48 protein-coding genes and 11 pseudogenes are annotated in these 47,593 nt (G+C 69.7%); 39 read left to right on the top strand and 20 right to left on the bottom strand.

All coding sequences use genetic code 11. The features are described 5' to 3' along the window. A pseudogene (locus tag ACWD04_RS30520) lies at window positions 1-121 on the top strand (IS110 family transposase); the annotation flags it as partial. Here ACWD04_RS30520 and ACWD04_RS30515 read toward each other — a convergent pair. Beyond that, a pseudogene (locus tag ACWD04_RS30515) lies at window positions 93-749 on the bottom strand (lysophospholipid acyltransferase family protein); the annotation flags it as partial. The pseudogenes ACWD04_RS30520 and ACWD04_RS30515 sit on opposite strands and share 29 nt — an antisense overlap. Window positions 750-1,050: 301 nt before the next feature. Between ACWD04_RS30515 and murJ the strand changes: the two are divergent. Further along, complete coding sequence (murJ, locus tag ACWD04_RS30510) at window positions 1,051-2,949, top strand: murein biosynthesis integral membrane protein MurJ (protein ID WP_451136973.1); 1,899 nt, start codon at window positions 1,051-1,053, stop codon at window positions 2,947-2,949. A gap of 439 nt (window positions 2,950-3,388) precedes the next feature. Next, the gene (locus ACWD04_RS30505) at window positions 3,389-3,739 is read left to right on the top strand and encodes a hypothetical protein (RefSeq protein ID WP_451136972.1); all 351 of its coding nucleotides are present in this window, start codon (window positions 3,389-3,391) and stop codon (window positions 3,737-3,739) included. Window positions 3,740-3,787: 48 nt separating this feature from the next. On the opposite strand, the gene aceB is transcribed toward ACWD04_RS30505, so the two are convergent. After that, window positions 3,788-5,407 (bottom strand): malate synthase A, encoded by a 1,620-nt coding sequence (gene aceB / locus ACWD04_RS30500; RefSeq protein ID WP_451136971.1) that lies wholly within the window; start codon window positions 5,405-5,407, stop codon window positions 3,788-3,790. A gap of 255 nt (window positions 5,408-5,662) precedes the next feature. Then, complete coding sequence (locus ACWD04_RS30495; protein WP_451136970.1) at window positions 5,663-6,268, bottom strand: nucleotidyltransferase family protein; 606 nt, start codon at window positions 6,266-6,268, stop codon at window positions 5,663-5,665. A gap of 187 nt (window positions 6,269-6,455) precedes the next feature. Here ACWD04_RS30495 and ACWD04_RS30490 point away from each other — a divergent pair, with 187 nt between their 5' ends. Continuing rightward, on the top strand, window positions 6,456-6,770 hold the full coding sequence (locus tag ACWD04_RS30490) for a DUF5955 family protein (RefSeq protein ID WP_451136969.1): 315 nt from the start codon (window positions 6,456-6,458) through the stop codon (window positions 6,768-6,770). Window positions 6,771-6,901: 131 nt separating this feature from the next. On the opposite strand, the gene ACWD04_RS30485 is transcribed toward ACWD04_RS30490, so the two are convergent. Beyond that, entirely contained in the window at window positions 6,902-7,702 is an 801-nt protein-coding gene (locus tag ACWD04_RS30485; protein ID WP_451136968.1) for an IclR family transcriptional regulator, read from the bottom strand. Between the two features lie 347 nt (window positions 7,703-8,049). Between ACWD04_RS30485 and allB the strand changes: the two genes are divergently transcribed. Genes allB through ACWD04_RS30470 form a run of 3 tightly spaced genes read left to right on the top strand, consistent with a single transcriptional unit; the run spans window position 8,050 to window position 9,893 of the window. Continuing rightward, complete coding sequence (gene allB / locus ACWD04_RS30480) at window positions 8,050-9,378, top strand: allantoinase AllB (protein ID WP_451136967.1); 1,329 nt, start codon at window positions 8,050-8,052, stop codon at window positions 9,376-9,378. Continuing rightward, a complete protein-coding gene (locus tag ACWD04_RS30475; RefSeq protein ID WP_451136966.1) occupies window positions 9,375-9,515 on the top strand; it encodes a hypothetical protein in 141 nt (46 codons plus the stop codon). Before allB ends, ACWD04_RS30475 begins: the two co-directional genes overlap by 4 nt. Window positions 9,516-9,563: 48 nt before the next feature. Further along, window positions 9,564-9,893, top strand: coding sequence for a putative quinol monooxygenase (locus ACWD04_RS30470; protein ID WP_451136965.1), 330 nt, complete (start codon window positions 9,564-9,566; stop codon window positions 9,891-9,893). A 34-nt stretch (window positions 9,894-9,927) separates the two neighbouring features. On the opposite strand, the gene ACWD04_RS30465 is transcribed toward ACWD04_RS30470, so the two are convergent. Both ACWD04_RS30465 and ACWD04_RS30460 read right to left on the bottom strand, forming a co-directional pair. Next, complete coding sequence (locus tag ACWD04_RS30465) at window positions 9,928-10,764, bottom strand: aldo/keto reductase (protein WP_451136964.1); 837 nt, start codon at window positions 10,762-10,764, stop codon at window positions 9,928-9,930. A 75-nt stretch (window positions 10,765-10,839) separates the two neighbouring features. Beyond that, a complete protein-coding gene (locus ACWD04_RS30460; RefSeq protein ID WP_451136963.1) occupies window positions 10,840-11,310 on the bottom strand; it encodes a hypothetical protein in 471 nt (156 codons plus the stop codon). A gap of 208 nt (window positions 11,311-11,518) precedes the next feature. Between ACWD04_RS30460 and ACWD04_RS30455 the strand changes: the two genes are divergently transcribed. Then, entirely contained in the window at window positions 11,519-12,142 is a 624-nt protein-coding gene (locus ACWD04_RS30455; RefSeq protein ID WP_451136962.1) for a dihydrofolate reductase family protein, read from the top strand. 28 nt (window positions 12,143-12,170) lie between these two features. Here ACWD04_RS30455 and ACWD04_RS30450 read toward each other — a convergent pair whose 3' ends face one another. Further along, complete coding sequence (locus ACWD04_RS30450) at window positions 12,171-12,815, bottom strand: TetR/AcrR family transcriptional regulator (protein ID WP_451136961.1); 645 nt, start codon at window positions 12,813-12,815, stop codon at window positions 12,171-12,173. Between the two features lie 222 nt (window positions 12,816-13,037). Here ACWD04_RS30450 and ACWD04_RS30445 point away from each other — a divergent pair, with 222 nt between their 5' ends. Beyond that, window positions 13,038-13,958, top strand: a complete 921-nt coding sequence (locus tag ACWD04_RS30445; protein ID WP_451136977.1) for a DMT family transporter — start codon at window positions 13,038-13,040, stop codon at window positions 13,956-13,958. 11 nt (window positions 13,959-13,969) lie between these two features. On the opposite strand, the gene ACWD04_RS30440 is transcribed toward ACWD04_RS30445, so the two are convergent. After that, window positions 13,970-14,173 (bottom strand): hypothetical protein, encoded by a 204-nt coding sequence (locus tag ACWD04_RS30440; protein ID WP_451136960.1) that lies wholly within the window; start codon window positions 14,171-14,173, stop codon window positions 13,970-13,972. Window positions 14,174-14,318: 145 nt separating this feature from the next. Here ACWD04_RS30440 and ACWD04_RS30435 point away from each other — a divergent pair, with 145 nt between their 5' ends. The 5 genes and pseudogenes from ACWD04_RS30435 to ACWD04_RS30415 all read left to right on the top strand — a co-directional run bounded on the left by ACWD04_RS30435 (window position 14,319) and on the right by ACWD04_RS30415 (window position 19,133). Then, window positions 14,319-15,536 carry a sensor histidine kinase gene (locus ACWD04_RS30435; protein ID WP_451136959.1) on the top strand — a complete coding sequence of 406 codons (1,218 nt, stop codon included), beginning with the start codon at window positions 14,319-14,321 and terminating at the stop codon, window positions 15,534-15,536. Beyond that, window positions 15,533-16,267, top strand: a complete 735-nt coding sequence (locus ACWD04_RS30430) for a response regulator (RefSeq protein ID WP_451136958.1) — start codon at window positions 15,533-15,535, stop codon at window positions 16,265-16,267. The genes ACWD04_RS30435 and ACWD04_RS30430 overlap by 4 nt, the downstream gene beginning before the upstream one ends. 29 nt (window positions 16,268-16,296) lie before the next feature. After that, window positions 16,297-17,469, top strand: a complete 1,173-nt coding sequence (locus ACWD04_RS30425; RefSeq protein ID WP_451136957.1) for a cytochrome P450 family protein — start codon at window positions 16,297-16,299, stop codon at window positions 17,467-17,469. Further along, window positions 17,469-17,925, top strand: a pseudogene (locus ACWD04_RS30420) (PaaI family thioesterase). Before ACWD04_RS30425 ends, ACWD04_RS30420 begins: the two are co-directional and overlap by 1 nt. A gap of 26 nt (window positions 17,926-17,951) precedes the next feature. Beyond that, window positions 17,952-19,133 (top strand): cytochrome P450 family protein, encoded by a 1,182-nt coding sequence (locus ACWD04_RS30415; RefSeq protein WP_451136976.1) that lies wholly within the window; start codon window positions 17,952-17,954, stop codon window positions 19,131-19,133. Window positions 19,134-19,139: 6 nt separating this feature from the next. Here ACWD04_RS30415 and ACWD04_RS30410 read toward each other — a convergent pair whose 3' ends face one another. Next, window positions 19,140-20,144, bottom strand: coding sequence for a Gfo/Idh/MocA family protein (locus ACWD04_RS30410; protein WP_451136956.1), 1,005 nt, complete (start codon window positions 20,142-20,144; stop codon window positions 19,140-19,142). Between the two features lie 93 nt (window positions 20,145-20,237). Here ACWD04_RS30410 and ACWD04_RS30405 point away from each other — a divergent pair, with 93 nt between their 5' ends. From ACWD04_RS30405 to ACWD04_RS30375, 7 genes and pseudogenes are all read left to right on the top strand, one after another. Next, window positions 20,238-20,999 (top strand): GntR family transcriptional regulator, encoded by a 762-nt coding sequence (locus ACWD04_RS30405; protein ID WP_451136955.1) that lies wholly within the window; start codon window positions 20,238-20,240, stop codon window positions 20,997-20,999. A gap of 221 nt (window positions 21,000-21,220) precedes the next feature. Further along, window positions 21,221-22,231 (top strand): substrate-binding domain-containing protein, encoded by a 1,011-nt coding sequence (locus tag ACWD04_RS30400; RefSeq protein ID WP_451136954.1) that lies wholly within the window; start codon window positions 21,221-21,223, stop codon window positions 22,229-22,231. After that, window positions 22,228-23,277, top strand: coding sequence for an ABC transporter permease (locus ACWD04_RS30395; RefSeq protein WP_451136953.1), 1,050 nt, complete (start codon window positions 22,228-22,230; stop codon window positions 23,275-23,277). The genes ACWD04_RS30400 and ACWD04_RS30395 overlap by 4 nt, the downstream gene beginning before the upstream one ends. Continuing rightward, on the top strand, window positions 23,274-24,134 hold the full coding sequence (locus tag ACWD04_RS30390; protein WP_451136952.1) for an ATP-binding cassette domain-containing protein: 861 nt from the start codon (window positions 23,274-23,276) through the stop codon (window positions 24,132-24,134). The genes ACWD04_RS30395 and ACWD04_RS30390 overlap by 4 nt, the downstream gene beginning before the upstream one ends. A 132-nt stretch (window positions 24,135-24,266) precedes the next feature. After that, complete coding sequence (locus tag ACWD04_RS30385; RefSeq protein ID WP_451136951.1) at window positions 24,267-25,433, top strand: ROK family glucokinase; 1,167 nt, start codon at window positions 24,267-24,269, stop codon at window positions 25,431-25,433. A gap of 72 nt (window positions 25,434-25,505) precedes the next feature. Beyond that, window positions 25,506-26,138, top strand: a complete 633-nt coding sequence (locus ACWD04_RS30380; protein WP_451136950.1) for a hypothetical protein — start codon at window positions 25,506-25,508, stop codon at window positions 26,136-26,138. Window positions 26,139-26,651: 513 nt separating this feature from the next. Beyond that, window positions 26,652-26,795, top strand: a pseudogene (locus ACWD04_RS30375) (DedA family protein); the annotation flags it as partial. Between the two features lie 205 nt (window positions 26,796-27,000). On the opposite strand, the gene ACWD04_RS30370 reads toward ACWD04_RS30375, so the two are convergent. Both ACWD04_RS30370 and ACWD04_RS30365 read right to left on the bottom strand, forming a co-directional pair. Next, window positions 27,001-27,531, bottom strand: coding sequence for a DUF6529 family protein (locus ACWD04_RS30370; protein ID WP_451136975.1), 531 nt, complete (start codon window positions 27,529-27,531; stop codon window positions 27,001-27,003). A 65-nt stretch (window positions 27,532-27,596) separates the two neighbouring features. After that, the gene (locus tag ACWD04_RS30365) at window positions 27,597-28,085 is read right to left on the bottom strand and encodes a COG4315 family predicted lipoprotein (RefSeq protein WP_451136949.1); all 489 of its coding nucleotides are present in this window, start codon (window positions 28,083-28,085) and stop codon (window positions 27,597-27,599) included. Window positions 28,086-28,423: 338 nt separating this feature from the next. Between ACWD04_RS30365 and ACWD04_RS30360 the strand changes: the two genes are divergently transcribed. After that, window positions 28,424-28,609 carry a hypothetical protein gene (locus ACWD04_RS30360; RefSeq protein WP_451136948.1) on the top strand — a complete coding sequence of 62 codons (186 nt, stop codon included), beginning with the start codon at window positions 28,424-28,426 and terminating at the stop codon, window positions 28,607-28,609. Window positions 28,610-28,785: 176 nt separating this feature from the next. On the opposite strand, the gene ACWD04_RS30355 is transcribed toward ACWD04_RS30360, so the two are convergent. From ACWD04_RS30355 to ACWD04_RS30345, 3 genes and pseudogenes are all read right to left on the bottom strand, one after another. Then, a complete protein-coding gene (locus ACWD04_RS30355; RefSeq protein WP_451136947.1) occupies window positions 28,786-29,226 on the bottom strand; it encodes a VOC family protein in 441 nt (146 codons plus the stop codon). A 307-nt stretch (window positions 29,227-29,533) separates the two neighbouring features. Further along, a pseudogene (locus tag ACWD04_RS30350) lies at window positions 29,534-29,887 on the bottom strand (TetR/AcrR family transcriptional regulator); the annotation flags it as partial. Between the two features lie 2 nt (window positions 29,888-29,889). After that, window positions 29,890-30,225: pseudogene (locus ACWD04_RS30345) on the bottom strand (MFS transporter); the annotation flags it as partial. A gap of 454 nt (window positions 30,226-30,679) precedes the next feature. On the opposite strand from ACWD04_RS30345, the gene ACWD04_RS30340 reads away from it, so the two are divergent. The 7 genes and pseudogenes from ACWD04_RS30340 (at window position 30,680) to ACWD04_RS30310 (ending at window position 38,519) form a co-directional block, all read left to right on the top strand. Further along, a complete protein-coding gene (locus tag ACWD04_RS30340; RefSeq protein WP_451136946.1) occupies window positions 30,680-31,927 on the top strand; it encodes an SPFH domain-containing protein in 1,248 nt (415 codons plus the stop codon). Between the two features lie 431 nt (window positions 31,928-32,358). Beyond that, window positions 32,359-32,460 (top strand): annotated as a pseudogene (locus ACWD04_RS30335) (2-keto-4-pentenoate hydratase); the annotation flags it as partial. A 325-nt stretch (window positions 32,461-32,785) separates the two neighbouring features. Next, window positions 32,786-33,772: a ferric reductase-like transmembrane domain-containing protein gene (locus tag ACWD04_RS30330; protein WP_451136945.1), complete on the top strand. Its 987-nt coding sequence runs from the start codon at window positions 32,786-32,788 to the stop codon at window positions 33,770-33,772. Between the two features lie 522 nt (window positions 33,773-34,294). Then, window positions 34,295-35,398, top strand: coding sequence for a FecCD family ABC transporter permease (locus ACWD04_RS30325; RefSeq protein ID WP_451136944.1), 1,104 nt, complete (start codon window positions 34,295-34,297; stop codon window positions 35,396-35,398). Then, window positions 35,398-36,171 (top strand): ABC transporter ATP-binding protein, encoded by a 774-nt coding sequence (locus tag ACWD04_RS30320; protein WP_451136943.1) that lies wholly within the window; start codon window positions 35,398-35,400, stop codon window positions 36,169-36,171. The genes ACWD04_RS30325 and ACWD04_RS30320 overlap by 1 nt, the downstream gene beginning before the upstream one ends. A 39-nt stretch (window positions 36,172-36,210) precedes the next feature. Further along, window positions 36,211-37,233: an ABC transporter substrate-binding protein gene (locus ACWD04_RS30315; protein ID WP_451136942.1), complete on the top strand. Its 1,023-nt coding sequence runs from the start codon at window positions 36,211-36,213 to the stop codon at window positions 37,231-37,233. Window positions 37,234-38,303: 1,070 nt separating this feature from the next. Then, window positions 38,304-38,519 (top strand): DUF6243 family protein, encoded by a 216-nt coding sequence (locus tag ACWD04_RS30310; protein ID WP_451136941.1) that lies wholly within the window; start codon window positions 38,304-38,306, stop codon window positions 38,517-38,519. Between the two features lie 210 nt (window positions 38,520-38,729). Here the strand turns inward: ACWD04_RS30310 and ACWD04_RS30305 are convergent, their stop codons facing one another. After that, on the bottom strand, window positions 38,730-38,996 hold the full coding sequence (locus tag ACWD04_RS30305; RefSeq protein WP_451136940.1) for an MmyB family transcriptional regulator: 267 nt from the start codon (window positions 38,994-38,996) through the stop codon (window positions 38,730-38,732). Window positions 38,997-39,029: 33 nt separating this feature from the next. On the opposite strand from ACWD04_RS30305, the gene ACWD04_RS30300 reads away from it, so the two are divergent. Together ACWD04_RS30300 and ACWD04_RS30295 are read left to right on the top strand one after the other, a co-directional pair. Next, entirely contained in the window at window positions 39,030-39,440 is a 411-nt protein-coding gene (locus tag ACWD04_RS30300) for a nuclear transport factor 2 family protein (RefSeq protein WP_451136974.1), read from the top strand. Then, window positions 39,437-40,105 (top strand): SDR family oxidoreductase, encoded by a 669-nt coding sequence (locus tag ACWD04_RS30295; protein ID WP_451136939.1) that lies wholly within the window; start codon window positions 39,437-39,439, stop codon window positions 40,103-40,105. The genes ACWD04_RS30300 and ACWD04_RS30295 overlap by 4 nt, the downstream gene beginning before the upstream one ends. A 126-nt stretch (window positions 40,106-40,231) precedes the next feature. Here ACWD04_RS30295 and ACWD04_RS30290 read toward each other — a convergent pair whose 3' ends face one another. Together ACWD04_RS30290 and ACWD04_RS30285 are read right to left on the bottom strand one after the other, a co-directional pair. Continuing rightward, complete coding sequence (locus ACWD04_RS30290) at window positions 40,232-41,842, bottom strand: alpha/beta hydrolase (protein WP_451136938.1); 1,611 nt, start codon at window positions 41,840-41,842, stop codon at window positions 40,232-40,234. Between the two features lie 113 nt (window positions 41,843-41,955). Continuing rightward, the gene (locus tag ACWD04_RS30285) at window positions 41,956-42,603 is read right to left on the bottom strand and encodes a hypothetical protein (protein WP_451136937.1); all 648 of its coding nucleotides are present in this window, start codon (window positions 42,601-42,603) and stop codon (window positions 41,956-41,958) included. Between the two features lie 128 nt (window positions 42,604-42,731). Between ACWD04_RS30285 and ACWD04_RS30280 the strand changes: the two genes are divergently transcribed. Together ACWD04_RS30280 and ACWD04_RS30275 are read left to right on the top strand one after the other, a co-directional pair. Further along, window positions 42,732-43,343, top strand: coding sequence for a TetR/AcrR family transcriptional regulator (locus tag ACWD04_RS30280; protein ID WP_451136936.1), 612 nt, complete (start codon window positions 42,732-42,734; stop codon window positions 43,341-43,343). A 63-nt stretch (window positions 43,344-43,406) separates the two neighbouring features. Further along, window positions 43,407-43,971: pseudogene (locus tag ACWD04_RS30275) on the top strand (transposase family protein); the annotation flags it as partial. Window positions 43,972-43,984: 13 nt separating this feature from the next. On the opposite strand, the gene ACWD04_RS30270 reads toward ACWD04_RS30275, so the two are convergent. Continuing rightward, window positions 43,985-44,203, bottom strand: coding sequence for a transposase family protein (locus tag ACWD04_RS30270; protein WP_451136935.1), 219 nt, complete (start codon window positions 44,201-44,203; stop codon window positions 43,985-43,987). A gap of 95 nt (window positions 44,204-44,298) precedes the next feature. Then, window positions 44,299-44,613, bottom strand: a pseudogene (locus ACWD04_RS30265) (transposase family protein); the annotation flags it as partial. Between ACWD04_RS30265 and ACWD04_RS30260 the strand changes: the two are divergent. Beyond that, window positions 44,567-44,776 (top strand): annotated as a pseudogene (locus tag ACWD04_RS30260) (ArsR/SmtB family transcription factor); the annotation flags it as partial. The pseudogenes ACWD04_RS30265 and ACWD04_RS30260 sit on opposite strands and share 47 nt — an antisense overlap. An 82-nt stretch (window positions 44,777-44,858) precedes the next feature. Here ACWD04_RS30260 and ACWD04_RS30255 read toward each other — a convergent pair. Then, window positions 44,859-45,284, bottom strand: a complete 426-nt coding sequence (locus ACWD04_RS30255; protein WP_451136934.1) for a Rid family hydrolase — start codon at window positions 45,282-45,284, stop codon at window positions 44,859-44,861. A 127-nt stretch (window positions 45,285-45,411) separates the two neighbouring features. Between ACWD04_RS30255 and ACWD04_RS30250 the strand changes: the two genes are divergently transcribed. The 5 genes and pseudogenes from ACWD04_RS30250 to ACWD04_RS30230 all read left to right on the top strand — a co-directional run bounded on the left by ACWD04_RS30250 (window position 45,412) and on the right by ACWD04_RS30230 (window position 47,392). Further along, window positions 45,412-45,921 carry a MarR family winged helix-turn-helix transcriptional regulator gene (locus ACWD04_RS30250; RefSeq protein WP_451136933.1) on the top strand — a complete coding sequence of 170 codons (510 nt, stop codon included), beginning with the start codon at window positions 45,412-45,414 and terminating at the stop codon, window positions 45,919-45,921. 303 nt (window positions 45,922-46,224) lie between these two features. Beyond that, entirely contained in the window at window positions 46,225-46,467 is a 243-nt protein-coding gene (locus tag ACWD04_RS30245; RefSeq protein ID WP_451136932.1) for a DUF2945 domain-containing protein, read from the top strand. Beyond that, window positions 46,464-46,805 carry a DUF3140 domain-containing protein gene (locus tag ACWD04_RS30240; RefSeq protein WP_451136931.1) on the top strand — a complete coding sequence of 114 codons (342 nt, stop codon included), beginning with the start codon at window positions 46,464-46,466 and terminating at the stop codon, window positions 46,803-46,805. The genes ACWD04_RS30245 and ACWD04_RS30240 overlap by 4 nt, the downstream gene beginning before the upstream one ends. Before the next feature lie 288 nt (window positions 46,806-47,093). Then, window positions 47,094-47,144: pseudogene (locus ACWD04_RS30235) on the top strand (hypothetical protein); the annotation flags it as partial. A 47-nt stretch (window positions 47,145-47,191) separates the two neighbouring features. Then, window positions 47,192-47,392, top strand: a complete 201-nt coding sequence (locus ACWD04_RS30230; protein ID WP_451136978.1) for a hypothetical protein — start codon at window positions 47,192-47,194, stop codon at window positions 47,390-47,392. Window positions 47,393-47,593 lie beyond the last annotated feature (201 nt).

Raw genomic sequence — 47,593 nt, 5'->3', positions numbered from 1 at the left:
CGGCAAGACCCACCACCACTGTGTTGTCCTCGACGCCGATGGCACCAAGCTGCTGTCGCGCCGGGTGGCCAACGACGAGCCGGAACTCCTCCAGCGAGTGCGGCGGGTTCTCCGAGCTGCGCGGCGGCCGTGCGCCAGGCGGCCGTCACCGCTGTGCGGGCCTGCTCCGTCCGGGCGGCACCATCTGCTGTCAGCTCGAGTGGCTTTCCGACGTGCACGTGCAGTTCCGGGCGGCGCAGCGGCGCCGTGAACAGGCCCGCGAGCTGCTTGGCCACCCCTCCCGAGGTCACCCGACGGGCGCCGGCCTGGCCAACGGGCACCACTGGCGCCCCCGTTCGCAGGGCGAGCCGGGACAAGCCGCTGCGGAAGGTCCCGGGCGCTGCTTCTGCGGCGTCCGCCCGGTCCGGGAGACCGCCCTCAGCGTAGATAAGGACCAGACGTCCTCGCTCGAGCGCTTCGGCGGCTGCGTCCAGGGCGTTCGCTGCGCGACGGTCGCCGCGGTGGACGGGGATGTGCCCTTCGAGGGCGAGCGCGGGGCCGAGTACCGGGACGCGCCACAGTCCGGCGGCCGCCATGACGACCGGACGGGCTCCGAGGCGGTGCAGCGCGGCGAGCATGACGGCGGGGTCGGCGAGCGACGTGTGGTTCGCGGCGATGATGCTTCCGGGGGCGAGTTCGGCACCGGCGTCGGCCGTGATCGTGAGGCGGCCGACGGTGGGCACCAGGACGTCGGCGAAACGGCTGAGCATGTCCGGTCTCCTGAGCTCGACAACGCTGAACTCCATCGTCGGCCGTGGGGCGGCCCGGAGCCTGAGTAGGCGCGCTCATCTTTCGCAGCCCGGTGCCCATGTGCGGACACGGCCCTCCGCGTGGGCAGGCCCTTGTTGCCGTGCGCGATCATAGCGGCGCCCGTATGAAAATCGCACGCCAGTACGCTGTTGCGTGAGGTCGGACGTGGGTGGCCAGCCGCTTCTTCATCCACAGTCCGACATGCGCTGCACAGCGCAAGCCAAGGCCGGTATCGCTGACGCACGGTGGGGGAAGTAAAGAATGAGCGCGCCGAACGACCCGAGGGACGACACCTGGGGCCCCGGAGGCGGCACGCCGGCCGACGACACGATGGCGCTGCGCCTCCCGCCGGCGGACGACACGATGGCGCTGCGCCTCCCGGCCGACGACACGATGGTCTTGCGCCTCCTGCCCGGCAGCACGCACGCGGCCGGGCCAGGCACCGCGAACGGGCAGCCGCCGCAGGCCGATGGGGGTTCACCCGTGCCGCCCGCCTCCGAGGGGAGCCCCCGGTCGAAGCCGTCCGGACCTTCCAGTCTGCTCAAGTCCAGTGCACTGATGGCGGCGGGCACCATCGTCTCCCGTGTCACCGGCTTCCTCCGCACTCTGGTCATGGCGGCGGCGATAGGCGTCGGCACGCTCAACGACCTGTACCAGGTGGCCAATGTGCTGCCCACGATGATCTACGTCCTGGTCGGTGGCGGAGCGCTCAACGCCGTCTTCGTCCCCCAGCTCGTGCGCGCCATGAAGAGGGACGACGACGGGGGTGAGGCCTACGCCAACCGCTTGCTCACGCTGGTGATGGTCGCGCTGGGGGGCGTGACGATCGTGTGTGTGCTCGCCGCCCCGCTGCTGGTGCACATGATGTCGCCCGACATCGCCTCCGACCCGCAGCGCATGGCGGTGACCGTGGCCTTCGCCCGGTACTGCCTGCCCACACTGTTCTTCATGGGCGCCCACGTGGTGCTCGGTCAGATCCTGAACGCCCGCGAGCGGTTCGGCGCGATGATGTGGACGCCGGTTCTCAACAACGTCGTGATCATCGCTTCCTTCGCCGGTTTCATCTGGGCCTTCGGCGGCTTCACCACATCGGGCGTCAGCCCTTCCACGATCACCCCGGAAGGAGTACGGCTCCTGGGGCTCGGCACCCTGCTGGGACTGGCCGTGCAGGCGCTGGCCATGCTCCCGTACCTGCGCGCCGCCGGCTTCCGACTGCGTCCGCGATTCGACTTCCGTGGCCACGGCCTCGGCAAGGCCATGGGCCTGGCAAAGTGGACCCTCCTCTTCGTGCTCGTCAACCAGCTCGGCATGATCGTCGTGACCCAGCTCGCCACCGAGGCCGGCTCCCTCGCCGAGGACGCCGGATACACGGGCTCCGGGATCACGGCCTACAACTACGCCCTGCTGCTGTGGCAGATGCCGCAGGCCATCATCACCGTCTCGGTCATGACAGCCGTCCTTCCCCGGATCTCCCGCTCGGCCCAGGACGACGACACGGCGGCGATACGGGACGACATCTCCTACGGTCTGCGGACCTCGGCCGTCGCCATCGTGCCGTGCGCGTTCGCCTTCGTCGCCCTCGGTGTACCGATGGCCACGCTGCTCTACGCCGGCTCGGGAGCCGAGGGCGCGCGCGGCATCGGGGTCGTCCTGATGGCGTTCGGCCTGGGACTCATCCCCTACTCCGTCCAATACGTCGTCCTGCGCGGCTTCTACGCCTACGAAGACACCCGCACGCCCTTCTACAACACCGTGGTCGTCGCCCTGGTCAACGCCGCCGGATCAGTTCTGTGCTTCGTCACCCTCAGCCCTCGCTGGGCCGTCGCGGGAATGGCCGCCTCCTACGGTCTGGCCTATGCGGTCGGGGTCGGCATCGCCTGGCGCCGGCTCCGCAGGCGTCTGGGGGGTGACCTGGACGGCCGTCGTGTCCTGGGTACCTACACACGTCTGGTCGTGGCCGGTGTTCCTGCCGCACTGACTGGTGGCGGTGTCGCGTACGCGGTGACCGGGGCCCTCGGCGGTACCGCCTCGGGGTCGCTCGCAGCCCTGCTGGCGGGCGGGATCGTCCTGCTCGGCGTCTTCCTCGCCGTCGCCCACTTCATGCGGCTGCCGGAAGTCAGCTCCCTGGTCGGGATGGTGCGGGGGCGCCTCGGCCGCTGAAGGCCGGCCGTCGTTGCCACGGTCCTTCGAGGACGAAGGCGACACCCGTCGACGGCGCGGCCGGCCTGCCGCCCGGCAAGCTCGCCGCACTGCCGCGCAGGGCTGCCTGGACGCGCGGGGGTTCAACCTCTGTGCGGGGGCCGCACCCACGGAGCGAGGCGCTGAACGGGGCCTGTGCCGTCCCGCCAGTACCTGAGAACCGTCTCGTGCACGACCTCGACCCGTTCCGCGGCAACGAGGCAGGAGGCGGGCTCCGGGCCGTACGCGTCCGCGCCCTGGACGGACCCTTCGCCCCTGGGGTGCGGTCTTCCGCCCCTGGGGCGCCCCGTGGGGCGGGTGCGCCATTGGAAATGAACGTGTTCAATAATGGGGTTCATGGCTGGCTGCGCCGAATGACGGCCGACCGCACTCCCGGTGACATCTCGAGAGGACCACAGCAATGAGACGTACCCGCGTTCGCCGAGCCGCCCGGATCGCAGCCGTCACGTACATGGTCGCGATGGTGGCCGGCGGGCTCGTCGTAGGCGTCCTGGGTGCCCCGCACGCCGAGCAGCTGCTGTTCTGGCTGTCCCAGCCGGGCCTGAACGGCGTGTACGTATTCGTCCTCATGCCGCTCACCGTGGTGTTCGGCGATCCGGGCTGGAACACGGGTGACGCGGGCAGCCTCGTTCTCGCCTGCGCGCTGGGCGCGGCTATGAACGTCCTGCTGCTGCGCACCGCCGTATGTTTCGCCTGCATGGGCGCCGCCGACCTTCCCGCATGCCGGGAGCGCCGCACCCCGGCGCGGTGACTCGCGGGGTGCGGCGCTTCGTGGGGGGCGGTCGGTCCAGGTGGGCGGTCAGCCCAGCTGCTCGTACGCCGGCAGCGTCAGGAAGTCCGCGTAGTCCTGGTCCAGGGAGACCTGGAGCAGGAGGTCGTGGGCCTGCTGCCACGTGCCGGACTCGAAGGCCTCCTCGCCGATCTCCGCACGAATCACGGCCAGTTCCTCGGCGGCGACCTTGCGGGCCAGGTCCGCGGTGGCGTGTTCGCCGTTCTCGAAGACCACGTCCGCGTTGATCCACTGCCAGATCTGTGAGCGCGAGATCTCGGCGGTGGCCGCGTCCTCCATCAGGTTGAAGATGGCGACAGCGCCCATGCCGCGCAGCCACGCCTCGATGTAGCGGATGCCGACCGCGACGGCGTTGCGCAGGCCGTCGTACGAGGGCTTCGCGTCCAGCGTGTCGATGGCGATCAGGTCGCCGGCCGCCACCGAGACGTCCTCGCGGAGACGGTCCTTCTGGTTGGGCTTGGCACCCAGAACCGCGTCGAAGGAGGCCATAGCGATCGGGACCAGGTCGGGGTGGGCCACCCAGGAGCCGTCGAAGCCGTCGCCCGCCTCGCGGTCCTTGTCGGCCTTGACCTTCTCGAAGGCGACCTTGTTGACCTCGGCGTCGCGCCGTGAGGGGATGAAGGCCGCCATGCCGCCGATGGCGTGCGCGCCGCGCTTGTGGCAGGTGCGGACGAGGAGTTCGGTGTACGCCCGCATGAACGGGGCGGTCATCGTGACCAGGTTGCGGTCGGGCAGGACGAACTTGGGGCCGCCGTCGCGGAAGTTCTTGACGATGGAGAAGAGGTAGTCCCAGCGGCCCGCGTTCAGCCCGGAGGCGTGGTCGCGGAGCTCGTAGAGGATCTCCTCCATCTCGTACGCGGCGGTGATCGTCTCGATCAGGACGGTGGCGCGGACCGTTCCCTGCGGGATGCCCACGTAGTTCTGCGCGAAGACGAAGATGTCGTTCCAGAGGCGGGCCTCCAGGTGCGACTCCGTCTTCGGCAGGTAGAAGTACGGGCCCTTGCCGAGGTCGATCAGGCGCTGTGCGTTGTGGAAGAAGTAGAGGCCGAAGTCGACCAGCGCACCGGGCACCGGGGTGCCGTCGAGCTGGAGGTGGCGCTCGTTCAGGTGCCAGCCACGGGGGCGCGTGACGACGGTCGCGAGCTCCTCGGCGGGCTTCAGGGCGTACGACTTGCCCGACCCGGGGTCGGTGAAGTCGATGTTCCGGGTATAGGCGTCGATCAGGTTGAGCTGGCCGGTGATCACGTTTTCCCACGTGGGGGCGGAGGCGTCCTCGAAGTCGGCGAGCCAGACCTTGGCGCCCGAGTTCAGGGCGTTGATGGTCATCTTGCGGTCGGTCGGACCGGTGATCTCCACCCGGCGGTCGTCCAGTGCGGCCGGGGCGGGGGCGACCTTCCAGGTGTCGTCCACGCGGACCGCTTCCGTCTCCGGCAGGAAGTCCAGCGTGGAGGTGCGGGCGATCTCGGCGCGGCGATCGCCACGGCGGGCGAGCAGCTCGTCACGCCGGGGAGTGAACCGCCGGTGCAGCTCGGCCACGAACGCGAGGGCCGCATCGGTCAGGACCTCGTCCTGCCTCGGCAGGGGCTCGGCGTCGACGATGGCCAGCGGGGACGGCGCTGGTGCGGACATGAGCTGTCACTCCTTCAGCGGGGTGGTGCGGCGGCATCCCACGGCCGCCGGGGCGCCCGGGACGGCACGGGGTGCCAGGGCTCCGAGATGCGGCCATGGGTACCGCCGAGGACCGGAAGCGGAACAATGGACTTCTGATCAGTGGATATTAGTTTCCCCATAGTGGAAGTTCAATGGTTTGTCGATATCGAGATTCTCCGGTTCGACAGACGCGCGGCCGCGGTGGCGCGGCGTGCCAGGTCCGATATCGTCCGTTCACTCCAGGCGCGTCAGGTCCTCCGCCGTGTCGATGTCGTACGCCTGAGCCACATCGGAACACTCGACGAGCGTGATCGCATCGCGATGAGCCCGCAGGTACGCCCGCGCTCCCTGGTCGCCGACCGCACCCGCCGAGATGTCCGCCCACCGGTCGGCCCCGAACAGCACGGGGTGTCCGCGCTCCCCGTCGTACGCGGCGGCGGCCAAAGTCGCCCGGGATCGGTACGCCGAGCGGACTCGTGCCACCGCCTCCGCCCCGATGCCCGGCTGGTCGACCAGGAGTACGAGGGCGGCGTCCGCGCCCGAACCGGCGAGGGAGGCCAGCCCTGCCCGGAGCGAGGAACCCATCCCGTCCTCCCACGAAGGGTTCACCGTCACCGCACCCGCCGAGAGGTCCGCCAGGGCCCGCACCTCCTCGGCCGCGGCGCCCAGGACGACATGGACGGGGCCGCATCCGCCGTTGCGCAGAGCGCGCACCGCGTGCTCGACCAGGGGGCGGCCGCGGTGTTCCACCAGGGCTTTCGGCCGGCCGCCGAGGCGCCGGCCGCCACCTGCGGCGAGCAGTACCCCGGCGATCACGGGGGTCCGTTGTGTGTGAGACATGTCCCCTGCATACCACTGTGTTGTGCCTGCCGGCGGAAAGGGCGTCACCCCTCAGGAGTACCCTCATTCCTCGTCCGCACGGTGGCGCACGCCACCTTTTGTGCGTTGACTTGACGCCCCACGGCACATGACTGCTGCCGGGGGCAGGTCGACACACCGATACGACGACGTGCGAGGGGGGAGCGCTTTGCTGCGAAGCGTGGGACAGGAGCGGTTGACCGGGAGCGGCGAGGATCCGAGGGCGACGGAGCTGCGTGCGGCAGTCTCCCGGCTCCGCCGCGAACTGGCCGTGTATCCCGCCGAGTTCCCGGACCGGGGTATCGCGGAGGACGAGCTGGCCGCGCTGGCCGGCATGGCGGTCAGCGGCATGCCCGAGAGTCCCCGGCTGCGCCGCTCGCTGTTGCTGGTAGCGGGGGCGATCGGCTCGGTCAGCGCGCTTGCGCCCGGTCTGCGGGAGGTGCGGAGGGCGGTCGAACTGTTCGGGGAGCCCCCGAGCCGTTAGCGGGGTCTTCGGGCGCCCCGTGCTGTGGGGGCCGGTCCTCCAAGAAGCCCTCGCGCCCCGGTAACCCTCATGCCCGCCCAGCCGCCGAACAGGGCCCCGGCCTCGCGAGGCCGGGGCCGGCGGCCCGGGCCTCAGGAAGTCGGCGTGCTGCTCGCCAGCGCCTCGGAGAGCTCCTTCGCGATCTGCTGCAGGATCGGCACGATCCGCTCGGTCGCCGTCTCCGTCACCCGGCCGGCGGGCCCGGAGATGGAGATGGCGGCCGAGGTGGGGGAGTCCGGTACCGGGACCGCGAGGCAGCGGACCCCGATCTCCTGCTCGTTGTCGTCCACCGCGTAGCCCGCCCTCCGCACCTGTTCGAGTGCGTCGAGAAAGCCGTCCGGTGTGGTGATCGTCTTCTCGGTGGCCGCCGGCATGCCCGTACGGGCCAGCAGAGCCCGCACCTCGTCCGCCGGGGTGTGCGCGAGGAGGGCCTTGCCGACACCGGTGGAGTGGGGCAGCACCCGTCGGCCGACCTCGGTGAACATCCGCATCGAATGCTTCGACGGCACCTGGGCGACGTAGACGATCTCGTCCCCGTCGAGCAGCGCCATGTTCGCCGTCTCGCCCGTCTCCTCGACCAGCCGCTGGAGGTACGGCCGCGCCCAGGTGCCCAGCAGCCGGGACGCGGACTCGCCGAGGCGGATCAGCCGCGGGCCCAGCGCGTAACGCCGGTTGGGCTGCTGGCGTACGTAGCCGCACACGACCAGGGTGCGCATCAGCCGGTGGATGGTGGGGAGGGGGAGCCCGCTGCTCGCGGAGAGTTCGCTGAGCCCGACCTCGCCCCCGGCGTCCGCCATGCGTTCCAGCAGATCGAAGGCGCGCTCGAGGGACTGCACGCCGCCACTGGGACCGGCGGGCTTGGAGTCGGAAGTGCTGGCGTGGGACGGCGGCACGTCAACGGTCCTTTCGAAGCGGAGGCAAGGCAGCAGCCTACCGGGCTGTTCCCGATCGGCCCACTGCTCCTGGTGCGGCGTCCTTGCCGGTCAGGGCCTGTTTTGTCCTGGTGTCGGCGGTCCGGGCCGCGTTCGGTCCGCAGCGCGGTGGTGCCGCAACTGGCCCATTCTACTTTCCGTTTATCGAAATTGAACATTCACTTTGTGGAATCTCCAATCGATGCCCGTTCGCGGTCCACCGGCTCAGGCGCAGGGGCGGCAAGGTCTTGACGGGTCGCATTCCCGAGTGAAGACTTCTTCAACAAATCGTTGAATCTGCGTGAGGAGCACAGGTGCCCGGAGTGGACATGAAGCTGGTACTCCGCTCGACGCGTGTCGTCACCCCTCAGGGGTCCCGCGCCGCGGCGGTCCTCGTCGCCGACGGGACGATCGAGGCGGTCCTGCCGTACGACAGGGAGGTGCCCGGCGGTGTCCGCGTCGAGGACTTCGGCGACGACGTCCTGCTGCCGGGGCTCGTCGACACCCATGTCCACGTGAACGACCCCGGCCGCACCGCATGGGAAGGCTTCTGGACCGCCACCCGCGCCGCGGCGGCGGGCGGCATCACGACCCTGCTCGACATGCCGCTCAACTCCCTCCCGCCGACCACCACGGTCGGGCACCTGCGCGTCAAGCAACAGGTGGCCGCGCCCAAGGCGCATATCGACACCGGCTTCTGGGGCGGTGCGATCCCCTCCAACACGAAGGACCTGCGCCCGCTGTACGAGGCAGGGGTCTTCGGCTTCAAGTGCTTCCTCTCACCCTCGGGCGTCGAGGAGTTCCCCGAGCTGGACCAAGAGCAACTGGCCCGTTCCATGGCCGAGATCGCGGGCTTCGGCGGACTGCTGATCGTGCACGCCGAGGATCCGCACCACCTGGCCGCGGCCCCGCAGAGGAGCGGGGAGAAGTACGCCGACTTCCTGGCCTCCCGCCCCCGCGACGCGGAGAACACCGCGATCGAGGGCCTCATCGCCCACGCCGAGCGGCTGAACGCCCGCGTCCACGTCCTGCACCTCTCCTCCAGCGACGCCCTGCCGCTGATCGCCGAGGCCAAGCGCCAGGGCGTACGCGTCACCGTCGAGTCGTGCCCGCACTTCCTCACCCTGACCGCCGAGGAAGTCCCGGACGGCGCCACGGAGTTCAAGTGCTGCCCGCCCATCCGGGAGGCCGCCAACCAGGACGCGCTCTGGGCCGGCCTCGCCGACGGCACGATCGACTGCATCGTGTCCGACCACTCACCCTGCACGACCGACCTCAAGACCCCCGACTTCGCCTCCGCGTGGGGCGGGATCTCCTCCCTGCAGCTCGGCCTGCCCGCCGTCTGGACCGAAGCGCGCCGGCGCGGTCACACCCTCGACGACGTGGCCCGCTGGATGTCAGCCGCCCCCGCGGACCTCGCCGGACTCGCCAGGAAGGGCGCCGTCGAGGCCGGACGGGACGCGGACTTCGCGGTCCTCGCCCCCGACGAGACCTTCACCGTCGATCCGGCCGGGCTCCTCCACCGCAACCAGGTCACCGCCTACGCGGGCAGGACCCTGCACGGCGTCGTCAAGTCCACCTGGCTGCGCGGCACGCGGATCGTGGCCGACGGCGTACTCGCCGAACCCACCGGCCGTCTCCTCGAAAGGGCCCGGTGACCTTGACCGCGGCCGCACTTCACCGGCGACGCGAGCCCGTACGGGGAGGCGACCCGTACGCCGACCACCGCACCGCCGACTTCTCCTTCACCCATCTCGTGGATGGGCGGGTGTGCCGGTTCATGACCGGCCTGTGAGGATATGCGACCCTGGTCGGTACTTCGCCGCACCGACCAGGAGTTCCCATGATCTTCATCGCCGTCAAGTTCACCGTGCGTACCGCCGAGCGGGACAACTGGCTCCCGGCCGTCGAGGACTTCACCCTCGCCACCCGTCAGGAGCCGGGAAACCTCTTCTTCGACTGGTCCTACAGCGTCGAGAACCCGGACCAGTTCGTCCTGCTCGAGGCCTTCGCCTCGGAAGAGGCGGGCGTGGCGCATGTGAACTCCGAGCACTTCAAGGCGGCGATCGACGCCATGTCGGAGCTCGTCAGCGAGGTCCCGGAAATCATCAACGTCGAGGTCCCGGGCGACGACTGGTCGCGGATGTCGGAGGTCACCCCGCGCAACCGGTGACGGTCGCCGTCCCGTCGGCCGGTGGCCGCCGGTTTCAGAACTCCTCGTGGGTGTCGGGGTCCCCGCCGAAGCGGTGCGGCGGCCGGGCCCCGATGCGGTCCAGCTCCTGCTGTGTCAGCTCGAACCCGAACAGGTCGAGATTCTCACGCTGTCGCCCGGGGTCGGCGGACTTCGGGATCGGCACCGCCCCCAGCTGCGTGTGCCACCGCAGCAGGACCTGGCCCGGCGTCACACCGTGTGCCGCGGCGGTGGCGATCACCTCCGGGGCCTCGAGCACCTGACGCCCCCGGGCCAGCGGGCTCCAGCTCTCCGTCACGATGCCCTTCTCGGCATGCACCGCCCGCAGGTCCTCCTGCGGGAGCAGCGGATGCATCTCGATCTGGTTCACCACGGGCAGCACACCCGTTTCCCGCTCCAGCCGGTCCAGATGCTCCGCCGTGAAGTTGGAGACGCCGATGGAGCGTACGAGGCCGTCCTCGCGGAGCTTGATCATCGCCTTCCAGGTGTCCACGTACTTGTCCACCCGGGGCAGCGGCCAGTGGATGAGATACAGGTCGACGTACTCCAGTCCCAGTTTGCTCCGGGACTCCTCGAAGGAGGCCAGGGTCTCCTCGTAGCCGTGGTGACGGCCGGGCACCTTGGTCGTGACGAAGACGTCCTGCCGCGGCACACCTGAGCCGGCGATTCCGCGCCCGGTGCCGGTCTCGTTCCTGTAGTTCAGTGCGGTGTCCACGAGCCGGTAGCCGAGCTGCAGCGCACCTGCGACGGCCTTCTCGGCCGCCTCGTCGTCCAGTGGCCAGGTGCCGAGGCCCACCGCGGGGATGGTGCTGCCGTCGTGGAGGTTGCGGACCGGGGGCGGTGTCTGGCTCATGGTCTCCCTTTCGTTCGCGTGCCGTCCCCGCCAGCGTAGGACGGGCTGTGGGACGTGGCGCGGGACGCGACCCCTTCAGCAGAGGTCGTTGTGCCAGCCGCCGCCCTCCAGGACCCAGGAGGACCGCTCGTCGTACCTCGGCTCACCGACGCCGTAGGTCACCCGCGCGTTACTCTCGTGGATGTCGTCCACGGACAGCCGTTGCACGGTGTACGTCTTCCCGAGCTGCTCAGCCGTCTGTGAGGCCCGGTCGACGAGTGCCCCGAACTCCTCCACGGACCATTCCTCCCGGCAGCGTGTGGAGAGCAGCGCGTAGGCGGCGCCGGCGTCGGGCCCGTAGTAGGCCTTCACATACGCACGCACGGAAGATTCCAGTGCCGTCGTGTCCACCGGAGTGGTAGGAGACGTCGCAGGTGAGCCGGTGGCGGGGGACCTGGACGGCGTGGCTCCGGGTGTCGCTTCCGGTTCCTGGGAGCAGGCGGTCAGTGCGGCCAGAGCGATGAGCGCGGGCAGTCCGGCACGGCTGATGTGTGGGGTGGTGCGCATACACCTTCTCTATCGAAAATGCGTACGAGATATCGGTGACATCGCCGATTCGTGACCGTCGTGGGGCGCGACGGCGGATCCTGCCGTGCGCGCCGATGAGTTCCGGCCGAAAGTGGGGTCGGAACAGATGAAGCCCATGGACTGCCCGGGACCCATGGCCATGACCCATGACCCATGACCCGCGGCAGCAAGGCGAAGGAGCAGGACCATGGCGAAGCTGACACTCACCACGTTCGTGTCCCTCGACGGCGTGATGCAGGCACCCGGAGGCACCGACGAGGACACCACCGGCGGGTTCGAGTGCGGCGGCTGGGTCGTGCCCTTCGCGGACGAGGGCATGGGCGCCTTCGCCAACGAGGTTTTCGACCGCTCGGGCGCCTATCTCCTCGGACGGCGTACGTACGACATCTTCTCGGCCTACTGGCCGAAGGTCACCGACCCGCAGGACCCGATCGCCTCACGCCTCAACACTCTGCCCAAGCACGTCGTCTCCACCACCCTGACCGACCCGGCGTGGGAGAACACGACAGTGGTCTCCCGGGACGTGCCGGCGCAGGTCGCACGGCTCAAGGAGCAGACGGCGGAGGGCGAGCTCCAGATCCACGGCAGCGGCACACTGGCGCAGTCCCTCCTCGCACACGACCTGATCGACGAGGTCAACCTGCTCGTCTTCCCGGTCTACCTGGGCAGCGGCAGGCGGCTCTTCCCGGACGGCGGGCAGCCGACGGCCTTCGAGCTGATCAGTGCCCGCACCACCGGGAGCGGCATCGCGATCCACACCTACCGGACCGCGGGACGCGCACAGTTCGGCACCTTCGAGCCCGGGGTGTGAGAGGGAGGCGGGCCGGGAGCGCCCCCGCTCAGGGGGCGGCCGGCAGCAGGGAAGGGGCGGTGGCGGCGGCGCGGAGCCGCCCCAGAATGGCCCGCGCCGCCTTGGTGTAGCCGGGGTTGTTGCTGTGCAGTACGGACTCGGCGTTGGCCAGCTCCATGAACGCGATGAGCTCGAAGGCCAGCTGCGAGACGTCCGTGTCCGGGGCGAGCTCGCCCCGCACCCTGGCCCCCTCGACGGTCTCCTCCACGAAGGTGACCCAGCCGGTCTGCGTGGCGGCCAGCGCGTCGTGCACCTTGCCTTGCCGGGAGTCGAACTCGGCGATGGTCGCGTAGAAGAAGCACCCGCCGCTGAACACCCTGCGCTGCGAGTAGGAGAGCCAGCTCTCGCACATCCGCCAGACGCGCCCCAGGCCGGGCGGTGCCGCCCTGGTCGGAGTCAGCACGTGCTCGACGAAGACGGTCACAGCGGCGCGCACGGTGGCGAGCTGCAGCTCCTCCTTGGAGCCGAAGAGGGCGAACACGCCGCTCTTGCTCAGTTTCAGTTCCGTGGCGAGCCGGCCGAGCGACAGACCCTCCAGTCCCTCGGTCGAGGCGACGTGGACCGCGCGCCCCAGCACCAGTTGTCTGGTCTGGTTCCCCCGCTCGACCCGTCCGTCCAGCCGCGCTCCACCCATGTGCCAACTCCGTGTGTCCGAGCGTCCCAAGACCGACATTCTAGGAGGAGCCGACACCGGCGGCAGACCGCTTCGACCGGTGACAACCCCTGCGAACAGGTGGCCGAGCCACCCTCTGGGCACAGGTTCCCGACGGGGTGGCCGTCCGGTACGGTGATCGCTCCCCGTGTGAGCCGGCGAGGTCTCCACATCGTTCCCGTTGTGGAGAACCAGGAGAACCAGGTGTCCTCTGCCGTCCTGCCCGCCCTCGCCCCTTCCCGCCGCACGTGGGTCACCGACCTTCCGCTCCTGCTCGTCGCCGCCGTCTGGGGCGCCAGCTACCTCGCGGCCAAGGGCATCACCACGACGCACACCGTGATCGCCGTCCTCGTACTCCGCTTCGCGATCGTGCTGCCCGCCCTCGCCGTCGCCGGGTGGCGCGGGCTGCGGGCGCTGACCGGAGCGCAGTGGCGGGGCGCGGGACTGCTGGGACTCGTACTCGGCGGGATCTTCCTCCTCGAGACGTACGGCGTCGTGCACACGTCGGCGACCAACGCGGGGCTCATCATCAGCCTCACCATGGTCTTCACCCCGCTGGCCGAGGCGGCTGTGACCCGGGTCCGGCCCCAGGCCGCCTTCCTCGCTGCCGCGGGCCTCTCGGTCGCCGGTGTGGTCCTGCTGACCCAGGGCGGCGGGTTCACCAGCCCCTCCACAGGCGACTTCCTGATGCTGCTCGCGGCCCTCGCCCGTACGGTGCACGTCCTTGCGATGGCGCGCATCAAGGCGGTCCAGGACGCCGACTCGCTCTCCCTCACCACGGTGCAGCTCGGCAGCGCGCTCGCCGTCTTCGCCGTACTGGCCGCCGTCCCCGGCACCGGGCCGGCGCCCTGGGCGGTGGCGGCCGGCTTCGGCGCCACCGAATGGGCGGGGCTGCTCTTCCTGTCCGTATTCTGCACGCTGTTCGCGTTCTTCGTGCAGATGTGGTCGGTACGCCGCACCTCGCCGTCCCGGGTCAGCCTGCTGCTCGGTACGGAGCCGCTCTGGGCCGCCGCCGTCGGCATCGCGATCGGCGGCGAGCGCCTGGGCGCGCCGGGCGTGCTGGGCGCAGTGCTCGTGCTGGCGGGCACCGCCTGGGGGCGCCGCCGCGCCGACGGGCCGTCCTGACGGCGCCCGCCTCACGTCTTGATCGAGTCCGCCGCGACCATCACGGCTCCGCCCGTCACCACCAGCACGATGTTGACGAAGAGCCCGTAGTCGTCGAGGAAGTCGAGCTTCGCCACCACGGCCCACAGCCGGAACCAGCCCGTCCACTCGTACAACAGCCCGGCGGCGCCCTGTGCGAACACGATGAACCCCACCGACTCCACGAATTTCTTCATGGTCCGAGCCTGGCGCGGGCCGCCGCCGGCCCGCGTCGGCCACCGGTCTGCGGGGCGCCGACGAAAGTCTCCGATCGTACGACTTCGGTATCTCCCCGGCCCGGAACGGCCCTTCAGCGCCCTCCGCCTGCGTAGCTTTGCCGACATGACACGTTCGGAGTACCGCTGGCTGCTGCCCTCGGCCCTGGCCGACGACGAGCTTCCAGGCGACCGGGGCAGGTCGCGGCGGACCGTGCGGGACTGGGCCGTCGACATCACGGCCTTCCTCTGCGCCGCGGGTTTCGGGATGCTCGCCCTCGCGGCGATCGAGGCCGACCCGACTACACCGGACGGTGTCGTTCTCGCCGACTCGCTCATCGGGGCGATGTCGTGCTGTGCGCTCTGGGCCCGGCGAAGGTGGCCGATCGGAGTCGCCGTGGCCCTGACGGTCCTCTCGCTCGTGGAGCCCGTCGCGGCCGGAGCCATGCTGATCAGCCTGTTCGGCCTGGCCGTGCACCGGCCGTTCAAACCGGTGGCCTTCGTCGGCGCGGGCGCCCTCGTCATCGCCGCCGGACAGCCGATGCTGCGCCCGGAACCCGGGACGTCCTTCGTCGCGTCCACCATCTTCGGGGCGCTGTTGGCCCTCCTCGTGCTCAGCTGGGGCATGGTCGTACGGTCAGGGCGCCAGCTGGTCGTCTCGCTGCGTGAACGGGCGCGCCGGGCCGAGACCGAGGCGGCCCTCAGGGCTGAGCAGGCCCAGCGGCTGGCCCGTGAGGCCATCGCCCGCGAGATGCACGACGTCCTCGCCCACCGGCTGACCCTGCTCAGCGTCCACGCCGGCGCCCTGGAATTCCGGCCCGACGCGCCCCCGGCCGAGGTCGGCAGGGCAGCCGGAGTCATCCGGGACAGTGCCCACGAGGCGCTCCAGGACCTCCGCGAGATCATCGGCGTGCTGCGCGCTCCCGGCGAGGGCGACGAGGGCAACCGGCCGCAGCCCACCCTCGTCACGCTGGGTGCGCTGATCGAGGAGTCCCGCTCGGCCGGCATGGAGGTCACGCTGGAGAACACCTTGGCCGATCCCGCTCAGGCGCCGCCCGCCGCCGGACGCACGGTCTACCGCATCGCCCAGGAAGCGCTGACCAACGCCCGTAAACACGCGCCCGGAGCATCCGTCCGTGTCACGGTGGCCGGCGGGCCGGGCGACGGACTGTCCATCGAGGTCGGCAACCCGGCCCCCGCCGACCCCTTCGAGCCGGTTCCCGGGTCCGGGCAGGGGCTCATCGGCCTCACCGAACGCGCGAGCCTGGCCGGCGGCAGTCTGGAGCACGGCCCCCGGTCAGACGGCGGATTCATGGTCCGGGCCCGGCTACCGTGGCCCGCATGAGCACTCCTACGCCGCCGTCGCCGGAGGCACGGCCGGTCCGGCTGGCCATCGTCGACGACGACCCGCTCGTGCGGGCCGGACTCACTTTGATGCTCGGCGGCGCCGACGGCATCCACCTCGTCGGGGAGGCAGCCGACGGCACCCAGGTCGCCGCCCTCGTCGACCGGGCGCACCCGGACGTCGTGCTCATGGACATCCGGATGCCCGGCATGGACGGGCTGGCGGCGACCGAGGCGCTGCGACGCCGGCCGGGCGCCCCCGAGGTCATCGTCCTGACCACCTTCCACGCCGACGAGCAGGTGGTGCGGGCCATCCGAGCGGGGGCGGCGGGTTTCGTCCTGAAGGACACCCCGCCCGCGCACATCGTCGACGCGGTCCTGCGGGTCGCCGCCGGCGAGCCCGTCCTCTCACCGGCCGTCACCCGCCGGCTCATGGCCCGCGCGGCGGGGGGCCCGGTGGACGACCGCCAGGCCCGCAGGACACGCGCCCGGCAGCGGTATGCCGAACTGGGTGAGCGGGAGCAGGAAGTGGCGTCGGCCGTCGGGCGCGGCAGCTCCAACGCCGAGATCGCCGCTGCGCTCCATCTGAGCGTCGCCACCGTCAAGACGCACGTCTCCCGGATACTGGCCCGGCTCGAACTCAACAACCGTGTACAGATCGCCCTTCTGGTGCACGACGCGGGTCTCCTCCATGAGGACGAGGACGGGACACGAGGCAGCCGCCTAGGCTGAACCGATCTGACCGGAGGAGGGACGGGACGATGACAGTGGTCGATCTGCGCGGGGCGCGGGACTTCAGCGCGAATCCGTATCCGTACTACGCGAAGCTGCGCGCCGAGGGGCCGGCGCACGCCGTCCGCACCGAGGAGTTCGAGCGGGTCTGGCTGATCGTCGGTTACGAGGAGGCCCGCGCGGCTCTCGCGGACCAGCGGTTCAGCAAGGACTGGCGGACGACGGAGCTCTTCTCGGCGTCCAGCAATCCGATCAACGCCAACATGCTGGAGATGGACGCCCCGCACCACACCCGCCTGCGCAAACTCGTCGCGCGCGAATTCACCGCCCGGCGGATCGAGGCGATGCGCCCGCGTGTCGAGCAGATCACCGCGGACCTCCTCGACGCGATGGTGCCCGCCGGGAGCGCCGATCTCATCGACGCGTTCGCCTTCCCGCTGCCGATGACCGTGATCTGCGAGCTCCTCGGCGTACCCGACATCGACCGGGACGCCTTCCGCCTGCTGTCCAACGCCATCGTCACGCCCGTCTCGCCGGAGAAGGAGAGCGAGGCGGTCCACGCCATGGGCGCCTACCTCGTCGAGCTGACCGACGACAAGCGGCGCGCCCCGGGCGACGACCTGATGAGCGCCCTGATCCAGGCACGTGACGACGAGGGCGACCGTCTGTCGCCGGACGAACTGATCGGCATGGCCTTCCTGCTCCTGGTGGCCGGGCACGAGACCACCGTGAACCTGATCTCCAACGGGGTACAGGCACTGCTCGACCATCCGGACCAGCTGGCCCTGCTCCGTGCCGAGCCGGAGCTGATCGACGGGGCCGTCGAGGAGATGCTCCGCTACGAAGGGCCCGTCGAGACGGCGACCTTCCGCTTCACACGCGAACCCGTCCGGGTCGGCCCGGCCCTCATACCGCAGGGTGAGGCCGTGCTGGTGGCCCTGGGCTCCGGGGACCGGGACCCCGGCCGCTATCCCGATCCGGACACCTTCGACATCCGGCGCGAGGCGCGGGGACACCTGGCCTTCGGGCACGGCATCCACTTCTGCCTGGGCGCACCGCTGGCCCGGATGGAGGGCCGCATCGCGATCCGTGCACTGCTGGAGCGCTGCCCCGGCCTCGTGCGGGACCCGGACGTCGGCGAGCCCGACTGGCTGCCCGGGCTGCTGCTCCGGGGGGTCCGCCGTCTTCCGGTGCGCTGGTGATGTGGGACGGGTTCACGACTGAGCTCTCCCTCGACGCGGCGCGGCGGATCCTCGACAGCCAGCCGTTCAGCGGGCTCGTCGGCGCACGGATCACGGAGTTCGGGGGCGGCGCCGCCGTCCTCGAGGTCGATGTGCGCGAGGAGCTCACCCAGCAGAACGGATTCCTGCACGGCGGCGTGGTGTCCTACGCGGCCGACAACGCGCTCACCTTCGCCGCCGGGACCACTCTGGGGCGCCGCCGGGACCACCCTGGGGCCCGCCGTCCTGACCGGCGGTTTCTCCATCCAGTACGTGCGACCGGCGAGCGGCCGCACCCTGATCGCCCGCGCGTCGGTGGTCCATACGGGCCGCAGACAGGCTGTGGTGCGCTGCGACCTGTACACCGCGGACGCCGTGGGGACCGAGACGCTGTGCGCGGTGGCTCAGGGGACCGTTCTCCCCGCCCCGCCGACCTGAAGGGAACCTCGTTGACCACGGACAGCATGCTCGATCTCGGGGCACTCGGCGACGACTTCATCCGCGACCCGTATCCGGTCTACGCCGGGTTACGCGCCCGTGGTCCGGTGCACCGGGTCCGTATCCCGGAGGGTGCGGAGGCCTGGCTCGTCGTCGGGTACGAGGCGGGGAGGGCCCTCCTCGCCGACCAGCGGCTCTCCAAGGACTGGCGCAGGGCGTCGCCCGCACTGGGCCTCAGGAAGGTGTCGGTGGGGACGTCCATGCTGGGCTCGGACGCCCCGGCCCACACCCGGCTGCGCAGACTCGTGGCCAGAGAGTTCACCGCGCGCCGGATGGAACAACTCGCCCCACGCGTACAGGAGATGACGGACGCCCTGCTCGACTCCATGCTGGACGGTCCGGGCCGGAGCGCAGACCTGGTCGAGTCGTTGTCGTTCCCGTTGCCGATGGCCGTCATCTGTGAACTCCTGGGTGTGCCGTCCCTGGACCGGCAGGCCTTTCGCGACTGGTCCAACACGGCGGTTTCGTCCCTCGACGCCGAGGAGCGGGGCCGGTCCACCGCCGCCATGACGACGTACCTGCGCGACCTGATCGCCGAGAGGCGAGCGGCCCCCGGGGACGACCTGCTGAGCGCGCTGATCCACACGGCTGACGACGGAGGCGACCGTCTCTCCGCCGAGGAACTCATCGGCATGGCCTGGCTGCTGCTCGTGGCCGGACACGAGACGACGGTCAACCTCATCTCCAACGGCGTCCTGACACTGCTGAACCACCCGCGCCAACTTGCCGTCCTACGTGCCGATCTCGGCCTCATCGACAAGGCGGTCGAGGAGACGCTCCGTTACGAGGGGCCCGTCGAGACACCCACCTACCGCTTCACCACCGAGCCGCTGGATGTCGCGGGTACGGTGATCCCCGGCGGCGGCGAACTCGTCCTGGTCGCGATGGCCGACTGCGACCGCGACCCCGCCCGCTTTCCGGACGCCGACCGCTTCGACATCACCCGGGACGCCCGCGGGCACGTCGCCTTCGGTCACGGCATCCACTACTGCCTGGGTGCGCCCCTGGCCCGCATCGAGGCCCGCATCGCTCTCCGGTCGCTCCTGGAACGCTGTCCGGAACTGCGGCTGGACGCCGACCCGGCCGGCCTGTCCTGGCGTACGGGGATGCTCATCCGGGGGCCGTTGTCGCTGCCGGTGGCCTGGTAAAGGGGCTCAGGCCTCGGCGATCTCCGTCATCCGTACCGGACGGTGCTGCTCGCGCGACAGCTCGCACGCCTCGGCGATGCGCAGCGCGTGCAGCGCCTCCCGGCCGTCGCACGGGTTCGGCAGTTCCCCGCCCACGACGCGCAGGAACGCGTCCAGTTCGGCCTCGTACGCCGGGGCGAACCGTTCCAGGAAGCCCGGCCACGGCTTGGCCGGCGCGGGCGGTCCCTGCGGCTCTGCGGAGGTCAGCGGCGTACGGTCGTCGAGGCCCACCGCGATCTGGTCCTGTTCGCCCGCGAGTTCCATGCGTACGTCGTAACCCGCGCCGTTGCACCGGGTGGCCGTCGCCGTGGCCAGCGTGCCGTCGTCCAGGGTCAGCAGCGCCGCCGCCGTGTCCACATCGCCCGCCTCCCGGAACACCGCCGGCCCCGCGTCCGACCCCGTGGCGTACACCTCCGTCACCTCACGGCCCGTCACCCAGCGCAGCATGTCGAAGTCGTGCACCAGGCAGTCCCTGAACAGCCCGCCGGAGAGCGGCAGATAAGCGGCGGGCGGGGGAGCGGGATCGGACGTCGTCGCCCGTACGGTGTGCAGCCGGCCCAGCGCGCCGCCCCGCACGGCGGCGCGCGCCGCCGCGTATCCCGCGTCGAACCGGCGCATGAAACCGAGCTGCAGCACACTGCCCGCCCGGTCGACCTCGCGGAGCGCGCCCAGGGTCCCCGCCAGATCCAGTGCGATCGGCTTCTCGCAGAAGGCGGGCAGACCGGCCCGTGCCGCCCGGCCGATGAGATCGGCGTGCGCCGAGGTGGCCGAGGTGATCACGACCGCGTCCACCCCCGCTGCAAGGACCTCCTCGGCGGACGCGAGGGCGGTCGACCCCGTCCGCGCCGCGACCCGTGCGGCGCGGATGCCGTCCGGATCCGTCACCACCAGGCCGTCGACCGCGGGATGGCGTGCCAGGACGCCCGCGTGGAAGGAACCGATCCGGCCCGTGCCGATGAGTCCGATGCGCATGCACCCAACGTGCCGCCCCCCGGACGCACTGTCAACTATATGTCCTGACAAATTGAAGGGTGCGGCGCGACCGTACGGGGTACGCTCCGTGCCGTGCCCAAACCCGCCGCCGACTCCGCCGCCCTGGGGCTGGGCGTGGACCGCACCAGCCCCGTCCCGCTCTACTACCAGCTGGCCCAGCAGCTGGAGGCGGCCATCGAACACGGGCGACTCGCACCCGGCAGCCTCCTCGGCAACGAACTGGAGCTCGCCGCACGGCTCGGGCTGTCCCGGCCCACCGTCCGTCAGGCCATTCAGTCGCTCGTCGACAAGGGTCTGATGGTGCGCCGGCGCGGCGTGGGCACCCAGGTCGTGCACAGCCGCATCAAGCGCCCGCTCGAACTGAGCAGCCTCTACGACGACCTGGAGACAGCCGGCCGGCGCCCCACGACGCGGGTGCTGCGTAACACGATCGAGCCGGCGACCGCCGAGGTCGCCGCCGCGCTCGGTGTCGAGGAGGGCAGCGACGTCCACCTCGTCGAGCGGGTGCGCTCCGCGCACGACGAGCCCATCGCGCTCCTGCGCAACCACCTGCCGCCGAACCTGATCGATCTCGGCACGGAGCGACTGGAGTCGACCGGCCTGTACCGGATGATGCGTGCCACGGGGATCACGCTGCACAGCGCCCGGCAGTCCGTGGGGGCCCGCGCCGCCACCGCCGAGGAAGGTGAACTCCTCGCGGAGCCCGCGGGGGCGCCGCTGCTGACGATGGAACGCACGACCTTCGACGACGGCGGCCGTGCGGTCGAATTCGGTTCCCACGTCTACCGGGCTTCGAGGTACGCCTTCGAGTTCCAGCTGCTGGTCCGGCCCTGAGATCTCCGGAAGGCCGGCCCCGGTGGGCGCCGGTAAGGATGTTCGGACGAAAACATTGACGCGGTCATGCTTGGTCACTAGAACAACGGGAGGGCGCGGCCCGCGCCCCTGCTGGGCCACGCCGGTCCGGGCTCGGGGATACTTGGCCCGCCGGGCGGCGAGTACGCCGTCCACGGCTTCACCAGGCAGCACAGTGAGCAGCACAAGAAGGGCACGGCGTCGTGGCAAGGGTTCGGACAGGGGTACGCGCGATGGGCGCCGTTCTGGCAGCGGTACTGGCGGCTTCCCTCGCGGGATGCAGCAGCACCGGCGGCAAGCGGGCGGAGGAGCGTGCCCAGCAGGCCGCCGAGGGCCGGTCCGCGGTGAACACGCCCCGCTGGACGTTCGCCATGGTCACCCACTCGGGCGATGGCGACACCTTCTGGGACATCGTCCAGAAGGGTGCCGAGCAGGCGGCCGTCAAGGACAACATCAACTTCCTCTACTCGCACAACGACGAGGGCCAGCAGCAGGCCGAGCTCGTCCAGACCGCGATCGACAAGAAGGTCGACGGCCTGATCGTCTCGCTCGCCAAGCCCGACTCGATGAAGGCCGTCGTGGCCAAGGCGGTCAAGGCCGGCATCCCCGTGATCACGGTGAACTCCGGCTCCGCCGAGTCCAAGGCCTTCGGCGCCCTCACCCACATCGGCCAGGACGAGTCCATCGCGGGCGAGGCGGTCGGTGACGAGCTCGACAAGCGGGACCGCAAGAAGGTGCTCTGCGTCCTGCACGAGCAGGGCAACGTCGGCCACGAGCAGCGCTGCGCCGGAGCGAAGAAGTCCTTCGACGGGACGATGCAGAACCTCTACGTCGACGGCACCAACATGCCCGACGTCCAGGCGTCCATCGAGGCCAAGCTCGACTCCGACCGGAGCATCGACGCGGTCGTCACGCTCGGCGCACCCTTCGCCGCTGCCGCCGTGAAGGCGAAGCAGACCGCGGGCAGCAAGGCCGAGATCGACACCTTCGACCTCAACGCGAGCGTCGCCACCAGCCTGCAGAACGGATCGCTCGGCTTCGCAGTCGACCAGCAGCCCTTCCTCCAGGGGTACGAGGCCGTCGACCTGCTCTGGCTCCACCGCTACAACCAGAACGTGCTCGGCGGCGGTCTGCCCGTCCTGACGGGGCCGCAGGTCATCACCGACGCCGACGCCGACGCGCTCGCCGAGTACACGAAGCGGGGCACGCGATGACAGCGACCGGGCAACCGGCGGCGCCCCGCACCGACGAACGCCTGCTGCGTACCTCCCCGCTGCGCAAGCTGCTCGGCCGGCCCGAGCTCGGCTCGGTCGTCGGCGCCGCGGCCGTCTTCTTCTTCTTCGTGATCGTCGCCGACAGCTTCCTGCAGGCCTCCAGCCTCGGCACGGTCCTGTACGCGGCATCCACCATCGGGATCATGGCGGCGCCCGTGGCGCTCCTGATGATCGGTGGCGAGTTCGACCTGTCCGCCGGTGTGATGGTGACCAGCTCCGCGCTGATCTCCTCGATGTTCAGCTACCAGATGACCGCCAACGTCTGGGTGGGCGTCTTCGTGTCGCTGCTGGTCACCCTGGGTTTCGGCGCCTTCAACGGCTTCATGCTGACCCGCACCGAACTCCCGAGCTTCATCATCACGCTCGGCACGTTCCTGATGCTGACCGGCTTGAATCTGGGCTTCACCAAGCTGATCAGCGGCACGGTGTCGACCAAGGCCATCGGGGACATGGAGGGCTTCGACTCCGCCCGTAAGGTCTTCGCGTCCTACCTCACCATCGGCGACGTCGAGCTGAAGGTCACCATCCTGTGGTGGGCGGCGCTCGTCGCGATCGCCACCTGGATCCTGATCCGTACCCGCTTCGGCAACTGGATCTTCGCCGTCGGCGGCGAGGCCGACGCCGCCCGCGCGGTCGGTGTGCCCGTGATCCGTACGCGCATCGGGCTCTACCTCGGTGTCGCCTTCGCCGCCTGGGTCTCCGGCCAGCACCTGCTGTTCTCCTACGACGTCGTGCAGTCCGGCGAGGGTGTCGGCAACGAGTTGATCTACATCATCGCGGCCGTCATCGGCGGCTGTCTGATCACCGGCGGCTACGGCTCGGCGATCGGCTCCGCGGTCGGCGCGATCATCTTCGGCATGACCAGCAAGGGCATCGTGTACGCGGAGTGGAACCCCGACTGGTTCAAGTTCTTCCTGGGAGCGATGCTGCTCCTGGCCACCCTGCTCAACGCATGGGTACGCAAGCGTGCGGAGGCGACGAAATGACGGCCACCCAGGCTCCGGTTCCCCGGGACACGGCCGGCCCGGCGCTCGTCCAGCTCGACGGCGTCAGCAAGTACTACGGCAACATCAAGGCCCTGGAGAACGTCTCGCTCGAGGTCCGCGCGGGAGAGATCTCCTGTGTCCTCGGGGACAACGGCGCCGGCAAGTCCACCCTCATCAAGATCATCGCGGGACTGCACCGGCACGATGCCGGGACGTTCCTGATCGACGGCGAGGAGACCACGCTCGTCAACCCGCGCGACGCCCTGGACCGGGGAATCGCCACCGTCTACCAGGACCTGGCCGTCGTCCCCCTCATGCCGGTCTGGCGCAACTTCTTCCTCGGCTCGGAGCCGACGAGGGGCTCCGGCCCGTTCAGGCGCCTCGACGTGCGGCGGATGCGGGAGACGACCCGCACGGAACTGCTGCGCATGGGCATCGACCTGCGCGACGTCGACCAGCCCATCGGCACCCTGTCGGGCGGCGAACGCCAGTGCGTGGCCATCGCCCGTGCCGTGTATTTCGGTGCGAAGGTCCTCGTCCTCGACGAGCCGACCGCGGCGCTCGGGGTCAAGCAGTCGGGGGTCGTGCTCAAGTACGTCGCGGCCGCCAGGGACGCCGGGCTCGGCGTGGTCCTCATCACGCACAACCCTCATCACGCCTATCTCGTGGGCGACCGGTTCGTGTTGCTCAAGCGTGGCGCGATGTCCGGCAGCCACACCAGGAGCGACGTCACACTGGACGAACTGACCCGTCAGATGGCGGGTGGGAGCGAGCTCGACGAGCTCAGCCACGAGCTCGAACGAGCCCCGTCGCCGGACGGCCTCGGTGGCCGTCCGGTCGACGATGACACCCTATAAGTGCCGTTTCGTACCTCCCGCCCCCGGGCCGTAGGCCGATCCCGGGGACGGGGGAATGGCAGAATCGTGCACGGCGGGCGCCGTCCGCCGCCGGACGGATCACCGACCGGCCCCCCGACCTGCGCAGGGACGATGAGCACGTACCGCGACTTCACACACCGCGGCTCCGCCCGCGCGACCGTCCTGCGGACCGTCGGCACCAGGGAGCGGCGCTCGCACCTCACAGCGCCCAGGGTTCCGACCGTCGGCATCGACATCGGCGGGACGAAGGTGATGGCCGGCGTCGTCGACGCCGACGGAAACATCCTGGAGACCCTCCGCACCGAGACGCCGGACAAGTCCAAGAGCCCCAAGGTCGTCGAGGACACCATCGTCGAACTGGTCCTGGACCTCTCCGACCGGCACGATGTGCACGCCGTCGGGATCGGCGCGGCGGGCTGGGTCGACGCGGAGCGTTCCAAGGTGCTGTTCGCCCCGCATCTCGCGTGGCGCGACGAACCCCTCCGCGACGCCATCGCCTCCCGGCTGGTGGTCCCCGTGATGGTCGACAACGACGCCAACACGGCGGCCTGGGCGGAATGGCGCTTCGGTGCCGGCCGCGGCGAGGACCACCTGGTCATGATCACGCTGGGCACCGGCATCGGCGGAGCGATCCTGGAGGACGGGCACGTCAAGCGCGGCAAGTACGGCGTCGCCGGTGAGTTCGGCCATATGCAGGTGGTGCCCGGCGGGCACCGCTGCCCGTGCGGCAACCGTGGCTGCTGGGAGCAGTACAGCTCGGGCAACGCCCTCGTGCGCGAGGCCCGGGAGCTCGCCGCGGCGGACTCGCCGGTGGCCCACGGCATCATCGAGCGGGTCAAGGGCAACATCCCCGACATCACCGGGCCGCTCATCACCGAGCTGGCCCGTGAGGGCGACGCGATGTGCGTCGAGCTCCTCCAGGACATCGGCCAGTGGCTCGGCGTCGGTATCGCCAATCTCGCGGCCGCTCTGGACCCGTCCTGCTTCGTCATCGGCGGCGGGGTCAGCGCGGCCGACAACCTGCTGATCGGCCCAGCGAGGGACGCCTTCAAGCGCCACCTCACGGGCCGAGGCTACCGCCCGGAGGCCCGGATCGTGAAGGCCCAGCTCGGCCCCGAGGCGGGTATGGTCGGCGCCGCCGACCTCGCACGCCTGGTCGCGCGCAGGTTCCGGCGGACCAACCGCCGCCGGGTCGAGCGCTACGAGCGGTACGCGCAGTTCTACGACCAGGCCGCGAGCACCATCCGGAACACGCGCAACACCCGTACCGCCGACTGATCCCCGGGTCGCGCCCCGCGGCCCGGCCACCCGCACTCCGCTCCGTACCGCAGCTTCGAGGGATCACCGACCATGACCGCAGCCGAGCACCACATCGGGCCGCGCCAGCCCCCTTCGTCAGGCGCTTCCGGGTCCTCCGGGCCCGCCGGCTCCTCCGGAGACGGCGACGGGACGTCTCCGCAGGAGCGGCGCAGGGTGATTCGCCGACGCCTGATCACGCTGACCATCATCGTGCTGCTCATCGGCATCCCGGCCGGCTACCTGGTGATCTCCGCAGAGCAGAGCCGCCGCTCCGGCAAGGACAAGGAGGCCGAAGCCGCCGCCCAGGGACTGCGCGAGGACTGGCCGTCCGGCATGCAGCGCCGGATCTTCGAGCTGCCCATCCCGGGCAACGCGGTCGGGGTCCAGTACTACGAGACGAACAACTGGAAAGCCAGCCGGATGTACGTGAAGTTCCGTACGACCTCCGCCGGCCTCGACCGCTTCCTCAGTGGTGTCGGCACCGGCCGTGCCGCGCTGGAGACCGGCAAGGTCACCATCAGCGAACGCGATGTCAAGATCACCGGCTGGTACTTCGGGCCGGGCGTCGACTGGGCGGGCACGGTCCACAAGAACAAGGACCCGCGCCCCACCCAGAACATCACCGTCAACATGACCGACCCGGCGGCGCCGGTCGTCTACGTGGTCTCTGCGGCGACCCCCTGACGGGGAGCGGGCCCGCTCATCACCCGTGCGCGAGAGGACCCCGTAGCCGGTCCCGCCCCCGCGTTCGGTCAACCCCGAGCCCCTCCAGGGCGAGGTGATCAGGCAGCTGCCCCCGCAGCGGCAGCCGTATGCGCAGGCCCCCGGGCCGAGGCCGCACAGCCCTTGCAGGCGGCCCCTGCCGCAGCAGGCGCCCGCCCCGCCCTCGCAGCCAACCCGGTCGTGGCGCAAGCCGACGCCGCTGGAAAGAAGTGAACGGCACAGCCACGCTCGGCCCCAAGGAGCGTCCCGCGGCGACCGCACTCTGCTCGCGCCGCACCGCCCAGGTGGCGAGGAGCGGGACGAGGGCGCCCACGCCGAACCCCATGAGGACGTCGTGCGGATAGTGCACGCCGGCGCGACGGCTGTGGCGGAGGCGAGGGCGGTGACCAGCGAAACCGCCAGCGCGGTGACCGCCGCCGGGGTTCCCGCGTGGCGGGCCTGCCACCACACGATGAGCATCAGCAGTGCGAAGGGAACCCGCTTGCCGGGGCGCTTGACATCCCCGCCCGGGTCTTCACTTTCTGGCAGATCACCGGCGGCCTGGTCTGGACCGTCGGCCTGGTGTTGACCGGGTACGCCCCTGGCTCCTCCATCCCCGATGTCGACCACTACCTGCTGAGATCGTCAGTCTCGCTCACAGGGCGCCCGGCCGGGTCGACAGCCTGATCACCGGCTAATCGGCATACGTCTCGGAGTCGCGCCCCTCCCCACTCGCGGAACCCTCGTGCTACGTGCCGAAGCGGTGTTCCACCCACCACAAGTGCTGCTGTGCGGCGACGCAGTGCTGTAGTGCACCACCAACGCGAGGTCCGGGGCTGCTCCCTCAGAAAGAGGAAAGCCCCGGCACTGAGTCTCCGTTCAGGGCCCACAGCGCGGCGGTGTACCAGAGGAGGGCCACACCGAGCACGAGCAGGGAGCCCATCGCCGGAAGGAGCCAGCCGGGCAGACGCCTGCTGCGCACGACGATCACCTTGGCCACGAACGCACCGTAGAGCGCGCACCCGGCGAAGGAATGGATCGCGACCCTCGGGGACGTCGTCTCGATCCCATAGGTCGCAAGGCAGTGATAGGCGATCGGCAGTGAGAAGAGGAAGGTGAGGTACCCGAGCACGCGGTGTCCCAAGCGCACCGATCGGGGTGCGGAGCGGGCGCCCGGCACGCGGCCGTACATCCACAGGGCGAGGCAGAGCTGGATGAGGGCGAGGCCGAACAGCGCGGTGCTGAGTCGGGCTTTGAGGCCGACCGCGGCGGTTCCGTGCTCACCGAAGAGCCCGTTGTCGTAGTTCGGTGTGTGGTGGGTTCCGAAGAGATAGATCCCGACCCCGACCACGACCGGTACGAGGACGGCTGCCAGGACGCCGGCCGCGACTCTCCTGCCGCTGCTTTCGCCGCGCTGCGAACCCGTGGCATTCAGCCGACTCAGCTCTCGACCTTATTGCCCTTGGCGTCAAGGACATACCACTCGGCGCCGAACTGGTTCAGGCCCTGACCGTTCGTCTGGCCAGGTTTCGTGTCGCTGGCATAGTAGTAGAGGGGGTGTCCGTTGTAGGTGACCTGTTCGTCACCATCGGAACGCTTGGTGACGTCGAGCAGCTTCTTGTCCACGCCGTTGCCGACCTTGGCAGCCCCCTTGGTGAGCAAGGGAGGCCACGCTTCGGCGCAAGCGCCCGTGCAGTTCGACTTGTTCTTCTTGTCGGCGAGGAAGAGATAGAGGGTGTTGCCCTTGTGGTCGACGAGGATGTTGCCGAGCGAGCCCGCGGACTTCGTGTCCACGGTGGCCGGCGTCGAAGGCGAGGCGCTGGATGAGGTGGGCCCGCGCCCCTCCCCCGAGGTGCTGTCGGAGCAGCCGGTCAGGACGGTGGCGAACAGGGCCGTGACGAAGGTGGCCGCTGTGGCGGTGCGTTTCATCGAGGTGCTCCGATGGGTGAGAGTGCGGCGGGGTTTCCTGTCTCTCCCCGCCTGTGCCCGTCCGCTCACAGCGTCACCGTCGAGACCACTCGCCCGGAGGCACTCGAACAGCCCGCACGCAGGGAAGGCGGACTTCGCGCCACCCAGCGATGCATGGAGGACTGAGGACCGCCCCACGATCGAGTCGCCGTTCGTGCCCGGCAGCAGCCAGCCACGACGAAGGGCCTGGCTGCTGCGGCACAGCCTGTTCGTCATCGCCACCGCCCCCGGTTTCGGTCGCCTGCGGAGCCACGGTCCCCTGAGTCGCGTGGTCCGTCCGGGCGTCGTACACAGAGAACATGGACGAGGAACGGGCATCGTGGCATCCGGGCGAGATCGTGCCGGAGAGTGGAATCTACGCGTGCGACTGCGGCGCGGGTCATCACTGGAGCACTGATGTGAAGGGCCACCGCTTCCCGCCCCTTCCGGCGGGCTGCCCAGGGGCCGCGTGGACACTCCGGACGGACGCGCACCCCGACTCCTGACAGCGAGTACCCGACCGCGACCCGTTCCAGGTGAAGGCGATGGGTACGTTGCGCGGGGTTCCGTCCTTGGCGACGTAAGTCAGGCGGGTCACGTCACGGGCCAGCAGCTCCTGGCTGATCGGGTGGTTTCAGAACCTCGATGATCTCGTTCGGCTGCATGGTTCAAATCCTCCTTCTCAGCGTAGTTGCTCGGCCAGTCCGACGATGATGCCCTCCGGGCCGCGGAGGTAGCAGAGCAGATAGCTGTCCTCGAACCGGGCGATCTCGCCGACGAGTTCGGCGTCGTGAGGGCGCAGGCGGGCAACGGTGTCCTCGATGTCGTCGACGGCGAACATGATGCGGTGCGTTCCCAGAATGTTGTGCGGCCGGTTGCGCGGCCCGGCGCTGATCACCGCGGGGCTGCGGTACTTCGCCAGCTCGAGCCGGCTGTGACCGTCCGGGGTCCGGACCATCGCGATGTCACAGTGGACGCCGTCGAGTCCGGTGCACTGGTCGGCGAAACGGCCCTCGACTTCCGCCCTGCCCTCCAGCTCCATACCGAGTTCCACGAAGAACGCGATGGCGGCATCCATGTCCTCGACGACGATGCCGACGTTGTCCATCCGCTGAATCGCCATGCTGGTTTCTCCTTCTTCTTCGTGCGGCCGGTGGTGGCCGCTGATGTCCCTGGGGCGGAGCCGGTGGCACGGTCTCGACATCCGCAGACCGCCGTACTCCGAAAATTCTGGCTCGCGCCTCAGATCCGCTACCGCAGACCCGCGAGCCAGGCGCCACCACCGGGGGTGAGTGCGGCGCAGGTGGCCGCTCCCATGGACGATCAGCCGCAGCGTGCCGTCCCCGCTTTTCAACGCTTCCTCGACGGGATCCAGCGGTCAGGAGCCTGCAGGGCAGTGCGAGCTCAGGTGTCGTCATGGTTGAGGCGCCGGCGATGCGTTCGGCGAGGGCGCGGCGTAGTCGGGGAGTCAGCCGCTCGGCGGTGAGGGATTCGTACAGCCACGGGCCGTCTGCGGCGAGGCGGGCGATGAACCGGTCGAGCGCGTCCGGGTCGTCGGCGTCGGTGGTGGTCCATGGTGGGGCCCACCGTTCCATGACCGCGTCCCAGGGGGCTGCGTGTTCGGGAGTTGTGGATCCCTCGAGCATGAAGAGAAGTTCGGCTCGTGTCGCGCTTTGGGTGGTGACGCGGGTGTAGGCGGTGAGCCGCTCTGTGGGGGGCGCTTCGTGGGCCGGTTTTCCGGCCGCTGCAGTTAGCTGTGCCTCCCATCGGTCCGCGAGGTGCTGGAGCTTTGCAGCAGGAGTCCGCTGATGATCGGGCCCAGTGCGCTGCTGACGATCGCCGGAGTGCCCCAGATGGCGATGGCCACATTGCGCTTGCGCTCGTCCTCGGACGTGATGCGGATCAATGCGAGCGTTGCGGGCATCATCACCGCCGCGCCGACGGCCAGGAACGCCCGTGCCGCAATCAAGGTCTCCGGGGCCGAGGGAAACGCGGCATCCAGCGAGGCGACACCGAAGACCGCCAAGCCGATCAGAAACGTCCTTCGGCGCCCCACCCTGTCACCCAGGGTGCCGCTGCCCAACAGCAGCCCGGCCATCACCACCGGATAGGCATTGATGATCGGTCGGTCCTGCTCCCGCCGGCGGTTGTCGCGCTGCTCCTGGGCCTCGAACCTCACCGGCAAGGCTGATCGCACGGAAGGCGGGTACTGACGCCGTCGCACCGGTGGAGGGGCGGGAGTACTGTAATCATATCGAGAGAATAGCCTCGGCTGATGTGCTGTGGCCGCTTTCGATCGAGGAGAGGGCCGGAAATGCCTATGAGACGTATGCCCGGCGCGAGGGCCTATGCCCAGCATTGACGAGTCTTCCCAGAGCCCGGTCGGAGCTATCGGGAGAATCACCGTAGGGATACCTCCCGACGGACCGGGCGAGGTTCTGGTAGCTATGCGCGGGGGCTCGGAGATCTATGCGGCGTGGTCGCGTACCAACGCCCCTCTCGCAAGTGGTGCAAGGGTCCTTGTCGTCGACTCCATTTCGGCGCGCTCGGTGATCGTCGAGGTGTTGCCGTCCTGAATGGTCTTGCAAGGGCCTTGGCAATGGTGGCGTCTCGATGCCCGACGGGAGTCTCTCATGTTGTTCTGGCAGGTCCCCGCGCCTAATGAGGCCATGCTCATATCCGGTACGAAACAGCATGCACAAGAAACACAGTTCCGTATCGTCACAGGTCACGGTAGTTTCGTACTGCCTGTGAAGCAGAAGGCCCGCATGCTGTCCCTGGCACTGCGGGAGGCGGAAATCGCGGAGGACTGCGTCACCCAGCAGGGCATCCGGCTCAGCGTACGCGCGGTCTGTGTGTTCAAAGTCGGTGATGACGCGATCTCGATCGCTAATGCAGCGCGCCGCTTCCTCTCCGAGCAAGAACGCATGGAGGAGCTTGTCGGCCGGATCTTCGCCGGACACCTCAGATCCATAGTCGGCGGACTGACCGTCGAACAAATCATCCGGGAACGCAACCGAGTGGCTCAGGAAGTGATGGCGGGCAGTCACAGCGAGATGGAGAAACTCGGAATTGTCGTCGACGCACTCCAGATTCAGGAGATCGAGGACGCCACCGGGTACATCAACAACCTCTCCGCTCCGCACGCAGCCGCAGTCGCCGGCCAGGCACGAATCGCCCAGGCCAAGGCCGACCAGGAGGCGACCGAACGCGAACAGCAGGCGGCCGCCCTCAAGGCGGAGTACGAGCGGGACACCGCAATCAAGCGGGCCGGGTTCCTCGCCGAGACCGAGCAGTCCAACGCCCGAGCTGCCCAGGCCGGGCCGCTTGCCCAGGCCAGCGCGTCCCACGAGGTAATCGAGGAACAGACGGCGCTTGCCCAGCGCCAGGCCGAACTGGCGGGCCGACGCCTCGAAGGAGAAGTCAGACGCCCGGCGGACGCTGAGGCATACCGACAGCGCACCCTGGCGGAAGCCGCCCGGGACAAGGCCAAGTTCGAAGCGGACGGCAACGCCTACACCGAGCGGACACTCGCGCAGGCCCAAGCCGACGCGAACACCGCCCGCGCACTCTCGCTACGCGACGGCAACCAGGAACTGATCGCCGCCAACCGGGTGGTGGAGAACCTGCCGACCCTCGCCGACGCGGCCGCCCGTGGCATATCGGGCGCCAGCCTCACCGTCCTCAACGGCACCGAGGGCGTCAATCAGATGGCCGCGGGCGTGGTGGGTCAGGGCATGGCCATACTTGACGCGCTCCAGAACACAAAGGACCCCGCCGTCAACGGAAAGAGGAGCCTGCGAGTACCCGGCCCGACTCCGTAGCGGCCGCCCGTGGCCGGACCCCACGGGCTGTGGGCAGGAGGCTTCCGAAAGGACATAAGCCCACGGCCCCGTCCCGCATTCCTGACCGCCTGGCCTGCACCGCGTCATTCGCACCATCGGACGGCCTGGGGGAGGAGGAAGGGCTGCGCTGGACCCGTGCCTTGTTGCCGGGCCGCCCAGGGTGATCCTGCCCTGCGAGCCGTCCGGTGTCGGGTAACCAGGAGTCGCAGCTCCTGCCGGTGGTGAGCCGCCTCGCGGGGCCGGATGCCGACCCCCTGGAGGTCCGGCTGGTCGCCGCTGCCGCGACCAATGCGATCCGGGTGGCGCTGGAAATGGGGGCGACGATGGACCCGGACTCCAGCGAGGTCGGGTCCCCGGTGGACCTCGTGGTGCAGTGCCTGCGCCAACTGGCGGGCGGGCACCAGGGCGCCTCCCGGGGGAACGGGGCGGCCTGCCTCGGCGACCCGCTGGAGGCTCTGCTGTGGCTCGCCCGTACCGCACGGGAGTCGGGCGACCCCCTGCGGGCCGGCCAGGCCCGTTGGTGGCGTCGTGTCTCGGTGCTCCTTCATGGTCTTCGGACTCGCGAGCCCGTCAGCCGTCAACCTGGCGGGCCTCATCGGCCGTCGCTTCCCCGATCCTGGCGCGGACCCGGGCGATGCCCGTATCCCTGCGACAGGGGGCTTCGGCGGCCGTCCTGTCATGCGGAAGGGAGGGGCAGAACCAGGTGTGTTCTGCGCCGTCCTGGTAGCCGCTCTGGCCGGATATCCTCTCGGAGGATCGCTGTCCCCTCAGCCAGACTCGTTGCCCCACGACACATACGCACCGTTGCTGCGGTGGCCCGTGCCCAGGAGGCCCCTGATGGTGTCAGACGCGAGCCCGGACGAAGACGGGGCAACAGCACCGCCCGGACGGCAACGGCCTCCCGGCGACCGCGTCGCTCTGCGCGGCGACATGCGGTCCGCCCTCCCCGACGCCGCTGCGGCCGTGGGGGTCACGACGCTCATGTTCGCGTTTCTGTACGCGCGCATGGCATCGGGTGATTCGGACACCGTTGCGGTCATGCCGTTCATGGACGATCCCGGTACCTACTGGATGTACCTGCTCAGCCAGGCGTTCGGATGGTCGGGCCTGCTGTGGGCCTGGGGCACGGTCATGATCGGTCTGCTGCTGTCGGGGTCACGGTCCACGCGGCTGTCTGTCTCCCGGCAGGTACTGGAGCGCTGGCACCGCACCACGAGCCTGACGACGATGGCGCTGATGTTCGCGCACGCGCTGATGTTCGCGGCGGAACTCGTGCGCTATGAGACGAAGGTGGCGTGGGCCGAGCGGTTGTGGGTGGGTTTCGCGGACACCTTCGTGCCGGGCTGGTACGACTCCGGAACCGGCCGAATCGCCATCCCGCTCGGACAGGGTGCCCTGTACCTGGCGATTCCGTTGGGGCTGCTGTTCTACGTTCGGCACCGCATCGGAGCCAACGCCTGGCGACGGCTGCACCGTTTCGTGATCGTCGTGTACGTGCTCAGCGTGTGGCACACGCTGCTCTACGGAACCAATGTCTGGTACGGGGAGTGGCCGCGCACCGTCCTGTGGCTGCTGCAACTACCGGTCGCACTACTGCTGTTACTGCGCCTGCTGAGACCGGCCCGGCGGGCCGAACGGCTGGGCCCGCCAGGCGGACGTGGGGGCGCGGCCCCGCTGGGGTGGTGGGTGCGGGCGGCAGGGCGGGCAGCCGCCGGAGCCGTCGTCGTCGGGCTCGTCGTCGTCATGGTGTCCGGCCGTGACGGCGGACGGGACCGTCCGACCCATCCGCCCGCGACGGCCCCGCACGCCCAGGAGACGGAATGACGGCCTGAACCGGGCAGGCCGGCGACCCACGAAACGACTGGAGCGCCACGACGTGCCGACCCCGCCCGCACGGACCCCGCGTCAGAGGGCCTTCCTGGAAAGCAGCGGCCACGCACTCATCCAGCCACACCATCCAGCCGTCCCTCCCCATGCCCCCGCGCCCCGGGCGTCGTCACCGTCCGGGTGGTCGGCGAACAAGCATGCTTTTGCAGTCCCTCAAAGCCTCGCTGCCCGCGCCTGGGCCACCGCGTCGGCGCTACCCCCGTGCCTTCCGCGTGGAGAGGAGGCGGGGGACAGGCGCTAAGCTGCAAGCGCCTCGTGGGGGAAGTCCGGTCGAATTCCGGCGCTGACCCGCAACGGTAGGCGGAGTCCTGCACAGGGTTCCGTAAGCCCGATTACCCGCGGTGGTGAAGCTCCTGTCGATCGCCGTGGACTGCGAGAGGTGCTGCGCACCGGGCCCACCGCCTGGGCCCGCTCCTTCGATCACGCAGGTGCACGGCCCGAGGCGAAAGTGATCCGCTTGTGGCCACGCTCCGCGACCGCATACCCGCCGTATCGCACCGCGGTGCGAGTGGTGGGCCCCCACCACCCCGACGCGTTTCGTTGCCCCTGCTCGTGACCGGACTGTGCGTCGCGCTGCCCGTCTCCCTCGCCTGCGGGGCGGGCATCGGGGCGTCGGGGCTCTCGTGGACCGAGGCGCTGCACTATCTCTGGGCGGGGCTGACCGGTGGGTCCATAGCTCCGGACGAGGTCTCTTCCTACATCATCGTGTGGGAACTCCGCTTCCCGCGCGCGGTGCTGGCCGCGGTCGTCGGCGCCGGTCTGGCCGCCGTGGGTGTCGCTGTCCAGGCCATGGTCCGCAACGCGCTCGCGGACCCTTTCGTCCTCGGCATCTCCTCCGGTGCGGCCGTCGGGGCCAACGCCGTGCTCATTTTCGGTGCCTTCGGCGCACTCGGTGTCTGGGCCTTGTCCACGGCGGCGTTCCTTTCCGCGCTCGTGGCCATGATGCTGGTGTACGCGATCGCCCGGACCCCGCGAGGGCTGACACCGCTCAGGCTCGTGCTCACCGGGACTGCGCTGTACTACGGCTTCTCCGCCGTGACCACGTTCATGGTGTTCGCCGCCGAGCGCGGCGAAGCGGCCCGGTCCGCGATGATGTGGCTGCTCGGCAGTCTGGGCGGTGCGAGCTGGTCCTCCGTACCGATTGCCGCGGGCGCGGTCCTGGGCGGCCTCGTCCACCTGGGCTGGTCGGCCCGGCGTCTGAACGCCCTCGCGATGGGGGATGAGACCGCCGCCGCGCTGGGGGTGGACCCCGGACGGCTGCGTAAGCAACTCTTCCTCACCGCCGCCGCCGTCACCGGGGCGGTGGTCGCGGTCAGCGGGGCGATCGGCTTCGTGGGTCTGATGGTTCCGCACGCCGCCCGGATGCTGGTCGGGGCGGACCACCGCCGGCTGCTGGTCGTCGCGCCCCTGGCCGGCGCAGTGCTGCTGATCTGGGTCGACATCCTGTCGCGCGTAGTTCTCGCCCCCGCCGAGCTGCCGCTGGGTGTACTGACGGCTGCGATCGGCGTGCCCTGCTTCATCCTGCTCATGCGCCGCCGTACCTACACCTTCGGAGGCGTGTGATGCAGGTCGACATCGACAAGCTCACAGTGGAGATCTCCGGCGCCCGGGTGGTGGAGGACGTCTCGCTACGGGCGGGCAGTGGCCAGGTCGTGGGGCTCGTCGGGCCCAACGGCAGCGGTAAGTCGACCCTGTTGCGATGCGTCTACCGGGCGCTGCGCCCCACGGCCGGTGCGGTACGTCTCGGCGGCGACGACCTGCTGGCCATGAGCACGCGCGAAAGCGCGCGCCGGCTCGCCGCCCTTCCGCAGGAAGCGGTCGCGGAGTTCGACTTCACGGTGGCCGAGGTGGTGGCCATGGGCAGACTGCCGCACCAGGGGGCAGTGGCTCGGGAGACCGACGAGGACCGGCGCACGTGTGCCGCCGCACTGGAAGGAGTCGGCGCCGGCCATCTGGCCGACCGAGGCTTCCTCACGCTCTCCGGCGGTGAGAAGCAACGGGTCCTGATCGCCCGCGCGCTCGCCCAGCAGCCGCAGGTCCTGGTGCTGGACGAGCCGACCAACCACCTGGACGTAGCCCAGCAGCTGGAGGTCCTGTTCCTGGTACGGGCCAGCGGACTGACCGTGCTGACCGCGCTGCACGACCTCAACCTCGCCGCGCTCCACTGCGACCTCGTCCACGTCATCGACGACGGGCGGATCGTCGCTTCCGGCGCTCCGCACGACGTTCTCACCCCCGTCTTGCTGGCTGACGTCTTCGGCGTCCGGGCGCACCGCGTCCCCCACCCGGAGACAGGAGCGGTCCAACTGCTCTTCGACCGTCTCCCCGCCCAGTAGTTCCCATCCCCGGTTCACCCTCGAAGGAGTCACCACCACATGGCCGACCTCGCACGCCCTGCCGCCGTCGCACTCGCTCTGGCCTTCGCCGTCACCGGCTGCGGTGCGGACGTCCCGTCGGAGGAGGGGAAGGGAGACGGCGCCCGAACGTCCGACAGCCACTATCCGGTCACGGTCGAGAACTGCGGCGAGAAGAAGACGTTCGACAGGGTCCCGCGGCGCGTGGTCACCAACGACGTCGGCATCACCGAAATCATGTTCGTCCTCGGCCTCGAGGACCACATGGCCGGATACGTCATGCCCGACGACAAGGGCGACCTCACGACCGTGCCCTGGAAGGACAGCTACCAGAAGACCAAGTGGCTATCGAAGGAGCACATCAACAAGGAACTGGTGCTGGACGCCCGTGCCGACCTGGTCTTCGCGGGCTGGAACTACGGTTTCAACGAGGGTGAGGGCTTCACGCCCGCCGCGCTGCAACGCGTAGGCATCGACTCGTACCTGCTCAGCGAGTCGTGCCGCAACGGACAGGGCAAGGCCCGCGGTGTGATGGCGCCCCTCGACGCGCTGTACACGGACCTGCGGAACCTTGGGCAGGTGTTCGACGTCGAGGACAAGGCCGCAACCCTCATCACCTCGTTCCGCGAGCAAGTGGCCGAAGCACAGGCGAAAGCGCTGAAGGGCGCCGACCGGCCCCGGGTGTTCCTCTACGACAGCGGCGAGGACAAGCCGTTCACGTCCGGCGCCTTCGCCGGTCCCCACGACATCATCACCAAGGCCGGCGGCGACCACATCATGAAGGACCTCAAGGACAGCTGGACCACCGTGGGCTGGGAGACGGTCGTCGCCCGCGACCCCGAGGTCATCGTGATCAACGACTACGGCGACGCCACCGCGGAACAGAAGCGGAAGTTCCTCACGTCTTACGAGCCGCTCGCGAACGTCTCCGCCATCAAGAACGACCGGATCGTCATTCTCGACTACGTCGACCTCGTCGAGAGCCCGCGCAATCCCGCAGCCATCAGCTCCCTCACGGCGGCCCTCAGGAGGCTCCGCTCCTGAACCACGGCCATCTCCATCAACTCTTCGACCGGGCAGGTGAGGAAGCGCGCGGTCGAGGACTCGGCGGCTGCCTCGTCGGCAGCCCGGCCGGTACGGACAGGCAGGCCCCGTGTCAGCCGGGCCGGGCTGACGTCTCGCTGATGCGACCCGCTGTCGTATCTCCGCTGCACCTTCCACCCCACGTCGGCCTCCGGACCGGCAAGGAGGGCAGCAACGCGTCCACCGAAGCCAGGGACGAGCAGACGACGCCGGTGACCCGCCCGTGCCCAGGACACTCAGTGACCCAGCGGATCCCCAGGCCGCAGCTGTCACGACTTCTTCGGCCCCGCGGGAACCGACCGCCTCTCTCGCCCGACTGCTCCGGGGAGGCGGGGAGGCGGGGAGGCGGGGAGGTGTCATGGAAGGGGTGGATCTCCGGATCTCCGGCGTGGTGTGCCGGCACGGCGAGGCCGAGGCCGTGAGCGAGGTCGATCTCGACATCGTGCGTGGGCAGCGAGTGGCGCTCACCGCTCCGGTGGTGTCGCGCAGGGCCGACGCCGGGTGTGGGCGAAGCGCGCTGGTCGTCATCACCTCGGCGCCCAGCCCGCCCACGGTCCCACGGCAAAGTCGGCACCCGACGAGTTTTTTTCCGTGCCCGGTGATCCGCCACCGGGTACGCACTCTCCCGCCCGTCGCGCACGCCGCATCTGTACCACCGTCGCCACCACGCACGGCCACGAGGTGTGGAGGGCGCGCACCCCCGGCGCCCGCAGGCTGCTGCGCCGCATCGGCACGGAGGTCGATGCCCTGACCTGGCTGGCGCGAGCACCCGCCGGCCGATCGAAGCGGCCTCCCAGGACCCGCACCGCGCGTCTGGTCCCCCGGCGTGGACACCACGGCCTTCCGCCCCTCCACGGCGGCAAACTTGGTGTGCGGGGCCGACGGAACCGGGTAACGTCTTGGTCATGTTCTTCCAGACGCCGATTTACGAGTGAGAGCGTGATGGGCCCCTGCTGACGTCCCTGGACGTCCACGCGCCCGTCCCCCGCCGATGAATCCGTAGATCACTTCACATCATTTCGGGAGAACCCGTGACCGTGAGCAAGAACATCAACAACCCCGTGGGCATGGGCGGCGGCCAGCGCAAGAAGCTGTCCCGCGCCGAACGGCAGAACAACGGTCCGCACCGCAACCTCGACCGCCAGGGTGCTGCCGACCAGAAGGCGGAGCTGGTGCGCAAGATGCGCGAGAAGACAGGCACAGCCGAGGACGCCGGGCAGACGGGCGACGACACCGCGCAGAGCTGACGCACCGCCGCCGCAGGGCGGCACCGCACGGAGCGCGGGGCCCGGATCGCGACGCGCGATCCGGGCCCCGCTGCAAGGCTCGACATGGCGCCGAAAGGCCGGTACTGCCCCGCTGCGGTGACTGCGGGCGTGAGCGTCCAATGACCGGCCTGGTCGAGGGCGCGTGCCGTTTCCTGCTGGACGCCTCCTGCCGCCGTCGGTGAGCTGGGGTCAGGCGCTGCGGGTACCGAGTCGGGAGAGGGCGGCGGCACTTGAGCTGCCCGGTTCCGCCGTGTACATCACCAGCCGTAGGTCTGTGCCGGGCAGCAGCAGGGTTTGGCAATCCAGGTCGAGGTCGTCCAGTCGGGGGTGGCGCATGTGCTTGCGCAGCGTCGGTACCGGTCGTACGTCGTGGTTGCGCCAGCCTGCGGCGAAGTCCGGGCTGTGCGCGGCGAACTCGTCGACGGGCTCGCCGCGTACGAGACACCGGAGGACCACCGTGCCACGCACCCCGAAGAGACGTTCCGTCGGCTGCTGGAGCTACTTCTGACCAAGGACATGGACGCCGTCGCCGACCTGTGGGCGGAGCACGGCACCGCCGAGTTCCCGTTCGCTGCCAGTTCCTCGCCGCAGAGGCTGGCCGGACGGGAAGAGGTCCGCGACTACCTGGCCGGCTACCCGGAACTGATGGACGTGCGAGCCATCCCCGCGGTCACCGTGCATCACACGGAACGGCCGCACACCATCGTGGTGGAGTTCACCTTGCACGGGCGCACGGTGCGCACCGGCGAGTCCTGCCGGCTGGACTACGCCACGGTGATCACCGTCCGGGACGGTCTGATCACCCACTACCGGGACTACTGGAACCCCCTGGCCGCGGCTTCGGCGGCCGGGACACCGCCCGAGCTGCTCGACTCGCTGCGCTCACGGACCGCCCGGTGACCGGCGTACTGGTGACCGGCGGCACCGGGAAGACGGGAAGTGTTCTGGCAGAACTGCTACGCGGCAACGGCATGCAGGTCCGAGTGGCCAGCCGCAACTCCTTGGACGGTGATCCTGACGCAGTTCGCTTCGACTGGGCTGATCCGGCCACCCACGCAACCGCGCTGAGCGGGATGGACCGGGTCTATCTGGTGCCACCGACGAACACCACGGATCCGATGCCGCTGGTCAAGCCGTTCCTGGCCGAGGCGGGACGGCTAGGCGTTCGGAACGGGTGGGTCGTGCTACGCGCGTCCGGGTTCATGCAGAATCTCCTGGGCCCGCACCCCCTGGGTGAGCGGATCCGGCGGCACCGCGAGATCCACACCGCCGCCGGTGCTGGTCGGCTGGGCTGGATCGACGCGCGAGATATCGCGGCCGCCGCTCGCGCCCTGTTGATCGACCCCGGCGTCCAGCCCGGCGACCAGCGCGACTACCTGTCGCCTCCGTGGGGGACGGCATCAAAGCCGGCCGGGAAGATCTGGTCAGCACTGAGCCTCCGCCAACTTGAAGCAGCAGGTCAAAGCGCTGGTGTGGTTGGGGTGTGTCCGTTTCCTTGCGGCAGACCCGGTAGACGTACTGCCTGCCCGTGCCTGCGGCGCCCTCAGCTCACCGAGCCAGCATGAAAGCATGGCCCTGAACTTGCCGTCCCAGCCGTTGCCTTGCATGTCACGAAGCCCGCGAGCGCTTCTTTCTGCACGCTCAACGGTCATGCCGTGGGTACGCGTACGGGGGTGAAGACCGGCTGTGACTCAACGGTTCGCGAAGACGAGGGGGCGGGTGGTGGCTGGCGTGTCTGTCTTGCATACGGTGCCGTCGGCGGGGTGGGTGCCGTGGATGAGGGCGGCGTCAACTGCGCTGTTGACGCACGTATTGGTGCCGTAGGAGCCGTGTCCGACTCCTTCGCGCGTGAGCAGGACGGCGGAGTCCAGGGTTCGGGTCATGTTCTCGGCCCAGTGGTGGGGGGTGACGGGGTCCAGCCGGCCTGCGACCACCAGTACCGGCGGCGTACCGGCGCCTGTGAGCGGCTTCGTGACGCGGTCCTTGTTCGGCGCGGGCCACCGAGCGCAGTTCAGGGCGGAGTAGGCGGCCCGGGTCCCGATCCGCTTGGCCTCGGTGACGGCCTTGGTGGCTGCGGCCTTGTGCGCGGCGATGCCGGCCGGGGTATGCCAGTCGGCGCAGCGTACCGCGGTGTGGGCTTCGAACATCGCGGTGGGGACAGGGAAGGGGGATACCGTGACGCTGCTCCACAGGGTGTGCAGGGGTGCGCCGTTGCCATCTTGCGCGGCCAGCAGCGCCGAGGTCAGCAACGGCCAGGTGTTCTGGTCGCCGGCCAGGGCCCGGGTGGCCTCGAGGGCCATGGCGCCGTCGAGGCCACCGCCCGGGGTGACGCCCTTGGCGGGTGCGATCTTCAGCGGCTTCGCTTCCAGCGTGTCGATCAGTGTGTCGAACGCCGCCTGCGGGTCTCCCGCTCCGAACGGGCACACTGCGGTCCCTTCGGTGCGGCAGGTCTTGAACCAGGCGTTGAGCGTCCGTTCGCTTGCCACGGCGACGTCGTTGAGGAAGGTGAGGGAGTTGCCGAACCACAGGTTGGTGTCGACGGGGGCGTCGAGCACCATCTGGCGGACGCGGTGAGGGAACAGGGTGGCGTACATCGGGCCGACCACGGTGCCGTAGGACAGGCCGTAGTACGTGATCTTGTCCTCGCCGAGCGCGGAGCGGACCTGGTCGATGTCGCGGGCCACGTTGTCGGTGGACAGGCTGGCCAGGAACTCTCTGCTCTGGTGTTTGACGCAGCCGTCGGTGAACGCGGCGGCATCGGTCAGCAGCCGCGGCAGGGGTTTGCCTCCGGGGACGGCCGGGTTGAAGGCGGTGCCGGCGGCGTCGGCTCGCTGCTTGTCGGTCAGGCAGCGAACGGCCTGTGATCCGCCGATGCCGCGCGGGTCGATCGCGATGATGTCGAATCTGGCGAGCACCGTAGGCGAGAAGGCGCCAGGAGTGCCGGCTGTTTGGGGCAGATTACGCAGTGTTTCGGTGGCGGGAACCCCGGGCCCGCCCGGGTTGAAGATCAGGCTGCCGATGCGGTGGTCGGGATCAGTGGCCCGGTGCCGCATGACCGCGAGCGGGACCTGTGCGCCGTCAGGCTCGGTGTATTCCTGCGGCACCTTGATCGTGGCGCATTCGAGTTTCTCCCCGCACGTGCTCCAGGTGAGCGGGTCCGGGGACGGGACGGCGGCCGACGCGTCCACTGCGGACGCGCTGCGCGGCCCCGAGGTGCCGGACGAACACCCGGTCAGGACCATGAGGGCTGCGGCGAGCGCCACCCCGTACCGGGCGGCGGGCCTTGACCTCGACTGGATCATGTTGATCTTCCTTCCTCCGTACTCGTGTCATTCCATGTGACCGGGCCGTGCCGGTCGCGCAAGAAGCCAGCCGGAGAGGGCTGACGTGGTCGTGCCTTCCGCGCTTCGAGGGGTCAGTGACCGGCCGCGTCGAGCAGAGAGGAGTACCGCAGGCGGGCCGCGCGCTCCATGCTCGCCAGAACGGCCCCGCAGCCCAGTGCGAGGTTCAGCCAGATCGGCAGGTGTACCGGCGACTCGAACGTTCCGACCCGCTGCGCGACGGGAGGAATGTGAGAGACCGGTTCAGCGAGCTGCAGCAGGTTCAGGCCCACACCGATGACAAGCAGCGACGCCGATCCGATGCCGATCGCCCGGCTCAGTCCCGGATGGCGGGCGCCGAAACGCGCCCGCCGTCCTTCCGCCGAGGCCGGGTCGGGCGTGAGCTGACGCGGCTGTCCGCCCAAGGGGCGGTAGTGGCAGCGTTTGATGCCGTAGGTGCTCATCGCCACCTCGATGACACCCCCGTCGACGGGGAAGACCGCGGGCAATTTCGACTCGGCCACGTGTCTGCCGTCCAGGAACAGATGCGCCCGGATCCTGCTCTTGTCCAACCGCGCCCAGTGGCGTACGTCGACGGCGTGCAGGCGGGCGTGCCCGCCGGCACCGGGAAGCCGCAGCCAGAACAGGGAGCGCAGAGGGAGCTGCCACCAGCGGAACCGCTGCAGTTCCCTGCCGTCTCCTGGCTTGAGGCGCTTCGATGCCGCCCACTGCTTCCACGCCATGCTCCGCCCCCCTTCGTACATCAGTCGCCACATCACTAGTACGGCGTGTTAGAGGGAGACTAGCACGCTGTACTAGTACGGCGTGCTAGTACAGTAAGGGGCTAGGGAGAAGTGAAGGAGAGCGGAGCATGGAAACACGCGAGAAGATCCTCCAGGCCGCTGCGGAGATGATCGCCGAGGACATCGCGGCGAAGCTGAGCGTGCGCGCGGTCGCCGCGCGTGCGGGAGTGAGCACCGGCTCGCTGAGGTTCCACTTCCCCACCCAGCGCGCCCTGCAGGACAGCTTGCTCGCGCGGATCTACGAACACCTGCTGCCCGGCGACCCGATCCGGGACCGGACACTGCCGCCCCGCGAACGGCTGCTGAACTGCCTGCGGCAGGTTCTCGCACCGCTCGGCATCAACGAGGACGCGCGAACCGCATGGGGCACGATCTATCGGACCTTCATCGAACCCGAGCCGACCGAACCGGTGCGCGCCGCATACCTCGCCCATGAGCGGGAGGCGGAGCGCCGGGTTGAACACTGGCTGACCGTGCTCGCCGAGGAAGGCGCCCTGCCCCCGGGAGACCACACCCGCAAGGTCAGGTTCCTTCTCACCGTCCTCAACGGACTCTCGGTCGAACGCGCCCTGCCCACCCGGGAATCCGTTTTCATCGCCGAGACCGAGACCCTCAACGCCGCCGTCGACCATGTCCTCTCCACCGGCCCCCCACCATCCGCCGGGCCGACTGGGTCGTGAACCCAACCACCCACCCCTCTGCACCGGTTCCACCCGACGGTTAGGGGCGCGAGAGCACAGCGAATCAGCGAGTCCACGGCACACGCCTGCACCAGCGCGGTCATCCACCTGCTCGCCCAGCGCGCGCAGGGTCTGCTGGAGGTCCTGCGCGAGGCCGACCCCGACTTCATCCTGATGGACGGCACCTTCGCCAAGTGCGACCGGGTCGGCGGCTCACGCGCGGACTACTCCCACAGGCACCGCCGGCACGGACGTGCGGGTGGTACCCGATCCGGACGGCCGACTGCTGTGGCTCTCACCCGCGCTGCCGGGTCGGTCCCACGACCTGACCGCCGCCCGCACCCACCGCATCATCCGCATCTGCGAGCGCCAGGGCGTCCCCATCCTGGCCGATCTCGCCTACTAGGGCGGCGGCCTCTGGCTGAGCACAGGCATCAAGCGCAGGCCCCTGCAGGAACTCACCCCCACCGAGAAGACCGCCAACCGAGCCCTGGCCAAGGCACGGGCACCGGCCGAACGCGGCGTCGCCCACTTGAAGTCCTGGCGGATCTTCGGCAGATCCCGATGCAGCCCCGACCGCATGACGTCAATCGCCAAAGCCGTCCTCACCACGGAGCGGCAACGTTGAAGAAGCTCACTGATCAGCGATTCACCTCGATGCTCGTCAGAACGAGCAGGGCGCGCAGAAGCTGGGTGGCCCGAGCAGGATCGGTGCGGAGCTTGGTGAGGGTCCGCCAGTTCTTGAGGTGGGCGAAGCCGTGTTCGACAGCTGCCCGTCCGACGCCGAGGACACGGTTGGCGGTCTTCTGACCGGAAGTGAGCTTGTGGGTGCGGGTGGAGGTGTAGCCGGTGACGACCACAGGGTCGCGGAGGTCGTTGTCCAGGCCGCGGAAGCCAGGTCCGCCAGCGCCCCGAGACCGGCGGCGCGCAGGTGGGCCAGGATGTGGCCGTGGCAGGCGGCGGTGTTGTCGTGGGTGCGGCCGGGCCGGGCGGCGGATATCCAGAGCAGGCGGCCGTTCTCGTCGGTCAGGGCGAGGAAGTGCAGGCCGTGAGGGTGGTGTTTGCCGGAGTAGTTTTGGCGGTCGGCTTTTCCGGTGCGGCGCTGGGTGGCGATGAGGGTACCGTCGATCAGGACGACCTCCCCGCCCTGTCTGGCGACCTTCTTCAGGGCGCGGTCCAGGCGCGGCGCCTGCGCGGTGAGGAGGGTGATCAGCTCGTCGCGCCGCTCACGAACCCCTCTGCTGACCGAACTGGAGACCCCGGCCTCCACCACCGAACTCGCCCACCGCACCGGACTCTCCCCGGCCGGGGTGTCCCAACACCTCACCGCGCTACGCAACGCGGGCCTGGTCAGCGCCCACCGTGCGGGCCGTTCCGTCCTCTACGCCCGGACCGCTGCCGCGGAAGCCCTCCTCGAAGCCGCCTTCACTTGAAGGCCCAGACGGTCGAGAGGTCAACGAGGTCAACCCCGAAAGCTTTACGGAGCCGACCACTCAGCCTGAGGGCCTTTGCCGTTCAGTTTCCGGAGCCGACGATGGCGGTGACGCGTATCTCCACGCGCATGGCGGCGAGGCCGAGGACCGTTACGCCGGTCTCGGTCCAGATCGGTGCGCGGCCGTTGAGGCGACGGCGGAACTGTTCGGCCATGACCGTGTTGTGGTCGTCGCCGATGGCGTCATCTCCCGGTGCGACCTTGTGGTAGGAGTTGACGTGGATGACGTCCTTCCACGTCGCGCCGACCGTGGCGAGCGTGCGCTCCACGTTGTCGAAAGCCTGGATGATCTCGTCTTCCAGCGAGTCGGGGATGACCAGGTCGTCATCCACCCCGGCCTGGCCGGAGGTCTCGACCCGGTCGCCGACGCGGACGGCCCCGCTGTAGCCGAGGGCCTCGTGCAGCCTCTCGCCGAAGCCGGGAGTGATGCCGAAGGTGACGGTGCTCATGATGCTTCCTCTTCCTGTCCATGCGGTCGCGTTTCCTCCTAGATGAGTTCACGCGTAAAGTGAGACTAGCAGTAATGACTTCAAGCGAAAAGTGATGACGGACTTCGCCGGAGGGGCGGGAAGATGCATGAGCAGCACAGGAGGGCCAATGAACGGCACGGGTGAACACGAGGACGATGAGGAGCTGCGATGGCTCGACGAGCAGGAGAAGGCGGCGTGGACGGGGCTGATCTCCCTCGTCCTGCTGCTGCCCGGCAAACTGGAGTCGCCCCTGCGGCAGGAACACGGCCTCACCATGTTCGAGTACCTCGTGCTGAGTCACCTTTCCGAGGCCCCGCAGCGCAAGCTGCGGATGGGCGAGCTCGCCTTCCTCGCCAGCGGGTCGCTCTCCCGCCTGTCCAACGTCATCAAGCGCTGTGAGCAGCGCGGCTGGGTCGTACGAACACCCGACCCGGCCGACGGCCGTTACACCCTCGCCGAACTCACCGACGCCGGCTTCGACATCGTGCGCCTGGCAGCGCCCACACACCTGCGCGCCGTACGCCGCATCGTCCTCGACTCGCTCAACACGACCGACCAGAGGGCCCTCGCCCGCATCGCACAAAAACTTCGCATCGTCCCCGACGACTTCGGCTGACAGCCGTCCCACCCGACGACCCGAGACGAACTCATGCAGGGCGGACCACCAGGCTTCCGCATCGGGGTTCGGCTGGAGGCTCGCAGGCTTCCGACCGCGAAGACATCTCCGGGACCCGGCGCACCGCTTCCACGCTCTTCGCCGCCAGTGCCCGGAGAGCAGCCGCCGTGTGGCCTGCCGACCCGCGACGGGCCGGAGGGCGCGCGCCCCACATGCGAGAACGTCCCGCACCCGTAATGCTGAGGGAGACCGAGCACTGTGCGGCGGGGCCGAGTCCTGCGCTCGATGAGAGAGAGGCGTCCGATGGCCGGAAAAGGCAAGGGCACGAACAAGAAGCTGTCCCGTGGTGACGACGTCACCTGGAAGAGCCACGGGCAGGAGGTGGAAGGCACCGTCACCCGAAAGGTCGCCAAACGGACCGAGGCCGCCGGCCGGACCGTGGACGCGTCCAAGGACGAGCCGCAGTATGAGGTGGAGAGCGACAAGACGGGCGGGACTGCGGTCCACAAGCCCGAGTCGCTGCGCAAGAAGGACAGCGGCTCGTGAGTGGCGGGCAGGACGAAGAGCGGCAGGAGACCCTCGGCCGCTTCGGTGACGCCGTCAATATGACCGCCGGCGAGCTGGAGAAGTGGCTCGAAACGGATCAGTCGCAGGAGGTGGGGCAGAAGAAGGGCAGCGGGGAATCGACCGGCCATGCTTCCGGCCGCCGGATCGTGGGGCTGCTGCGCACCAAGAAGGGCGACCTGAGTGACGACGACCTTGCGCATATGCGCAAGGTCGTCGGCTACGTGCACAGGCACAAGGAGCAGCGCCCCGAGGGGGATGCCACCGATACCCCGTGGCGCTACTCGCTGATGAACTGGGGTTGCGATCCCGAGAAATAGATCGCCTTCCCGCTGTTGAGGGCGCGGTCGACCTGTTGCGCGCCCTGGTAGGGCGCGACTGGCGGGTCGTGCTCACCACGTCGGCGAGCCGCCAGGACGACAGCGCGGCTCCTCGACGGTCTGCGCGACCTGGTAGCCCACGCCGACGAGCTGCCACCTGCCCCGCAGATCCGCATCCCGGACCCCTGCGACCTCCGTCTTCAGCAGGGGACGCTTCCGCGCGACGCCTTCTTCGGCGATGTCGGACAGGTGCCAGCGGACGAAGCGGTCGGCCGGGTCTGCGCCGAGATGCTGACGCCCTACCCTCCAGGGATCCCCGCCGCCCTCCCCGGCGAGCTGCTCGACCAGGCCGCAGTGGATTACCTACGGACCGGCGCAGACGGGGGATGTTCATTCCCGACGCCGCCGACAGCGCGGTCGGCACGATTCGCGTGTCCGTGCACGACGATGTGGCGGCCATCGGCGGCTTCTTCTCCCTGCGCGTCGGCGGCGGCTACGAGGGCCGGCGTCCTGTCGACTTCTTCCACAGCCGTGGCACGTCTCGACGGATGCCCCGCCGTCAGCAAGGGCGGGGGCCGTTCAGGTGATGGTCCAGTTCGAGGCGGCGGTGCCCCCTGTACCGGCCGCCAGCCGTTCGTAAGGGAGAGGTTCGGCGGTCAGGGGATCGATGCAGGCACAGCTCGGGGTGGGCCTCCGTTCGCCGAACGGAGGCCCACCCCGAGCTGTGCCTGTCGTGATCCCGGTCATCGTTAGGGCAGACCTCTGAACACCAGTGAAAGTCTTAGGTA

It is taken from the genome of Streptomyces sp. NPDC002911 (assembly GCF_053591835.1).
This window is presented reverse-complemented; position numbering and strand designations above follow the sequence as displayed.

Coding starts and splice junctions, on each gene's coding strand:
- murJ (WP_451136973.1), top strand. CDS start 1,051: ATGAGCGCGCCGAACGACCCGAGGGACGACACCTGGGGCCCCGGAGGC.
- ACWD04_RS30440 (WP_451136960.1), bottom strand. CDS start 14,173: ATGAAGAAATTCGTGGAGTCGGTGGGGTTCATCGTGTTCGCACAGGGC.
- ACWD04_RS30395 (WP_451136953.1), top strand. CDS start 22,228: ATGACAGCGACCGGGCAACCGGCGGCGCCCCGCACCGACGAACGCCTG.
- ACWD04_RS30455 (WP_451136962.1), top strand. CDS start 11,519: ATGGCGAAGCTGACACTCACCACGTTCGTGTCCCTCGACGGCGTGATG.
- ACWD04_RS30385 (WP_451136951.1), top strand. CDS start 24,267: ATGAGCACGTACCGCGACTTCACACACCGCGGCTCCGCCCGCGCGACC.
- ACWD04_RS30245 (WP_451136932.1), top strand. CDS start 46,225: ATGGCCGGAAAAGGCAAGGGCACGAACAAGAAGCTGTCCCGTGGTGAC.
- ACWD04_RS30415 (WP_451136976.1), top strand. CDS start 17,952: ATGCTCGATCTCGGGGCACTCGGCGACGACTTCATCCGCGACCCGTAT.
- ACWD04_RS30290 (WP_451136938.1), bottom strand. CDS start 41,842: ATGATCCAGTCGAGGTCAAGGCCCGCCGCCCGGTACGGGGTGGCGCTC.
- ACWD04_RS30450 (WP_451136961.1), bottom strand. CDS start 12,815: ATGGGTGGAGCGCGGCTGGACGGACGGGTCGAGCGGGGGAACCAGACC.
- allB (WP_451136967.1), top strand. CDS start 8,050: ATGAAGCTGGTACTCCGCTCGACGCGTGTCGTCACCCCTCAGGGGTCC.
- ACWD04_RS30425 (WP_451136957.1), top strand. CDS start 16,297: ATGACAGTGGTCGATCTGCGCGGGGCGCGGGACTTCAGCGCGAATCCG.
- ACWD04_RS30465 (WP_451136964.1), bottom strand. CDS start 10,764: ATGAGCCAGACACCGCCCCCGGTCCGCAACCTCCACGACGGCAGCACC.
- ACWD04_RS30280 (WP_451136936.1), top strand. CDS start 42,732: ATGGAAACACGCGAGAAGATCCTCCAGGCCGCTGCGGAGATGATCGCC.
- ACWD04_RS30285 (WP_451136937.1), bottom strand. CDS start 42,603: ATGGCGTGGAAGCAGTGGGCGGCATCGAAGCGCCTCAAGCCAGGAGAC.
- ACWD04_RS30470 (WP_451136965.1), top strand. CDS start 9,564: ATGATCTTCATCGCCGTCAAGTTCACCGTGCGTACCGCCGAGCGGGAC.
- ACWD04_RS30355 (WP_451136947.1), bottom strand. CDS start 29,226: ATGGCGATTCAGCGGATGGACAACGTCGGCATCGTCGTCGAGGACATG.
- ACWD04_RS30435 (WP_451136959.1), top strand. CDS start 14,319: ATGACACGTTCGGAGTACCGCTGGCTGCTGCCCTCGGCCCTGGCCGAC.
- ACWD04_RS30430 (WP_451136958.1), top strand. CDS start 15,533: ATGAGCACTCCTACGCCGCCGTCGCCGGAGGCACGGCCGGTCCGGCTG.
- ACWD04_RS30320 (WP_451136943.1), top strand. CDS start 35,398: ATGCAGGTCGACATCGACAAGCTCACAGTGGAGATCTCCGGCGCCCGG.
- aceB (WP_451136971.1), bottom strand. CDS start 5,407: ATGTCCGCACCAGCGCCGTCCCCGCTGGCCATCGTCGACGCCGAGCCC.
- ACWD04_RS30315 (WP_451136942.1), top strand. CDS start 36,211: ATGGCCGACCTCGCACGCCCTGCCGCCGTCGCACTCGCTCTGGCCTTC.
- ACWD04_RS30410 (WP_451136956.1), bottom strand. CDS start 20,144: ATGCGCATCGGACTCATCGGCACGGGCCGGATCGGTTCCTTCCACGCG.
- ACWD04_RS30360 (WP_451136948.1), top strand. CDS start 28,424: ATGGACGAGGAACGGGCATCGTGGCATCCGGGCGAGATCGTGCCGGAG.
- ACWD04_RS30340 (WP_451136946.1), top strand. CDS start 30,680: ATGGTCTTGCAAGGGCCTTGGCAATGGTGGCGTCTCGATGCCCGACGG.
- ACWD04_RS30365 (WP_451136949.1), bottom strand. CDS start 28,085: ATGAAACGCACCGCCACAGCGGCCACCTTCGTCACGGCCCTGTTCGCC.
- ACWD04_RS30390 (WP_451136952.1), top strand. CDS start 23,274: ATGACGGCCACCCAGGCTCCGGTTCCCCGGGACACGGCCGGCCCGGCG.
- ACWD04_RS30505 (WP_451136972.1), top strand. CDS start 3,389: ATGAGACGTACCCGCGTTCGCCGAGCCGCCCGGATCGCAGCCGTCACG.
- ACWD04_RS30495 (WP_451136970.1), bottom strand. CDS start 6,268: ATGTCTCACACACAACGGACCCCCGTGATCGCCGGGGTACTGCTCGCC.
- ACWD04_RS30460 (WP_451136963.1), bottom strand. CDS start 11,310: ATGCGCACCACCCCACACATCAGCCGTGCCGGACTGCCCGCGCTCATC.
- ACWD04_RS30380 (WP_451136950.1), top strand. CDS start 25,506: ATGACCGCAGCCGAGCACCACATCGGGCCGCGCCAGCCCCCTTCGTCA.
- ACWD04_RS30250 (WP_451136933.1), top strand. CDS start 45,412: ATGAGCAGCACAGGAGGGCCAATGAACGGCACGGGTGAACACGAGGAC.
- ACWD04_RS30330 (WP_451136945.1), top strand. CDS start 32,786: ATGGTGTCAGACGCGAGCCCGGACGAAGACGGGGCAACAGCACCGCCC.
- ACWD04_RS30230 (WP_451136978.1), top strand. CDS start 47,192: ATGTTCATTCCCGACGCCGCCGACAGCGCGGTCGGCACGATTCGCGTG.
- ACWD04_RS30255 (WP_451136934.1), bottom strand. CDS start 45,284: ATGAGCACCGTCACCTTCGGCATCACTCCCGGCTTCGGCGAGAGGCTG.